Origin of the sequence: Streptomyces sp. NPDC051740 (assembly GCF_044453165.1) — a bacterium.
Taxonomy (GTDB): Bacteria; Actinomycetota; Actinomycetes; order Streptomycetales; family Streptomycetaceae; genus Streptomyces; species Streptomyces atrovirens.
Window position 1 is genome coordinate 1 of the sequence record NZ_JBITCL010000036.1, and the last position, 45672, is coordinate 45672.

General features: G+C 72.2%; 46 protein-coding genes and 1 pseudogene. 8 read left to right on the forward strand and 39 right to left on the reverse strand.

What is annotated here, in order from left to right:
• Window positions 1–77: 77 nt before the first annotated feature.
• Complete coding sequence (locus ACIA6T_RS33950; RefSeq protein WP_399450366.1) at window positions 78–1925, reverse strand: prolyl oligopeptidase family serine peptidase; 1848 nt, start codon at window positions 1923–1925, stop codon at window positions 78–80.
• 157 nt (window positions 1926–2082) lie between these two features.
• Between ACIA6T_RS33950 and ACIA6T_RS33955 the strand changes: the two genes are divergently transcribed.
• On the forward strand, window positions 2083–2898 hold the full coding sequence (locus ACIA6T_RS33955; RefSeq protein ID WP_399450367.1) for an SURF1 family protein: 816 nt from the start codon (window positions 2083–2085) through the stop codon (window positions 2896–2898).
• 57 nt (window positions 2899–2955) lie between these two features.
• Here ACIA6T_RS33955 and ACIA6T_RS33960 read toward each other — a convergent pair whose 3' ends face one another.
• The 13 genes from ACIA6T_RS33960 to ACIA6T_RS34020 form a co-directional block, all read right to left on the reverse strand.
• Window positions 2956–4158, reverse strand: a complete 1203-nt coding sequence (locus tag ACIA6T_RS33960) for a hypothetical protein (protein WP_399450368.1) — start codon at window positions 4156–4158, stop codon at window positions 2956–2958.
• On the reverse strand, window positions 4155–4730 hold the full coding sequence (locus ACIA6T_RS33965) for a SigE family RNA polymerase sigma factor (RefSeq protein WP_030863114.1): 576 nt from the start codon (window positions 4728–4730) through the stop codon (window positions 4155–4157). The genes ACIA6T_RS33960 and ACIA6T_RS33965 overlap by 4 nt, the downstream gene beginning before the upstream one ends.
• Before the next feature lie 520 nt (window positions 4731–5250).
• Window positions 5251–6324 carry an aspartate-semialdehyde dehydrogenase gene (locus tag ACIA6T_RS33970; RefSeq protein WP_399450369.1) on the reverse strand — a complete coding sequence of 358 codons (1074 nt, stop codon included), beginning with the start codon at window positions 6322–6324 and terminating at the stop codon, window positions 5251–5253.
• A complete protein-coding gene (locus tag ACIA6T_RS33975) occupies window positions 6324–7601 on the reverse strand; it encodes an aspartate kinase (protein WP_344559814.1) in 1278 nt (425 codons plus the stop codon). The genes ACIA6T_RS33970 and ACIA6T_RS33975 overlap by 1 nt, the downstream gene beginning before the upstream one ends.
• Before the next feature lie 194 nt (window positions 7602–7795).
• Window positions 7796–8374, reverse strand: coding sequence for a Uma2 family endonuclease (locus tag ACIA6T_RS33980; protein ID WP_399450370.1), 579 nt, complete (start codon window positions 8372–8374; stop codon window positions 7796–7798).
• A gap of 363 nt (window positions 8375–8737) precedes the next feature.
• On the reverse strand, window positions 8738–9754 hold the full coding sequence (locus ACIA6T_RS33985) for a hypothetical protein (protein WP_399450371.1): 1017 nt from the start codon (window positions 9752–9754) through the stop codon (window positions 8738–8740).
• Window positions 9755–10061: 307 nt separating this feature from the next.
• Entirely contained in the window at window positions 10062–10304 is a 243-nt protein-coding gene (locus tag ACIA6T_RS33990) for a DUF397 domain-containing protein (protein ID WP_030827821.1), read from the reverse strand.
• A complete protein-coding gene (locus tag ACIA6T_RS33995) occupies window positions 10301–11164 on the reverse strand; it encodes a DUF5753 domain-containing protein (RefSeq protein WP_399450372.1) in 864 nt (287 codons plus the stop codon). The genes ACIA6T_RS33990 and ACIA6T_RS33995 overlap by 4 nt, the downstream gene beginning before the upstream one ends.
• Before the next feature lie 216 nt (window positions 11165–11380).
• Complete coding sequence (locus tag ACIA6T_RS34000) at window positions 11381–11713, reverse strand: helix-turn-helix domain-containing protein (RefSeq protein WP_399450373.1); 333 nt, start codon at window positions 11711–11713, stop codon at window positions 11381–11383.
• The gene (locus ACIA6T_RS34005) at window positions 11713–12090 is read right to left on the reverse strand and encodes a signal peptidase I (protein WP_399450374.1); all 378 of its coding nucleotides are present in this window, start codon (window positions 12088–12090) and stop codon (window positions 11713–11715) included. Before ACIA6T_RS34005 ends, ACIA6T_RS34000 begins: the two co-directional genes overlap by 1 nt.
• Before the next feature lie 125 nt (window positions 12091–12215).
• Window positions 12216–12875 carry a DUF5063 domain-containing protein gene (locus ACIA6T_RS34010; RefSeq protein WP_399450375.1) on the reverse strand — a complete coding sequence of 220 codons (660 nt, stop codon included), beginning with the start codon at window positions 12873–12875 and terminating at the stop codon, window positions 12216–12218.
• On the reverse strand, window positions 12868–13467 hold the full coding sequence (gene recR, locus ACIA6T_RS34015) for a recombination mediator RecR (protein ID WP_030863096.1): 600 nt from the start codon (window positions 13465–13467) through the stop codon (window positions 12868–12870). Before recR ends, ACIA6T_RS34010 begins: the two co-directional genes overlap by 8 nt.
• A 91-nt stretch (window positions 13468–13558) precedes the next feature.
• Window positions 13559–13900: a YbaB/EbfC family nucleoid-associated protein gene (locus ACIA6T_RS34020; RefSeq protein ID WP_030863093.1), complete on the reverse strand. Its 342-nt coding sequence runs from the start codon at window positions 13898–13900 to the stop codon at window positions 13559–13561.
• 272 nt (window positions 13901–14172) lie between these two features.
• Here ACIA6T_RS34020 and ACIA6T_RS34025 point away from each other — a divergent pair, with 272 nt between their 5' ends.
• Window positions 14173–14913: an SLATT domain-containing protein gene (locus tag ACIA6T_RS34025; protein WP_399450376.1), complete on the forward strand. Its 741-nt coding sequence runs from the start codon at window positions 14173–14175 to the stop codon at window positions 14911–14913.
• A gap of 194 nt (window positions 14914–15107) precedes the next feature.
• On the opposite strand, the gene ACIA6T_RS34030 is transcribed toward ACIA6T_RS34025, so the two are convergent.
• From ACIA6T_RS34030 to ACIA6T_RS34040, 3 genes are all read right to left on the reverse strand, one after another.
• Complete coding sequence (locus ACIA6T_RS34030; protein WP_399450403.1) at window positions 15108–17057, reverse strand: protein kinase; 1950 nt, start codon at window positions 17055–17057, stop codon at window positions 15108–15110.
• A gap of 75 nt (window positions 17058–17132) precedes the next feature.
• Window positions 17133–17603 carry a MarR family winged helix-turn-helix transcriptional regulator gene (locus tag ACIA6T_RS34035; RefSeq protein ID WP_399450377.1) on the reverse strand — a complete coding sequence of 157 codons (471 nt, stop codon included), beginning with the start codon at window positions 17601–17603 and terminating at the stop codon, window positions 17133–17135.
• Window positions 17600–18205 (reverse strand): type 1 glutamine amidotransferase family protein, encoded by a 606-nt coding sequence (locus tag ACIA6T_RS34040; RefSeq protein ID WP_399450378.1) that lies wholly within the window; start codon window positions 18203–18205, stop codon window positions 17600–17602. The genes ACIA6T_RS34035 and ACIA6T_RS34040 overlap by 4 nt, the downstream gene beginning before the upstream one ends.
• A gap of 157 nt (window positions 18206–18362) precedes the next feature.
• Here ACIA6T_RS34040 and ACIA6T_RS34045 point away from each other — a divergent pair, with 157 nt between their 5' ends.
• From ACIA6T_RS34045 to ACIA6T_RS34055, 3 genes are all read left to right on the forward strand, one after another.
• On the forward strand, window positions 18363–19718 hold the full coding sequence (locus ACIA6T_RS34045; RefSeq protein WP_399450379.1) for an aspartate aminotransferase family protein: 1356 nt from the start codon (window positions 18363–18365) through the stop codon (window positions 19716–19718).
• Window positions 19719–19869: 151 nt separating this feature from the next.
• Window positions 19870–20640: a GntR family transcriptional regulator gene (locus ACIA6T_RS34050; protein ID WP_399450380.1), complete on the forward strand. Its 771-nt coding sequence runs from the start codon at window positions 19870–19872 to the stop codon at window positions 20638–20640.
• A gap of 44 nt (window positions 20641–20684) precedes the next feature.
• The gene (locus tag ACIA6T_RS34055) at window positions 20685–21335 is read left to right on the forward strand and encodes a hypothetical protein (protein WP_385046139.1); all 651 of its coding nucleotides are present in this window, start codon (window positions 20685–20687) and stop codon (window positions 21333–21335) included.
• Between the two features lie 234 nt (window positions 21336–21569).
• On the opposite strand, the gene ACIA6T_RS34060 is transcribed toward ACIA6T_RS34055, so the two are convergent.
• The 4 genes from ACIA6T_RS34060 to ACIA6T_RS34075 all read right to left on the reverse strand — a co-directional run bounded on the left by ACIA6T_RS34060 (window position 21570) and on the right by ACIA6T_RS34075 (window position 24483).
• Window positions 21570–21833 carry a hypothetical protein gene (locus ACIA6T_RS34060; protein WP_383610616.1) on the reverse strand — a complete coding sequence of 88 codons (264 nt, stop codon included), beginning with the start codon at window positions 21831–21833 and terminating at the stop codon, window positions 21570–21572.
• Complete coding sequence (locus ACIA6T_RS34065) at window positions 21830–22207, reverse strand: hypothetical protein (RefSeq protein ID WP_399450381.1); 378 nt, start codon at window positions 22205–22207, stop codon at window positions 21830–21832. Before ACIA6T_RS34065 ends, ACIA6T_RS34060 begins: the two co-directional genes overlap by 4 nt.
• 204 nt (window positions 22208–22411) lie before the next feature.
• Complete coding sequence (locus tag ACIA6T_RS34070; RefSeq protein ID WP_399450382.1) at window positions 22412–23071, reverse strand: ATP/GTP-binding protein; 660 nt, start codon at window positions 23069–23071, stop codon at window positions 22412–22414.
• Between the two features lie 128 nt (window positions 23072–23199).
• Window positions 23200–24483, reverse strand: coding sequence for an adenylosuccinate synthase (locus ACIA6T_RS34075; RefSeq protein ID WP_399450383.1), 1284 nt, complete (start codon window positions 24481–24483; stop codon window positions 23200–23202).
• 185 nt (window positions 24484–24668) lie between these two features.
• On the opposite strand from ACIA6T_RS34075, the gene ACIA6T_RS34080 reads away from it, so the two are divergent.
• Entirely contained in the window at window positions 24669–25532 is an 864-nt protein-coding gene (locus ACIA6T_RS34080; RefSeq protein WP_399450384.1) for a diacylglycerol kinase, read from the forward strand.
• A gap of 8 nt (window positions 25533–25540) precedes the next feature.
• Here ACIA6T_RS34080 and ACIA6T_RS34085 read toward each other — a convergent pair.
• Window positions 25541–25750: pseudogene (locus ACIA6T_RS34085) on the reverse strand (Uma2 family endonuclease); the annotation flags it as partial.
• Window positions 25751–25877: 127 nt separating this feature from the next.
• Complete coding sequence (locus ACIA6T_RS34090) at window positions 25878–26375, reverse strand: GbsR/MarR family transcriptional regulator (RefSeq protein ID WP_399450385.1); 498 nt, start codon at window positions 26373–26375, stop codon at window positions 25878–25880.
• Window positions 26376–26478: 103 nt separating this feature from the next.
• Between ACIA6T_RS34090 and ACIA6T_RS34095 the strand changes: the two genes are divergently transcribed.
• A complete protein-coding gene (locus tag ACIA6T_RS34095) occupies window positions 26479–27390 on the forward strand; it encodes an ATP-binding cassette domain-containing protein (protein ID WP_399450386.1) in 912 nt (303 codons plus the stop codon).
• Window positions 27387–29021 carry an ABC transporter permease gene (locus ACIA6T_RS34100; RefSeq protein ID WP_399450387.1) on the forward strand — a complete coding sequence of 545 codons (1635 nt, stop codon included), beginning with the start codon at window positions 27387–27389 and terminating at the stop codon, window positions 29019–29021. Before ACIA6T_RS34095 ends, ACIA6T_RS34100 begins: the two co-directional genes overlap by 4 nt.
• 7 nt (window positions 29022–29028) lie before the next feature.
• On the opposite strand, the gene ACIA6T_RS34105 is transcribed toward ACIA6T_RS34100, so the two are convergent.
• The 16 genes from ACIA6T_RS34105 to ACIA6T_RS34180 form a co-directional block, all read right to left on the reverse strand.
• A complete protein-coding gene (locus tag ACIA6T_RS34105) occupies window positions 29029–29625 on the reverse strand; it encodes a Uma2 family endonuclease (protein WP_344559826.1) in 597 nt (198 codons plus the stop codon).
• Between the two features lie 88 nt (window positions 29626–29713).
• Complete coding sequence (locus ACIA6T_RS34110) at window positions 29714–30940, reverse strand: cytochrome P450 (RefSeq protein ID WP_399450388.1); 1227 nt, start codon at window positions 30938–30940, stop codon at window positions 29714–29716.
• A gap of 39 nt (window positions 30941–30979) precedes the next feature.
• Entirely contained in the window at window positions 30980–31645 is a 666-nt protein-coding gene (locus ACIA6T_RS34115) for a response regulator (protein WP_399450389.1), read from the reverse strand.
• Window positions 31642–33000: a sensor histidine kinase gene (locus tag ACIA6T_RS34120; RefSeq protein ID WP_399450390.1), complete on the reverse strand. Its 1359-nt coding sequence runs from the start codon at window positions 32998–33000 to the stop codon at window positions 31642–31644. The genes ACIA6T_RS34115 and ACIA6T_RS34120 overlap by 4 nt, the downstream gene beginning before the upstream one ends.
• Before the next feature lie 102 nt (window positions 33001–33102).
• Window positions 33103–33765: a response regulator gene (locus tag ACIA6T_RS34125; protein WP_399450391.1), complete on the reverse strand. Its 663-nt coding sequence runs from the start codon at window positions 33763–33765 to the stop codon at window positions 33103–33105.
• Window positions 33762–35081 (reverse strand): sensor histidine kinase, encoded by a 1320-nt coding sequence (locus ACIA6T_RS34130; protein WP_399450392.1) that lies wholly within the window; start codon window positions 35079–35081, stop codon window positions 33762–33764. The genes ACIA6T_RS34125 and ACIA6T_RS34130 overlap by 4 nt, the downstream gene beginning before the upstream one ends.
• Complete coding sequence (locus ACIA6T_RS34135; protein WP_399450393.1) at window positions 35074–36258, reverse strand: acyltransferase; 1185 nt, start codon at window positions 36256–36258, stop codon at window positions 35074–35076. The genes ACIA6T_RS34130 and ACIA6T_RS34135 overlap by 8 nt, the downstream gene beginning before the upstream one ends.
• Window positions 36255–37196 (reverse strand): alpha/beta hydrolase, encoded by a 942-nt coding sequence (locus ACIA6T_RS34140; protein WP_399450394.1) that lies wholly within the window; start codon window positions 37194–37196, stop codon window positions 36255–36257. The genes ACIA6T_RS34135 and ACIA6T_RS34140 overlap by 4 nt, the downstream gene beginning before the upstream one ends.
• A 480-nt stretch (window positions 37197–37676) precedes the next feature.
• Window positions 37677–38546: an alpha/beta hydrolase gene (locus ACIA6T_RS34145; RefSeq protein ID WP_399450395.1), complete on the reverse strand. Its 870-nt coding sequence runs from the start codon at window positions 38544–38546 to the stop codon at window positions 37677–37679.
• 168 nt (window positions 38547–38714) lie between these two features.
• Window positions 38715–39908 carry a kynureninase gene (gene kynU, locus ACIA6T_RS34150; RefSeq protein ID WP_399450396.1) on the reverse strand — a complete coding sequence of 398 codons (1194 nt, stop codon included), beginning with the start codon at window positions 39906–39908 and terminating at the stop codon, window positions 38715–38717.
• Window positions 39901–40734 (reverse strand): tryptophan 2,3-dioxygenase family protein, encoded by an 834-nt coding sequence (locus tag ACIA6T_RS34155; RefSeq protein ID WP_399450397.1) that lies wholly within the window; start codon window positions 40732–40734, stop codon window positions 39901–39903. The genes kynU and ACIA6T_RS34155 overlap by 8 nt, the downstream gene beginning before the upstream one ends.
• A gap of 181 nt (window positions 40735–40915) precedes the next feature.
• Window positions 40916–41329: a DUF3151 domain-containing protein gene (locus ACIA6T_RS34160; protein ID WP_399450398.1), complete on the reverse strand. Its 414-nt coding sequence runs from the start codon at window positions 41327–41329 to the stop codon at window positions 40916–40918.
• Between the two features lie 17 nt (window positions 41330–41346).
• Complete coding sequence (locus ACIA6T_RS34165) at window positions 41347–42816, reverse strand: MFS transporter (protein ID WP_399450399.1); 1470 nt, start codon at window positions 42814–42816, stop codon at window positions 41347–41349.
• A gap of 221 nt (window positions 42817–43037) precedes the next feature.
• A complete protein-coding gene (gene fbaA, locus ACIA6T_RS34170; RefSeq protein WP_399450400.1) occupies window positions 43038–44069 on the reverse strand; it encodes a class II fructose-bisphosphate aldolase in 1032 nt (343 codons plus the stop codon).
• Between the two features lie 162 nt (window positions 44070–44231).
• Window positions 44232–44780: an orotate phosphoribosyltransferase gene (pyrE, locus tag ACIA6T_RS34175; protein WP_399450401.1), complete on the reverse strand. Its 549-nt coding sequence runs from the start codon at window positions 44778–44780 to the stop codon at window positions 44232–44234.
• A gap of 10 nt (window positions 44781–44790) precedes the next feature.
• On the reverse strand, window positions 44791–45579 hold the full coding sequence (locus ACIA6T_RS34180; RefSeq protein ID WP_399450402.1) for an aldose 1-epimerase: 789 nt from the start codon (window positions 45577–45579) through the stop codon (window positions 44791–44793).
• Between the last annotated feature and the right edge of the window lie 93 nt (window positions 45580–45672).

Sequence of the window (45672 nt, forward strand, 5' to 3'; positions counted from 1 at the left end):
CGCAAGCGCCGGGTTGCGCGAACACCCCCCGGCCGTGCGACTGCCCGCAGCTACGGGGGCGAGGCAGCAGGCCGCAGCTATGCGGGCAGGTGTCGGGCTGCGAAGGCGAGTTCCAGGCGGACCTGTTTGATGCGTTCGTCGACCACCAGGGAGCCGTGGCCCGCGTCGTAGCGGTAGACCTCGTGGACGGCGTCGCGGGATTCCAGGCGCTTGACGTAGTTCTCGATCTGCTGGATGGGGCAGCGGGGGTCGTTGACGCCCGCCGAGATGTAGACCGGGGCCTTGACCCGGTCGACGTAGGTGAGGGGCGAGGACGCCTCGAAGCGGTCGGGGACCTCCTCCGGGGTGCCGCCGAGCAGCGTGCGGTCCATCGCCTTCAGCGCTTCCATCTCGTCGTGGTACGCCGTGACGTAGTCGGCGACCGGTACCGCCGCGATGCCCAGCGCCCACGCGTCGGGCTGCGTACCGAGGCCGAGCAGGGTGAGGTAGCCGCCCCAGGAGCCGCCGGTGAGGATCAGCCGGGCCGGGTCGGCGAGACCGGAGGCGACCGCCCACTCCCGCACCGCCGCGATGTCCTCCAGCTCGATCAGGCCCACCCGGTGCTTCAGCGCGTCGGTCCAGGCGCGGCCGTACCCCGTGGAGCCCCGGTAGTTGACGCGGACCACCGCGTAGCCGTGGTCGACCCAGGCGGCCGGGCCGGCCGCGAAGGAGTCGCTGTCGTGCCAGGTGGGGCCGCCGTGGATGTCGAAGACGGTCGGGAGCGGACCGGTCGCGCCGGCCGGCTTCTGGACGAGCGCGTGGATACGGCCGCCGGGCCCCTCCACCCACACGTCCTCCACCGGGACCGACCCCGGCGACTTCATCCCGGGCGGGTCGAGGACCACTCCGCCCGCCGTGGACCGCACCGCCGGCGGCTGGGCCGCCGACGACCACAGGTACTCCACGCTGCCGTCGGGCCGGGCCGTCGCACCCGAGACCGCGCCGCGCGGGGTGGGGATCTCCACCAGCCGGCGCCCGGCCAGGTCGTAGCGGAACAGCTCGCCACGGGCCTCGAAGCCGTGCACGACGAGCAGCCCCGTACCGTCCGGACACCACTCGGCGCTCACGTCACCGGGCAGCTCCAGCGCGAGGTCGGTCTCCTCCCCCGTCGCCACGTCCCACACCAGCGGCTCCCAGCGTCCGCGCCGCTGGTGCCCGATGAGCAGCCGGGTGTCGCCCGCCACCGGCGCGAAGCCCAGCACCTCCAGGCCCAGCTCCCGGGTGCCGCCCTCGGTGTCGTCGAGCTCGGCGACCGTCGTACCGTCGGGCCGCAGCACCCGCAGCGCGGAGTGCATCGCGTCACCGTGCTCGGTGTGCTCCACGGCGATCAGCGAACCGTCGTGGGAGAGGTCCCCGACGCCCGCCGACTCACGGTGCCGGTAGATCTCCACGGGCCCCTCTCCCGTACGGGCCAGGTGGATCGTCGTACCGTCCTCGTCCGTGGAACGGCCCACGACCGCCGTACGGCCGTCCCGGCCCAGCGCGAGACCGGCGGGGTACGAAGGATCCAGGCCCGGTGCCGCGAGCTCGTCCTCGCCGCCCGCGAACCGCTGCCGGCGCCACACGCCGAACTCGTCGCCGTCCTTGTCGTCGAACCACCAGATCCACTCGCCGTCCGGCGAGAGCACGCCGTCCGTCGTGCCGTTGGGCCGGTCCGTCACCTGCCGCTGCTCGCCCGTCGCCCGGTCCCAGGCGTACAGCTCGTACGTCCCCGTCGCGTTCGACACGAACAGGGAGCGGTCGGGGGCGTCCTCCGCCCAGTCGGGCAGGGACACCCGGGGCGCCCGGAAGCGCTTCTCCCAGTCGGGCATGCCCGCGCCCTGTTCCACTCGCTCGGTCTGGTGGTCCGCCCGGCCCGGCCCGTCGGACCCGTTGCTCTCAGTCATGACCCCATACTGCCCGTCCGGGAGGACATCGCGCCGCCGAGGCCCCCAGCCTGTGGACAACTTCTTCCCGATCCTTCACCGGCCTCTCGTCGGGACCGCCCGCCGCACGGCGACCCCGCGGACCGGGAACCACCCGCGGGCCCGTACCGTTGAAGGCGTGTACCGGTTTCTGCTGACGCCCCGCTGGTGGGGGATCAACGTCTTCCTGCTGCTCTCCATCCCCTTCTGCGTCTTCATGGGGTCCTGGCAGCTGGGCCGGTTCGAGGACAGGGTGGACAACCACCGCGACGCCGAGGCGCGCATCGCCACGGACAAGCGGGAGGCGGCCAGGCCGCTGGACGACCTGCTGCCCGTGACCAAGGCCACCTCCGGCAAGCAGGCCACGGTGAGCGGCCGGTACGACACCCAGCTGCTCGTGCCCGACCGCAAGCTGGACGACAAGGACGGCTACTACGTCCTGACCCTGCTGCGCACCGACACCGGCCGGGCGCTGCCCGTCGTCCGGGGCTGGCTGCCCGGCACCCCCGACCCGGCGAGGACGCCCGCGGCGCCCACCGGCGAGGTCACCGTCACCGGCGCGCTCCAGGCGTCCGAGACACCGGGCAGCAACGGCGTCAGCGCCCGCGGCGGCCTGCCCGAGGGGCAGACGGCGGCGATCAGCTCGGCGTCGCTGGTGAACCTCGTGGAGTACGACGTGCACGACGCCTGGCTCACGCTCAACCGCGGCGACTCCGGCATGAAGGCGGTGCCGGCGACCGCCCCGAGCGGCACCGGCCTTGACCTGAAGGCGTTCCAGAACCTCGGCTACACCGCCGAGTGGTTCGCCTTCGTGGGCTTCGTGATCTTCATGTGGTTCCGTCTGTTCCGCCGCGAGCTGGAGTTCGTCCGCGACGCGGAACTGGGCCTGGTCCCGGACGGGGACAACGAGGACGGGAAGCGGGAACCGGAGCGGCCGAGTCCGTCAGCGGTCTGACACCGGGCCGACAGCCGGCAACGGACCGGGGCCCGGAGGCCCGCCCCCGCCACAGGATCACACCGCCGACAGCAGCCCCGTGAAGTACACCGTGCCCGCGCACGCGTTGCTCACCGTCGTGGTGGCCGAACCCGAGCCCGTGGGCGGCGTGTACGTCACCGCCACGCTGCCGTCTCCCGTGCCGTCCTCCCCGACCAGCTGGGTGACCATGCCGCTGTCGGTGCCCGTGGACGCGCCGGTCGTCGTGGTCGGGGCGCCGGTCGGTGTCGGGTCGGGCGAGGGGCCGCCGGTGCTGCCGCCCGTGCTGTCGCCCGGAGCCGCGCAGGTCTCGGAGGGCACCCAGGCGAACTTCACCTCGTACGCCGCACCCGGCTTGAGCACCAGCTCCACGACCTCCAGGGAGGGATCGGGCAGTCCGGCCGCCGCGTCCCCCGCCACATGCCGCGCCGAGGTCACCTTGGTGGCGTCGGCCGCGCCCTGCGGAGCCGGGGTCACGCTCCCGGCGCCCTCGACGGTACAGCTCGCGGTGGAGACGTTGACGACCCGGAAGGAGCCGTAGACCGCGCCCGTGGACTCGGGGGCGGTGCTGGACGCGGTCGCCGGGCCGAGCTGGGCGGCGGTGCAGACGGGCACCCCGGCGGCGACGTCGGCCGAGGGGTCGGCGCCCTCCGTCGCCCCCGTACCGGAGCCGGTGCTCGCGCCGCCCTCGTCCTGTTCCTTCTTGTCGCCCTTGCCGGTCCCCTCGACCTGGTCCGAGGCGCCGCCCGTGGTGCTCTCCCCGCCCTCCGGGTCCTCGCCCTGACCGGTGCCGCCCTGCGCCTGCGCGGCATGACCGACGGCGGAGGGGTCGGCGTCGGAGCCGGTGACGCCGGAGACGTGGACGAGGGCGGGGACGGCGGTGCCGAGGAAGAGGGCGGCGGCGGCCACGCCGACGAGGGCCTGGCGCTTGCGGGCCCGGCGGGCGGGGACGGCCCGGCGCAGATAGTCCAGGGTGCCGTCGCCCGGCTCCACCTCCCGCACCGCCCGGTGCAGCAGGGTGCGCAGTGCCAGCTCGTCCGCGTCGAGCCCCTCGGAGCCCTGTTCGTCCAGGCCGTCGTTCACAGTTCCGTTCCCAGCGTGCGTGTGCTCCGGCTCGTTCCCGTCGCCGGTTTCCCTTACGTCCCCGGGCGCGGGCACGCCCCCGGACTCCCGCGCGGCCCCGGACGGACGCGAGCCCTCCGGCCCGCGCTCCTCGCGCCGCGCGTCCTTGCCCTCGCTCATGCCGGCGCCTCCATGGCCAGCCGCAGCGCCGCGATACCGCGTGAGCCGTACGCCTTCACCGAGCCCAGCGAGATGCCGAGGGTCTCGGCGACCTGCGCCTCCGTCATGTCCGCGAAGTAGCGCAGCACCAGCACCTCGCGCTGGCGGCGCTGGAGCCCCTTCATCGCCTTGATCAGCGAGTCGCGCTCCAGCTGGTCGTAGGCGCCCTCCTCCGCGCTCGCCATGTCGGGCATGGGCTTGGAGAGCAGCTTGAGGCCGAGGATGCGGCGGCGCAGCGCGGAACGGGACAGGTTGACGACCGTCTGGCGCAGATAGGCCAGGGTCTTCTCCGGGTCCCGGACGCGTTTGCGGGCGGAGTGGACGCGGATGAACGCCTCCTGCACGACGTCCTCGCAGGAGGCGGTGTCGTCGAGGAGGAGTGCCGCGAGACCCAGCAGCGAGCGGTAGTGCGCGCGGTAGGTCTCGGTGAGATGGTCGACGGTGGTGCCGGCCGCCACGACGTCGTCGGTGCCGTCACGCTGTCCTGGTATGCGGGCGGGGCGCGCTGCGGGCATGGGCGCGATCACCGGCATGCCGCCGCCGGACGCACCGGGCATGCGGGGTCGGTGAGCCTGACGGGGCGGCCGTAGGGCCGTGCCGCGCGGCGCTGTGAAGTCGAGTACCTCAGCCACGCCAGTTGGACACGCTTCCCCTCGTAAGGGTTGTACGTGCCGGGCGTCACTTTTGCGGCGGCCGGTGTGGCCGGCCGCCCGCCCGCGTCGGGCAGCACCACCGACAGCGCATCAAATGCCCTCATGCGTCCCGCTCTTCCCCTGTATTCCATATGAACGGACGTCCCCGCGCCCGGCTCCGGACGTCCCCACGTCCGGAGAGCAGCGCCCCCACGCCCCCCGGTAAGGGTGACCGCAAAGACGCTCCCCGCCCTCCGCGCGGTTGCGGAGAACGGGGAGGTGAATCCTCGTGCAAGCCCCGTACAGGCCCTGCTCAATCCTCCGCCGCCGAAACGGCCTGATCAAGAGGCGTCCAGCCGGGAATCCGGCTCACAGGGCTTACACAGATCCTACAAACGAATGCTGTGCGATCCAGAACTTTTTACCGTTCAACCGCCACGAGTTCGGCGATCTGGGTGGTGTTCAGCGCCGCCCCCTTGCGCAGGTTGTCCCCGCACACGAAGAGCTCCAGCGCGGTGGGGTCGTCCAGGGCCCGCCGTACCCGCCCGACCCAGGTCGGATCGGTGCCGACGACGTCGGCGGGGGTGGGGAACTCCCCCGCCGCCGGGTTGTCGAACAGGACCACGCCGGGCGCCGTGGCGAGGATCTCGCGCGCCTTGTCGACGGTGACCTCGCCCTCGAAGCGGGCGTGCACGGTGAGGGAGTGCGTGGTGACCACCGGGACGCGTACGCAGGTGACCGCCACGGGCAGGGAGGGCAGGCCGAGGATCTTGCGGGACTCGTCCCGGACCTTCATCTCCTCCGAGGACCAGCCGTCCTCGCGCAGCGACCCGGCCCACGGTACGACGTTCAGCGCGACCGGCTCCGGGAACGGCCCGGTGTTGTCCCCCACGGCCCGCCGTACGTCACCGGGGTGGGTCCCCAGCTCCGTGCCGGCCACCAGGGAGAGCTGCTCGCGCAGGGTGCGTACGCCCGCGTGTCCGGCGCCGCTGACCGCCTGGTACGAGGAGACCACCAGCTCGCGCAGCCCGAACTCGGCGTGCAGCGCGCCCAGCGCGACGATCATCGACAGGGTGGTGCAGTTCGGGTTGGCGACGATCCCGCGCGGGCGCCTCCGCACGGCGTGCGGGTTGACCTCGGGGACGACGAGGGGCACGTCCGGGTCCATCCGGAACGCGCCCGAGTTGTCGACCACCACCGCGCCCCGCGCGGCGGCGAGGGGCGCCCACCGCTCGGCGACCTCGTCGGGTACGTCGAACATCGCGACGTCGACCCCGTCGAAGGCCTCCTCGGTGAGCGCCACGACCTCGGTCTCCTCCCCGCGCACGGCCAGCTTGCGGCCGGCCGAGCGCGGGGAGGCGACGAGTCTGATCTCGCCCCAGACGTCCGCCCGCTGGGACAGGATCTGGAGCATGACCGTGCCGACGGCCCCGGTCGCTCCCACGACCGCGAGCGTCGGCCGCCCGGAACGTCCGGGTCCCTCGGTACCGGCCATCAGCGGCCGGTGCCTCCGTAGACCACGGCCTCGTCGCTGTCGGAGTCGAGACCGAACGCCGAGTGCACGGCGCGGACGGCCTCCGGCACGTCGTCCTTGCGGGTGACGACCGAGATGCGGATCTCGGAGGTCGAGATCAGCTCGATGTTCACGCCGGCGTCGCTGAGCGCCGTGAAGAAATCGGCGGTGACGCCCGGGTTGGTCTTCATACCGGCGCCGACCAGGGAGATCTTGCCGATCTGGTCGTCGTAGCGCAGGGAGTCGAAGCCGATGGCGCCCTTGTTCTTCTCCAGCGCGTCGATGGCCTTGCGGCCCTCGGTCTTCGGCAGGGTGAAGGAGATGTCCGTCAGGCCCGTGGACGCGGCGGACACGTTCTGCACGACCATGTCGATGTTGATCTCGGCATCGGCGATCGTGCGGAAGATCGAGGCGGCCTCGCCGGGCTTGTCCGGCACACCGACGACCGTGACCTTGGCCTCGGAGGTGTCGTGCGCGACACCGGAGATGAGAGCCTGCTCCACCTGCTTGTCCCCTTGCTTCATCGGCTCACTGCTGACCCACGTGCCCTGCAGTCCGCTGAAGGACGAACGGACGTGGATCGGGATGTTGTACCGGCGGGCGTACTCCACACAGCGGTGGAGCAGCACCTTGGACCCGGAGGCCGCCAGTTCGAGCATGTCCTCGAACGCGATCCAGTCGATCTTCCGGGCCTTCGTCACCACGCGCGGGTCGGCGGTGAACACACCGTCGACGTCCGTGTAGATCTCGCACACCTCGGCGTCGAGCGCGGCGGCGAGGGCGACGGCGGTGGTGTCGGAGCCGCCGCGGCCGAGCGTGGTGATGTCCTTGGTGTCCTGGCTGACGCCCTGGAAACCGGCGACGATGGCGATGTTGCCCTCGTCCACCGAGGCCTTGATCCGGCCCGGCGTGACATCGATGATGCGGGCTTTGTTGTGGACCGAGTCGGTGATGACACCTGCCTGGCTGCCGGTGAAGCTCTGGGCGTTGTGGCCCAGGTTTTTGATCGCCATGGCCAGCAGGGCCATGGAGATCCGCTCTCCGGCGGTCAGCAGCATGTCGAGCTCGCGCCCGGCAGGGATCGGGGAAACCTGCTCGGCGAGATCGATCAGCTCGTCCGTCGTGTCGCCCATCGCGGAAACCACGGCGACCACCTGGTGGCCGTTCTTCTTGGCTTCCACGATCCTCTTGGCGACGCGCTTGATGCCTTCGGCATCGGCTACGGAGGAGCCTCCGTACTTCTGCACGACAAGGCCCACGTGCGCTCCTCGCTCAGTCCGTCGTTTTCCACAGTCCGCACACATATGTGTGCGCTGCGGTCGGTTCAGTCTATCGAGCGCCCGAAAAACCCCTCCGCGATATCGCATGGTGAGACTCCCCGGCGCCCGTGCAGGGGGCTCATGCCCATCCCGGCGCGGCCCACTCGGGAAAGTGCCCCGCGTCACACGCGGGCTCAGTCGACGAGGTCCTTGAGTGGTTCGGTGTCGAGGGTGATGTTCACGGGGTCGGGGAGCTTCACGGCGGCACCGAAGGGGAGTTTCTCCTGGTGACGGTAGCGGCCGTCCTCCGGCTGGTTGAACACGACGACCGAGCGGTCGTCCCGGTCGATGAGGAGGTACACGGGGATGCCTGCGGCGGCGTAACCGTCGGGCTTCTCGACTCGGTCGCGCCGGTGGGTGTCGGAATCGTGCGACGTGACCTCCACGGCCATGAGCACGCCCTCCGTCTCCGACCAGTCCCCGTGCCCCTTCGCGAATCCGAAGGGAGCCAGAACCCCGTCGGGGCGAGCCCTGCCCTTGCGGTAGGTCTCGACCTTCATGCCCCGGTCCCCGTAAAGCCACAGCTCCGGGCGGTGCTGCATGCACAGCCTCTGCAACCAGGCCACGATCTGGTCGTGGTTACCATCCGTCACCGCCTTGACCTGGACCTTCCCGTTGATGAACTCCAGCCGCACGGTCTCGGGAGCATGGCGTTCCAGCTCCTCGAACTCCTCGACGGACATCTGCGGCCGGTGTTCGGTCGTGGGGGTCATGGCGTCGCCTCCTCGACACCATGGTGCCCCGACCGGTACCTCCCGCACGCTCATTCGTCCCTCCTCTCCGGCCGGCCGTCCGAGGACCTTCGTGCTCGTCGTCCGCGGGACGGAAGAGCCGGTCGATCCGCGCGTCGGCCTCCGCGGTCTCCTCTTCGGTGAAGGGCCCGTGCTCCGCCTCGTACTCCCGCATGGCCGTGAGCCCGGCGGCACGCGGCTGCTGGTGATCCGGACGCGCGTCGGGGTATTCCTCCACCGCGACCACGGCTTCGACCGGCCGCCGACAGGACTCGGCGTACGCCTTCAGGCGCTCGGTCAGGTCCCCGCCGAGAGACATGGGCAGGCCACCGCCGCCGGGGACTGTCACCTGTTCCGTCCCTTCGGCGAGGTCAGTCCCGCCGCGCGGCGGAGGGCGTCGACGCGTTCGGTGACATCGACGACCTCGTCGGCGCCCTCGAGGCCGCCGCTCCCCCGGGGGCCGGGGAGGAACGTGTCAGGCACAGCCCCGTAGAAGACCACCGGCCCTTCCGCCTCGATCTCGGCCATGCACTCCCGGCACAGGCCGTGCGCGATCTCCGTCGTCCGCTCGTCCGCGTCGCACAGCCCGCAGACCATGAGCACGCGGGTCACCTGTGCCCGACGGCCGGCCTTCTGCCGGACCTTCACCTTCTTCGGAGGCATTTTCCTCTCCAATCGGTTGCGGGCGAGTCCGCCCGGGTTGTCGACGGCGGGCGGCAGCCCGTCGGTCAGTGCCTTCGTGATGTCCTGCGGGCTCGCGCCATGGGCCAGCCACTGGGCGGCGAGGGGTTCGAGGGAACGGCAGTCGCCGTCGGACAACGGCATACGGCCATCGACCGCACCGGCCTCGGCGAGGGCTTGGTACGCGGCGCTGGGCTGCTCGGCGACGGGCTCTTCCCGCTCGCTCTCCGCAGCCGCTTCCGCCGCCGCCTGCTCGGCTTCCGCCACGACTTCCGTGTCGGCCTCCTCCTCGACCCGCGTCAGCCCGGGGAAGTAGTGCTCGGTCACGTCCTTGCCGTGGCGCTCCCGTGCGAAGTTCTCCCACCACTCGGCCGACCTGCGGGTACGCGACCAGTACGTGCGGGTCACCCACCGCATCGAGTTGTCCTCGACGGTGATGTGCTCCCTGATCCAGCGCAGATGCCCGGCGACCACGATGCGGCCCAGCGAGACACGGACGGCCTGCTGGCCGTAGCGGGGGTGCACGGCGGCGATGGCCTTGTGGCCCATCGCGTGTCCCTCTTCGAGGTGGTCGACGAAGACGGCGATCTCGGCGTCACGCGGGAGCAGATGTGCGAAGTCCGGGTCGGCGTGCGGGTCCTCGTCACCTGCGTGACGCTTTCCGTACCCCGTATTGGCCATGGGGTGGGACGGGGAGGGGAGGGCGGGACTAGGGTGGGCGCAAGCCACGGTCGGGGCTCCTCGATTTCTAGGGTATCGAGGTCCCTCGATACGTAGGTCAGGCCCCGGATCGGTGTTGGTGCACCGCCGGGGCCGACTCATGTGCTGGTCGTTTGCCGCGAACCTAGAGCCGCGTGACACAGCGAAGCAAGCCGATCACGGATCGTCACTCTTACGAGGTACGCCGACTCAACTCACGTTCAGGCTTGGTTGGTTGGATATTTCAACCACACCAGGAAACCCAGGGGAAGAGCTCGGAGCCCGAAGCTCAAGCTCCGGGCTGAACTGCGGAAACGAACGCCGACCAGGCAGGCGCGGCGATACGGAGTTCGGGGCCCGCGAGGTTCTTGGAGTCGCGGACGTGGACGGCACCGCAGTGGGCGACCTCGACGCAGGCGCCGCCCTCGCTGTCGCTGTGACTCGACTTGAACCACGCCAGTGCGACCTCGACGCAGTTGCCGCCCTCGCTGTCGCTGTGACTCGACTTGAACCACTTCAGCTGGTCGCTCACGGCTGATTCACCATCCGCTCGATGAGGCGGACCGACTCGTCGGGGTCGAGGGCCCGCGTGCGGATCATGCTAAGCCGCTCGGTCACACGGCTGACAACCCCTGGTTCGGCCGAAAGCTCGCTGACGAACGCGCCCTCCGTGAAGGCGAATCGCTCGTGATCGTGCCCCTCCACCAGCACCATGGGACCCTCCAGCGCATTCGCGAACGCCCGCTCGAAGGGCAGCACCTGCACCACGACATTGCGCAGCCGGGAAACCTCCAGCAACCGCTCGAGCTGCTCCGCGTCCACCAACGAGCCGCGCAGGACGGCCTCGTAGAGGACGAAGCTCAGCCCGACCGGCGGCTTGCGCTCCGTGAGGATGGCCTGCCGTTCCATCCGGGCCGCCACCCGCTCCTCCACCGTCTCCTCGTCCAGCGGCGGGATCCGGTTGTCGATGAGCGCCCGCGCGTACGCCTGGGTCTGCAACAGGCCTGGGATCAGAGTGACTTCGTACGTCCAGAGGCTCGTAGCCTCCCGCTCCCGCTCGATGAAGTCCACCGCCCGCGTGGAGTACCGCTCCCTGCGCACGTACTCCTTCGCCGCACTCAGCATCCCCTGTGCGCCGCACAGTTCGTCCGCCACGTCGAGCACCCTGGGCGACGGCATCCGCACGCCGCGCTCCATGGACGCGATGGTCTCCGGGGCGTAGTTGGCCGCGGCGGCCAGCGCCTCACGGCTGACGTTGGCCATGGTGCGCCAGCGCTTCAGCTGGTTCCCGCTGTAGCACCAGGCCGCGGGTGGCTGGGAATTGTTGTTCGGGACCGGCACGACACCCACCTCCGACTGGTACACCACGGCGCGAGTCTCCACGGTGGCCACCGAGCGTAGACCGTACGGCATCACCGCGTGACCGCGACGAGTGCGATTCACCGTCCTGTATGAACGACCGCCTCCGTCACCGGCCGCACGTCGTCGGCTACGTCGGCGTCTCCGCCCTGGACGGCAACACCTGGCCGCTGCGCTGGTACAGCGAACCGACGCCCATCGCGCCCCACGTCACGTCCGAGGCGTTGCTCGGGTTGCTCCGCACACCGGTCAGGCCTCACCCGCCGTACGGTCGCCGTACTCGATCGTCACAGTGATCCTGGCCCCGAGCGCCTCCGCGTACGCACGCATGGTCTCCAGGTTGTGGATCTCTCCCCGTTCGATCTGGGAGGCCCTCGCCTGGGAGATCCCCACCGACGCGGCCGCCTGGGCCTGTGTCAGCCCCTGCTCCTCACGGATCTCACGCAGGTGGTGTCCCGCCACGTAGACCTCCGTCGCCGTACGAGCGGCCCGCTTGCGGGATTCCCACTCGGTGTCGGGCACCTCGGGCCGGCTCTCGCGGATCCGACGCTTGACGTCGGCCCAGCCGCTGTACCGGCTCATCACGCCTCTCCGCCCTCCGCCACCACGTAGCCGGGTACGGACGGCCAGCGGACGGTCAGTACCACCGACTCCTCCTCCGCGAACCAGGAGTGGTCGGTTCCGTGTCCCCATACGACGTAGTCGCCCTGTTCTTCCAGAAGGACGCTGCGGCCGGGGAGTTCGACTCGGAAACGGCCGCTGACGAGGACCAGGAGGGCTGTGCGTTCCTCGCCGCTCACCCACTGCGTTCGCTCGTCGCCACGTGGGTGGACGCCCCACTTGATCTCCACCGCCTCGCTGTGGCGAGGATCCCCGGCGTCCTTGAAGTGCCCGAGGAGCCAGCCCCGGTCCAGCGCCGCGTCCCTGCCCGCGTTGCCCACGTACACGCTGTCGTTCACGCGGCGGACGCTAGCAGGGGCACCCCTCCCAAAAAAGCGTGAACACACTGGCCGATACTGTCCATCAAGCGTTCATTTGAGCAATTAATGGACATTCACCTGCTATGTGCTCACGCTTTTTCTGATCACGTGACCGGGCGGACGCCCAGCGGGGTGCCGATCTCCTCGGCCATGACCTTGCCCGCCTCGAACTCCAGGGTGTCGTCGCCCATGCCCTGGTCGGTGTCGAGGCCGTCGAGTTCGGCGAGGGGCTGGTTCAGGCGGACGTGGGCGACCACCGACTGCAGGGCGCGCAACGCCGCGGACGCGGTGGAGCCCCAGTTGGAGAAGTAGGAGAACTGCCACCACCACAGGGCCTCCGTGGTGCGGCCGGCCCTGTAGTGGACCATGCCGTGGCGGAGGTCGGTGATGACGTCGGTGAGGTCGTCGGAGATGCGGGCCGGGACCGGGGCCCGGCGCGGCTCGTAGGGGTCGAAGACCTCCGAGTAGACGTCGATCGGGTCGAGCATGCGGGCCAGGTTCTCGCGGAGTTCGTCCACGTCGGCCTCCGGGCCCGGGTCGGGCTCGTAGCGCTCGTCGGGGACGATGTCCTCGTGCGCGCCCAGGCGGCCGCCGGCCAGGAGGAGCTGGGAGACCTCCAGGAGGAGGAAGGGGACCGCCGAGTCCGGCTCGTCGCCCTTCGCGACCTCCGTGACGGCGACCAGGAAGCTCTCGATCTGGTCGGCGATCTGGACGGCGAAGTCGTCGGGGTTCTGTTCCGTCGCGTGCAGCGTGGCGTCAGACATCTAGGAGTCGTCTCCCCTCGAAGGCGCGGCCGAGGGTCACCTCGTCCGCGTATTCCAGGTCGCCACCCACCGGGAGGCCGCTGGCCAGGCGGGTGACCTTCAGGCCCATGGGCTTGATCATGCGGGCGAGGTACGTCGCCGTCGCCTCGCCTTCCAGATTCGGGTCCGTGGCCAGGATCAGCTCCGTGACCGTACCGTCGGCCAACCGCGCGAGAAGTTCTCGTATCCGCAGGTCGTCCGGGCCGACCCCGTCGATCGGGCTGATCGCGCCGCCGAGGACGTGGTAGCGGCCCCGGAACTCACGGGTGCGCTCGATCGCCACGACGTCCTTCGGCTCCTCCACGACGCAGATGACGGCCGGGTCGCGGCGGGTGTCGCGGCAGATGTTGCACTGCTCCTCCTGCGCGACGTTCCCACAGGTCGCGCAGAAGCGGACCTTCGCCTTGACCTCCATCAGCGCGTGCGCCAGACGCCGCACGTCCGTCGGTTCCGCCTGGAGGATGTGGAAGGCGATCCGCTGCGCGCTCTTGGGACCGACGCCGGGCAGCCGCCCCAGTTCGTCGATGAGGTCCTGGACCACGCCTTCGTACAACGGACTGCCGTCCCTTCCTGGTGTTCCTTCAGTACGTACGGTAAAGGCCCGCGGGCCGTCTCCGAAAGGTTCGAGGGGTCGATTCGAGAAGTCAGAAGGGGAGGCCGGGGAGACCGCCGCCGCCCAGCCCCTGGGCCAGCGGGCCGAGCTTCTGCTGCTGGAGGGCCTGGGCGTTCTCGTTGGCCGCCTGGACCGCCGCGACGATCAGGTCGGCGAGGGTCTCGGTGTCCTCCGGGTCCACCGCCTTCGGGTCGATGACGAGGCCGCGCAGCTCGCCGGAGCCGGTGACGGTGGCCTTCACCAGGCCGCCTCCCGACTGTCCGTCGACCTCGGTCCTCGCCAGCTCCTCCTGGGCCCGGGCCAGGTCCTGCTGCATCTTCTGGGCCTGCTGGAGCAGCTGCTGCATGTTCGGCTGGCCACCACCGGGGATCACGATTCGGCTCCTTGGTCGGTCCGTCGGTAAGGGTTTTACCGTTCGGCACGAGCCTACGTGGTCGCGGGGGCCGCTGCCCCGACACTCTTTCGAGTGAGTCACGGTGGGGGCCCTATACCTGATCACGGCCATCTTCCGGACGAAAAAGAGCCCGAACCCCCGGCGCCGCCACCCATTGGGCGGTAGGAAGGGTCAGGCGCGTGAGCACCTGGCGTCACACTTCACGGACGGACAGTACGCGGAATCAGCAGGGGTCAGTAGGGAGATACCGGGTGGGTCAGCCGGAGATGCAGCCCGAGGGTCGGCCTCAGGACGGGCGGGGCGAAGGGGCGGCCGGGCCCTGGCCGGACGACCTGGAGGGGCGGGAGTTCCCGCTCGGGGACTGGGGCGAGCCGGCGGCCCGGCTGGACGAGCTGTACCGGTGGGTGGAGCGCGGCGCGCTGGACACGGCCGCCTGGTACCTCGCGGACCGGATGTGGAAGCGGCGGTGCGCGTGGGCGCTGCGGGCCGGGACGGCCGGGGGCGCGCTGACCGGGGCGGCGCTGCCGCTGCTCGATCTGACCGGGGTGGCCGACGGGGCCGCGCCCTGGGGTTATCTGGCGCTGCTGCTCGGGGTGGCCTGTGTGGCCGGGGACCGGTTCTTCGGGATGACGTCCGGCTGGATGCGGGACGTGGCGACCGCGCAGGCCGTGCAGCGGCGGTTGCAGGCGTTCCAGTTCGACTGGGCGTCGGAGTGCGTGCGCGAGGTGCTCGGCCCGGCGGACGGTACGGCGAGCGAGGCGGCCGAGCGCTGCCTGTCGGTGCTGCGGCGGTTCTCGGAGGACGTCACCGAGCTGGTGCGGGTCGAGACGGCCGACTGGATGGTGGAGTTCCGCACGGGTGGCGCGCCGCTGGGCATCCAGACGGCGGGCGCGGGACGCCCGGAGGGCTCCCTCCCGTACGGCCGCTTCCCGGCCCCGCAGGGGCCGGCCCGCCCCAACATGCCGCGGCAGCGTCCGCCCGAGCCGCGCTGAACCGGCACGTCACGTCACGGCACGTCCCGTCACCACGGCCACCAGGTTCTCCGCTCTCAGCCACTCCACCGTGCCGCCCCCGCCGCTGCCCGCACATCCGACCGGGCAGTCACCGCACGGCCGTACGAAGCGGTCGGCGGTCTCCGTTCTCGGGAGTTCGACGGACGTTCGACGACCGTGTGCGGTACGGGGTTTCAATCCCGCGTGTAGGTGAGCTGTTCGCCGTTGCCGGTGGTCACGCGCTGGAGGGAGCCGCCGGGAAGCAGGGTGACCTCGCTGGCGGAGCCCGGGGTGCAGGCGCCGCTCGGCTGCCCGACCGTCACGGAGGACGGGCCGAGCTCCAGCCGGTCGCCGGAGCCGGCGGTGAGCCGGGCCTCGAAGACGCAGTGGTAGGTGCCGTCGCCGGTGGGCCCGTCGGCGACGAGGGACATGACCGTGTCACCGGCCTCGCCCTGCCGGATGGTCAGCCGGCGGGTGTGCTCACCGCTCGCGTTGTCGATGGTGGTGGACCAACTGCCCAGGTAGTCGGCGGGAACGGTGCCGTCCGCGGGGGCGGAGGTGCTGGGCGGCCGGGTGTCGTCGGGGGTGGTGGGGGCGGAACTCCGCGACGTGCCGCTGGGCGACGGGGGCGCGGTGGGGTCGCCACCGGCACGGTTGTCGGCGGCGCCGCCGCTCATCAGCGCGTACACGGTGCCACCGGCGGCGAGTGCGACGACCAGCGCGATCACCACGAGCAGCACGGTGGAACGGTTGTCCCGACGCGGCTCGGACACCGGCCCGTACGGCGGCGGCCCGTAGGGCGGGGTGTGGCCGACGACGGGCCCGTTGTAGGGGTAGCCGTACGCGGGCTGCTGGGGGTGCCCGTACGGGCCCGGGGACGAGGGCTGGGCGGGGGCGCCCTGACCGGCCACGAGGGTGGGCAGATGGTCGGCCCCCGGCTGCCCGGGCGGGGGCAGGGAGGCCGCACCGGCCACGGGCGGCCCGACGGAGTCGTCGGCGGCACGGGCGTGCTCGGCGGGACCTCCTGGCGCGGGTGCGCCGGATCCGGCCGGTCCGGGTGGCGTGGAGGGCCACGCCGCCGGTGCCGAAGCGGCGGCGTGGCCACCCGGATGCCCGGCGGGCGGCGTACCGGGGGTGGCCGCCCCGCCCGGACCGGCCGGCCCTGGCGGTACCGGCGGCCGGACAGCGGGAGGCGTGCCCGCCGGTGCGGGAGGCGCCGGGGTTTCCGGGTCCTCCGCGTCCAGGAGGCGGACCGCGTGGCGGCCGAGTTGGGCCACCAGGGCGCTCGGCAGCCAGGGGTCGCGGGAGCGGCCGCCGGTCACGGTGTCCTCCGCGCCGGTGCGTTCCAGCACCCGGTCGAGGGTGGGCCGGGCCGCCGGGTCCTTCTTCAGGCAGTCGCGTACGAGGTCGGCGATCCCCTCGGGCACGCCGGCCAGGTCGGGTTCCTCCTGGGCGATGCGGAACATCAGCGCGTGCACACCGCTGGCGGCGGTGCCGAACGGGAACGTGCCGGTGGCGGCGTAGGCGAGCACCGAGCCGAGGCAGAACACGTCGCAGGCGGGCGTGACGCGGTCGCCGCGCACCTGCTCGGGTGCCATGAAGCCGGGCGAGCCGACGAGCGCGCCGGTGCGGGTGAGCCCGCCGTCGGTCACCGTCTCCAGCGCCCGCGCGATCCCGAAGTCGATGACGCGCGGACCGTCGATGGTGACGAGCACGTTGGACGGCTTGAGGTCCCGGTGGATGATCCCCGCGGCGTGGATGTCCTTCAGCGCGTGCGCGAGACCGGCGGCGAGGATGCGTACCGAACGCTCGGGCAGCGCCCCGTGGTCGTGCCCGACCACCTGCTGGAGGCTGGGCCCGGCCACGTACCCGGTGGCCACCCACGGCACGGGCGCCTCGGTGTCCGCGTCGAGCACCGGGGCCGTCCAGTCGCCGCCGACCTGCCGCGCGGCGTGCACCTCCTGGCGGAAGCGCGCCCGGAACTCCTCCTGCTGGGCCAGTTCCCGGCGGATCAGCTTGACGGCGACGGTGCGTCCCCGGTCGGAGCGGGCGAGGTAGACCTGTCCCATGCCGCCGGCCCCGAGCCGGGCCAGCAGCCGGTACGCCCCGATTCCCGGTGGATCCCCGGGCCCGAGCTTGTCCATCGCCACGCCGCCTCCCCCCGATGAGCAACATCCCGAGGATAGTGCGGGGCCGGTACCCGGTGAGCTGGGCGATGTCTACGGTTCCGTAACAGGCGGTCCGAGTGTGTCCAGCACCGTGGACAGGCGTTCCAGCGCCTCCACCGCACGGGCGAGTTCCGCCTCCCCGTACGCCGCTCCGTACGCCTCCGCCAGCCGCCGTGCGAAGGCCGCGTGGCCGGGGTCGATGCGGCTGATCGCCGTGTGGCCCCGCTCCGTGGGGGCGAGGAGTTTGGCGCGGCGGTGGGCCGGGTTGGGCCGGTACTCGGCGAGTCCGCGCTCCACCAGCAGGTCGGCGACGCGCTGCACGCTCTGCCGGGTGATGCCCATGGCCCTGGCGATCCCGGAGACCGGCAGCGGCTCGCCGAGGACCGCGCCGAGCACCTGCCACCAGGCGGCGGTGAGCCCGGCGGGCCGGGCCAGCTCCTCGGCGACCGCGAGGAACTGGCCGTTCAGCCGGAAGGTGCCGAGCGCGCCCCTGCTGAGCAGGTCCTGACGTTCCTCGCTCACCGGGCCGTGGCCTTCGTGTACACGGCGTACGCCTCGGGGTCCGAGTCGTGGAACAGCCGGTACCAGGCGTCGGTCACCGTGTCGTCGTGGACGCCGAGCAGCCGGAGGATCTCGCGGGCGAAGGCGACGGGCTCGGTCGGCCCGGCGGTGACGAGGTTGCCGTCGGTGACCGCGTCGGCCTCGACGTACCGGTCGCCGCCCGCGTAGCCGGTCGCGGCGAGGTAGAAGGAGACGGCGCTGGTGTGCGCGCGCTCGTCGAGCAGCCCTTCGCGGGCGAGTCCGGCGGTGGCGCCGCAGATCGCGGCGACGGGCACACCGGCGTCGAGGAAGGCGCGGGCGGTGCGGGCGAAGGGGGCGAGGTCGTCGCCCTCGTCCCAGCGGTCGGCGCCGGGGAGGATCAGCAGCGCGCTGTCCTCGGGCCGCAGTTCGTCGAGCGCGAGGTCGGACAGGACGCGGAGTCCGCCGATGCCGGTGACGGGCTCCCCGGCCGGGGTGACCGTACGCACCTCGTAGCCGGCGCGCGCGAGATGCGCGGTGGCGTGACCGGTCTCCCAGTCGGCGAAGGTGTCGTAGAGGGCGAGGTGCACGGGCCTGCGGGTCATGACCGCTCCCTTGTGGGTACGCCAGCAGATGACAGTATATTGTCATTACGACAGCTTCCTGTCAATCACTCCTGTCGACACCCTGTCGCGGAAAGTCCCCCACCGCAGACAGGCCGCCGATGTCGCGGCCCCACGGCCCCGGCCTACCCTCGGCCACATGACCCCTCAGCCGAACCCCGAGGTCGGGGCCGCCGTCAAGGCCGCCGACCGTGCGCACGTCTTCCACTCCTGGTCCGCGCAGGAGCTCATCGACCCGCTCGCCGTCGCCGGGGCGGAGGGGTCGTACTTCTGGGACTACGACGGCCGGCGCTACCTCGACTTCACCAGCGGCCTCGTCTACACCAACATCGGCTACCAGCACCCGAAGGTCGTCGCCGCGATCCAGGAGCAGGCGGCGCGGATGACGACGTTCGCGCCCGCGTTCGCCGTCGAGGCGCGCTCGGAGGCGGCGCGGCTGATCGCCGAGCGGACCCCGGGCGACCTGGACAGGATCTTCTTCACCAACGGCGGCGCCGACGCCGTGGAGCACGCCCTGCGCATGGCGCGGCTGCACACCGGCCGCCCCAAGGTGCTCTCCGCGTACCGCTCGTACCACGGCGGCACCCAGCAGGCGGTCAACGTCACCGGTGACCCGCGCCGCTGGGCCTCCGACAGCGGCACGGCCGGGGTCGTGCACTTCTGGGCGCCGTTCCTGTACCGCTCCCGCTTCTACGCGGAGACCGAGGAGCAGGAGTGCGCGCGGGCGCTGGAGCACCTGGAGACGACGATCGCCTTCGAGGGGCCGTCGACCGTCGCCGCGGTCGTCCTGGAGACGATCCCGGGGACGGCGGGCATCATGCCGCCGCCCGCCGGCTATCTCGCCGGGGTGCGCGAGATCTGCGACAAGTACGGGATCGTCTTCGTCCTCGACGAGGTCATGGCCGGGTTCGGGCGGACCGGGAAGTGGTTCGCGGCGGACCTGTACGACGTCGTCCCGGACCTGATGACCTTCGCGAAGGGCGTGAACTCCGGGTACGTGCCGCTGGGCGGGGTCGCGATCTCCGGGGCGATCGCGGAGACGTTCGGGAAGCGGCCGTACCCGGGTGGCCTGACGTACTCGGGACACCCGCTGGCCTGCGCCGCCGCCGTCGCGACGATCGACGTGATGGCGGAGGAGGGCGTCGTCGAGAACGCGGCGGCCCTCGGCGCGTCCGTCGTCGGGCCGGGGCTGCGGGAGCTGGCGGAGCGGCACCCGAGCGTGGGCGAGGTGCGCGGGACCGGCATGTTCTGGGCGCTGGAGCTGGTGCGCGACCGGGAGACCCGCGAGCCGCTGGTGCCGTACAACGCGGCCGGTGAGGCGAACGCCCCGATGGCGGCCTTCGCCGCCGCCGCGAAGGAGGCCGGGATCTGGCCCTTCGTGAACATGAACCGCACGCATGTGGTGCCGCCGTGCAACGCGAGCGAGGCGGAGCTGAAGGAGGGTCTCGCGGCGCTGGACGCGGCCCTGTCGGTGGCGGACGGCTACGTGGAGTGACCACTCCGGGAGGCCGGTGCGAGCGGGTGCGAGGGGGTCCCCCCTCGCACCCCTTCGAACACTCCGGGGCCCGTCCGAACGCGTAAGGTGGCGTGCCCGTGGACATCCTGTGTGCACGCCACTCGAACGCGACGAGGGAGACGCCCCGACCATGCCCGGCTTCAGCGGCGGCGCCGTGACCCGCAGCACCCTGCGGCAGCAGATCGCGGACGCGCTCCGTGACGAGGTGCTGGCCGGCCGGCTCCAGCCGGGGCAGGAGTTCACCGTCAAGGAGATCGCCGACCAGTACGGCGTGTCCGCGACCCCCGTCCGGGAGGCGCTGGTCGACCTGTCGGCGCAGGGGCTGCTCGACGCCGACCAGCACCGGGGTTTCCGGGTGCACGAGTACTCCGCCGACGACTTCCGGGGCATGATCGAGGCCCGCACCCTGGTGACCGACGGGATGTTCCACGCGCTGGCCGACGGCCACATGGTCCACCTCCGGCCGGACGAGCCCCGGGTCGCCGCCGCCCTCGCCGGGGTGCGCAGACGCGGCGAGGAGGCGCAGCGCGCGGCCCTCGCCGGCGAGGTCACCGTCCTCATCGGCTACGACCTGCGCTTCTGGCGCGAACTCGGGTCCCTGTTCGGCAACCCGTACCTCACCGACTTCCTGCACCGGCTGCGCGTGCGGACCTGGGTGTGTGTGGTGCAGCGTCTGCGGCGGCTGCCCGATCTGCGCGGACACCTGTGGGCCGCGCACACCGATCTGGTCGACGCGCTGTCGCGCCGTGACATCGATGAGGCCCGCGCGGTCGTCGAGTCGTACGACACGCACGCGCTCTCCCTCGTGGAGGGGCTGACGGGCGGCGGGATGGGTAAGGGACCCGCACAAGGGCCGGTACGGGGGGAGCAGCCCGCGCCGGGCGCCGATACGCTTCCCTGACCACGACGACCATCCCGACGACCGCGCTGTGTGAGGAGCCCTCTTTGGCCTGTGACCTGTGGCTGGTACCGCTCGTCGACGTGTTGTGCCACACGCCCGACAACCCGTTCGCCGAGGAACTCGCGCAGTACAACGCGGTGCTCGCCGAGGCCGGCCTGCCACCGGTGCCGGTGTACCAGTACATGCCGGGGCTGACCGGCGAGGTGGCCCCGGTCGCGGGTTTCGACTACGACGCGCTGCACTTCCTGCGGCGGGCGCACCTGCTCCAGGTGTGCGGGCTGCCGGTCACCCCGGTGGACGAACTGGGCGGTGACTACGAGCAGTTGCTGGAGATGTTCGAGGCGACGGCCCAGCAGTCCCACCTGGTCTGGCACTACGACCACGCGGGCGCGTACGTCCCCGTCGACTTCCCGCACCCCCTCGCCAACGACGAACTCCTCGCGGGCGGCGGCCCCCTGGGCTCCTCCCACGCGCTGCTGCGGGAGCTGGAGCTGGTCGCCCCGTCCATCGGCATCGACCCGGCGAACCCCCCGGCCGCACCCGAACCCCCGCGCGGCCCGACCGAGCTGGAGGAGCCGGCCGTCCCCGCCCCTTACGACCCCAGCCCCTTCGCCCGCGAACGCCACGTCTGGCTGGGCCTGCACGCGGCGGCGACCCGGAGCCTGGCGCAGGGGTCGATGATCGTCTTCAGCTGACGGCAGGGATCGGCCCAGCCGCGGGAGTCCCTTCCGGAGGTCCTCCGCGTTCATGACGGGGCACATCTCCACCTGGGCGTTCAGCTGGGTGAAGAACGGTTCGCCGCGAGGGCCCTACGGACGCCTGCCGGGTCCCCGGCGATCGAGCAGTCAACGCGCAGCCGTCTCGCGGCCAGCTGCATGGGAACCTCATGAGATCGGTTGGTCCTTCCATGAGCTGCGCGCTGCTCACGTTTATCCGAACCACACGATGTTGCAGATGTAGACGCACTCGTGCCCAGGAACGGCGAGGAACTGGAGGAAACCACGTCCACCGAACAGTGGGAAGTTCCTCAACCCCCCGGGCCTGTCCTCCGGCCTGCTGCCCGCCAGCTCGGCGTCACGTCCAAGCGCGGCCAACTCAGTGGCGATCCGCTCCACCTCTGCGATCACACCGACGGGAAGGCCACCGGTCAGGTGCTCCTCGCTCGGGTTGTAGTCCCATTTCCAGTCGCTCACAGCCCGGCCTCTGCCTCGGCATCCACATAGATCTTCCTGATTTCGCCCATGGCGTCGACCGGGTCCTCCACCCCAGCGCTCACGAGCTCTTCCAGATGGCGTAGGCGGGCAGCCCGCGAGGGATAGCGCTGGATCGCCACGAAGACACCCCAGGTACGGACGAACGTACGCAGCGGCGCGAACGACTGGAGCTCCTGGGCGCGCGTAGTAGCACTGACGAGATCGCCCACGAACGTCGGCATCCGGCTCGGCGTCAGGGTCTCGACGGCGGTCCGCAGCGCCCCGGGCGTGAGCGCGGGCATGGGGATGAGCGGCTCGTCGGCCTGTGGTTCCGCGGGCAGGGCGGTCACGGCATGCTCCTGGTCGGTGGACATTCGCTGTGTTGTCGACGGTACCCGCAGGCATCAGGAAGACGAAGGGGTACGAGTGGTCTGCGGCCGTGTGGGCGACACCCCCTGATCGGCGTGCCGCCCACACGCGGAAGATCCGCCTCTACGGCCGGTGAACTCCTCCGCCGCCCACCACAGGCTTGCGACAGTCGGGTCGCTTGTTCTCCGGCACGATGAGGGTGGCGGTGTCTACCGAGCCGGCCCCGTACGCAGCGGCCGTCGGCCGGCCTGGCCCTCCGACACCTTCGGTACGGCCCCGAAGGACCCGGCGAGGTAGGACGACATCAGGTCCTCCTCCGCCGTCGGATCCCAGTCGGCGACCGAGGTCAGGCTCGTGGCTCCGCGGTCGTCCTTCTCGGTGAGCCAGATCTGGCCCGGATGCAGCAGCCGACCCCCGCCCGGGGTCCGCAGAAGAGAAAGATCGTGGGCGGTGAAGACGAGCTGTGCGCCCTTGGGGTAGGCGTACAGCCACTCGGCCTCCACCCTGCGCTGCCCGAGCTCGAATCCGTACGTCCAGCGCACCCCGTCCGCGAGGACGAAGTCCGCCTCGTACAGGGACGTCTCGTCGGCGGCCTTGGGGTCGAGGGCGAACTCGTCGCGGGGGATGCCGTCGTACGAGGTCCAGTCGGCGTACGAGCGCAGTACGCAGCGGCGCATGTTCCGCAGCGCGGCGATCAGGTTCGACTTGCCGGAGGCGTTGGCGCCGAAGACGCCGGGGACGGTGTGGACGGGGAGCCGCCGGCCGTCGGAGAGTTCCGTCTCGCGCGCGGTGGCCCGCTCGTTCTCGTCGTCCTCGGGCGCGACGAACGACAGTTCCTGCTCGTCGCGCAGGGACCGGACGTTGGCCACCGGAATCTCAGCAGCATCCCGCTTCCCTCACGACGGACACAGGGGGTGCCTCCCCCGAGCGGGACGGCCGGTCCGGGGTCACCGCACCGGCCATCCCATCGGATCTCCGGGCCCTCCGGAAGGAGAACTCAGAGGAACGAGTTGATCTCGATCGTCTCGGTACGGCCCGGGCCCACGCCGATCGCGGAGATCGGGGCGCCGGACATCTCCTCCAGGGCCTTGACGTAGGACTGGGCGTTCTTCGGGAGGTCGGAGAAGGACTTCGCCTTGCTGATGTCCTCGGACCAGCCCGGCAGCATCTCGTAGACCGGCTTCGCGTGGTGGAAGTCCGTCTGCGAGTAAGGCAGTTCCTCGACGCGCTTGCCGTCGATCTCGTACGCCACGCAGACCGGGATCCGCTCCCAGCCGGTGAGGACGTCGAGCTTGGTGAGGAAGAAGTCGGTGAGGCCGTTGACGCGGGTGGCGTAGCGGGCGATCACCGCGTCGAACCAGCCGCAGCGGCGGTCGCGGCCGGTGGTGACACCGCGCTCGCCGCCGATGCGGCGCAGCGCCTCGCCGTCCTCGTCGAACAGCTCCGTCGGGAACGGTCCCGCGCCGACGCGGGTCGTGTACGCCTTGAGGATGCCGATGACCCGGCTGATCTTCGTCGGGCCCACGCCGGCGCCCGTGCAGGCGCCGCCCGCGGTCGGGTTCGACGAGGTGACGAAGGGGTACGTGCCGTGGTCGATGTCGAGCAGCGTGCCCTGGCCGCCCTCGAAGAGGACCACCTTGTCCTGTTCCAGCGCCTGGTTCAGCACCAGCACCGTGTCGGCGACGTACGGGGCGAGCTTGTCCGCGTAGCCCAGCAGCTCCTCGACCACCTGGTCGACGGCGATCGCGCGCCGGTTGTAGAACTTGGTGAGCATCTGGTTCTTGACGTCGAGGGCCGCCTCGACCTTCTGGGTGAGGATCGACTCGTCGTACAGGTCCTGGACGCGGATACCGACACGGTTGATCTTGTCGGCGTAGGTCGGGCCGATGCCCCGGCCCGTGGTGCCGATCTTGCGCTTGCCGAGGAAGCGCTCGGTCACCTTGTCCACCGTCACGTTGTACGGCGTGATGATGTGAGCGTTTCCGCTGATCAGGAGCTTCGACGTGTCGACGCCTCGCTCGTTCAGCCCGCTCAGCTCGGAGAACAGGACCGACGGGTCGACGACGACGCCGTTGCCGATGACCGGCGTGCAGCCGGGGGAGAGAATCCCGGAAGGGAGCAGGTGGAGGGCGTACTTCTGATCACCCACGACTACCGTGTGGCCGGCGTTGTTGCCGCCCTGGTAGCGCACCACATAGTCGACGGAACCACCGAGCAGGTCCGTCGCCTTTCCCTTGCCTTCGTCACCCCACTGAGCACCGAGCAGCACAAGTGCGGGCACGCGCGTACACCCCTTCCGGGCGGGGCATGTCCATGGTCGAGGGCGTACGCGGTGGGTTTCCGCCACGTACACCGCGGCCGTCGTTGGCCGCCAACCGTCGGACCGGATGCCCCGGAATAGACGAAGCCCCTGGCGCAATAGCGCAAGGGGCTCTTGCACAAAGATGCTACCCGAGGAAGCGAGGCATGGCCGAGGTGGCGACTTCCAGGACCTTTTCCGCGACGTCCGATCAGCTCCTGGTGGTCATCGATCCGGTCGCCCGACGGGCGGACGGCGAGTCCGTCCGGATCGCGAAGGACGTGATCGGCGCGGGTGCGGCGGGCACGAAGGTGTGTCTGCCGGACGGTCCGGAGGAGTTCGCGCGGGCACTGGCGCGGCGCGGGTCGCGGCGGCCGGTGGTGGTGGGCGACGACCGGGCCCTGGTGCGGGCGGTGGCGCTGCTGCACCGGCAGCGGGAGCTGGCCGACTGCGCGCTGTCGCTGGTGCCGGTGGGGGGCGCGGTCTCCCTCGCCCGGTCGCTGGGGGTGCCGGCGGGTGCGGTGGCGGCGGCGCGGGCGGTGCTGGACGGGGCGGAGCGGCGGATGGACCTGCTGGTGGACGACAGCGACGGGGTGGTGCTCGGCGCGCTGCGGATCCCGCCGCTCGGGGGCGTCACACGGGCGCGGGAGGAGGCCGAGGGGGCGGGGCGTCCCTGGATGCGGACCTGCCGGTCCCTCATACACACCCTGGCGCCCGCCCGGCCGTCCAGGGCCGCCCCGGCCCCCGGGGCGGGGCCGACGCGGCTGCGGGTGGAGGTCGACGGGGAGACGCTCGTCGACCTGGGGCAGCCGGTGGAGGGTGTCTCGGTCGCGCCCGGCGCCTCCGGGACGGCCCGGGTGGAGGTCCGTACGGCGTCGGAGGCGGCCCCGCTGGTCGCGGAGGCCCGCACGGTGACCGTGTCGGGCGCGCACTTCCGCTACCGGGCGGACGGAGCGGTGTCGGGGCCGGTGCGGACGCGGACGTGGGAGGTGCGGGAGGAGGCCTGGGGGCTGACGGTGCCGGTGCGGTAGCGCCCGTCTCAGGGAGCCTTGAAGCCGGTCGTGTCCAGCACGCAGTCGAACGGCTGGGGGATCGACACCTTCTCGCCGAACGGCTTGGTCTCGCGGGACTCGTACCCCTTGGCCGAGGGCATCGAGAAGACCGTGGCCTGTTCCTCCTGCATGTCGAGGAGCAGGTAGACGGGGACGCCCGCCTTTCCGTACGTCAGGACCTTGTCGGTCAGGTCGTCGAGAAGCTCCAACAGCTCCTCGAAGTTGTCGGGCCCGGTGCCGCTTGTCATCGGTCGCTCTGCCATGACTGTCATGATGCGCCCTCCCCTTGAGACGGACCAGCCACCACTCGGCGTAGCGGATCGGCTACCCTGCCCCGAACCGCTCCTCCCGATACGTCCGCCAGCGCCCCATCATCGCCTCGACCTCCTTCTCCACGAACTCGAAGAAGGCCAGCGTCTCCGCCAGCCGGCGGCCCGCCGGGGTGTCCGCGCCCAGGCCGGTGACACCCTCGCGGAGGGCGTCCTCCCAGCGCTTGAGGACGGCCTCGCGGTTGGTCAGGGCCTCGTACCACTGGTCGCCGTGGACCCGGTACCGCTCACGGCGCGAGCCGGGCTCGCGCTCGCGGGAGACCATGTGGACCTGGGACAGGTAGCGCACCGCGCCGGAGACCGCGGCCGGTGAGACCTTGAGCTGTTCGCCCAGCTCTGCGGAGGTCATGACCCCGGCGTCGGAGGCGAGCAGGGCACCGAAGACGCGGGCGGGCATGCGCTGCATGCCCGCCTCCACCAGCTGCGCCGCGAAGTGCTCCACGAACCGTGAGACCGCCTCCGGGTCCCGGGCCGCCCCGCTCGGTTCCGCCATGATCCGCTCATCTCCCCTGCTCAGGTGCCACGGATCAGTCTAGCCATTATTCATACGCTTCCTTAACTTCATAAATTTCTGAAAGAAGCGTACGTTCCGAAGCATGACGAAGGCCATCACCGTGTCCGGGCTGCACAAGTCGTTCGGCCGGACCCACGCACTGGACGGTCTCGACCTGAGCGTCGGGACCGGCGAGGTCCACGGCTTCCTCGGCCCCAACGGCTCCGGGAAGTCCACCACCCTCCGCGTCCTGCTCGGCCTGCTGCGCGCCGACTCGGGCACCGCCCGGGTACTCGGCCGGGATCCGTGGACGGACGCCGTGGAGATCCACCGCCGTATCGCCTACGTCCCCGGCGACGTGACGCTGTGGCGCAACCTCTCCGGGGGCGAGGTCATCGACCTGTACGGGAGGCTGCGCGGGGGCCTGGACCCGCACCGCCGCGCCGAACTGGTCGAGCGGTTCGAGCTGGACCCGACGAAGAAGGGCCGCACGTACTCCAAGGGCAACCGGCAGAAGGTCGCCCTGGTCGCCGCGTTCGCCTCCGACGTCGACCTGCTGATCCTCGACGAGCCGACGTCCGGCCTGGACCCGCTGATGGAGGAGGTCTTCCAGCGCTGTGTGGCCGAGGAGCGGGAGCGCGGGCGCACCGTGCTGTTGTCCTCGCACATCCTCAGCGAGGTGGAGGAGCTGTGCGACAGGGTCAGCATCATCCGCAAGGGGCGGACCGTGGAGAGCGGTTCGCTCGCCGAGCTGCGGCACCTGACCCGGACGAGCGTGAGCGCCGAACTCGCCGGGCCACCGAACGGGCTCGCCGGACTGCCCGGGGTGCACGACCTCGACGTGCGGGGGCACCGGGTGCGGCTCCAGGTGGACACCGACAGGCTGGACGCGGTGCTGCGCTCGCTGAGCGAGTCGGGCGTGCGGTCGCTGACGTCCACCCCGCCGACGCTGGAGGAGCTGTTCCTGCGGCACTACCAGGACGAGGCCGCCGGGAGCGGGGCGAGTGCCCGATGAGCGCCGCCGTCTTCGCCGTACGGCCCACGAGCTCGCGCCGACTCGCCGGCACCGGCATCCTGCTGCGCTTCGCGCTGCGCCGGGACCGGGTGATGATCCCGGTCTGGGTCGCGGTGAACGCGCTGATGGTGCTGTCCATGCCGAGCACGCTCAAGGGCCTGTACGGCACTCCCGCCGAACGCGCCGACCTGGTCGGCCAGATGGCCACCAACTCCTCGCTGCGGGCCATGGTCGGCCCGGTCTTCGGCGACTCCCTAGGCGCGCTGACCGCCTGGCGGGCCGGGGTGTACGCGGGGGCGCTGGCCGCCGTGGCCGGTCTGCTGGTCGTCGTACGGCACACCAGGGACGAGGAGGAGAGCGGGCGTCAGGAGCTGGTGGCGTCCGGAATGGTCGGGCGCAGGGCTCCGCTGACGGCGGCACTGCTCGCGGCGGCCGTCGCGAACGGGGTGCTGGCGCTGCTGGTGACGGCGGGACTGGCCGGGCAGGGTGCGGCGGGCGCGCTCGCGTTCGGGCTCGGGATCGCGGGCGTGGGCATGGTCTTCGCGACGATGGCGGCGATCGTGGCGCAGCTGACGGAGAGCGCGCGGCTCGCGCGGGGGCTGACGGCGGCGGTGCTCGGGGCGGCGTTCGTGCTGCGCGCGGCGGGCGACTCGGCGACCGATGGGGGCACCTCCCAGGCTTTCGGCTCTGGGGGAGGTTCGTCCCCGCTGACCTGGGCGTCACCGCTCGGCTGGCTGACGAACCTGCGGGCCTTCGCCGGTGAACGGTGGTGGGTGCTGGGGCTGTTCGCGGGGGCGGTGCTGGCCCAGGGGGCGGTGGCGTACGCGCTCGCCGGCCGCCGGGACCTCGGCATGAGCTTCCTGCCGAGCCGGCCGGGACCGGCCGCGGGGCGGCTGGGGAGTGCGGGGGCGCTGGCCCGGCGGTTGCAGCGGGGCGGTGTGCTCGGCTGGAGCGTCGGGTTCCTGCTCGCGGGGCTGGTGTACGGCGGGATGGCCGAGGGGGCGGCCGATCTGGTCGGCGACAACGAGGGCGCCCGGGAGATCTTCCGGCGGATGGGCGGTCAGTCGGAACTGACGGACGCGTTCCTCGCGGCGATGGCCGGGATGCTGGGGCTGGTGGCCGCGCTGTTCATCGTGGCGTCGGTGCTGCGGCTGCACGGCGAGGAGACCTCGGGGCGGGCCGAACCGGTCCTCGCGGGGGCCGTCGGACGGCTGCGGTGGGCGGCCGGGCATCTGCTGGTGGCGTTCGGCGGGGCGGTGCTGCTGATGCTGCTCGCGGGGGCCGGTCTCGCCCTCGGCCACGGTGGGCGGGCGGGCCCGCTCCTGGGCGCGTGCCTGGTGCAGGTTCCGGCGGTGTGGGTGATCGGCGGGGTCGCGGTCCTGCTGTACGGGCTGGCGCCCGGGGCGGCGCCGGCGGCGTGGGGCGTGGCCGGTGCGGTGCTGCTGATCGGCTGGGTCGGTCCGGTGCTGGACGTGCCGCGGGCGGTGCTGGACCTGTCGCCCTTCGGTCATCTGCCGAAGCTGCCGGGCGGGGGGATGGAGTGGCCCCCGGTGCTGATCCTCACGGCTCTCGCGGCGGCCCTGGTGGCGGCGGGGCTGGCCGGGCTGCGGCGCCGGGACATGACGACATGACGTCGCGTCAATCCACGTACTGTTTGAGCTCCTCGGTGTCGAGTTCGATGCCGAGCGGTTCCGGCAGGGAAAGCTTCTGGCCGAAGGACTTCCGCACCGTGCTGCTGTATCCCTCGCCCGGAACGGGAACGCTGAAGAGCGTGACGGAGCAGTCGTCGCGGTCGATCAGCAGGTAGTACGGAATCCCGGCGTCGGCGTACCCGGCGGGCTTCTCCTCACGGTCCCGACGGTGGGTGTCCGAGTCGTAGGACGTGACCTCGACCGTCATGATCACGCCTTGCGTTTCGGCCCAGTCCCCCTTCCCGGCGAACGTCCCGCGAGGAGCGAGCACCGCGTCCGGGAGTGCCCGGCCCTTGCGGTACTTCTCGATCCTCAGTCCCAGCTCCCCGCCTCCGTAGAGCCACAGGCCGCTACCTGTCAGAAGGAAGCACTCCTGCAGCCACCGGATGACCTCGCTGTGGTTGCCGTCCGTCATGCCCTTGATCCCGACCCGTCCGTTGATGAACTCCAACCTGACGGCGTCGAACCTCTTGGCCACGTGGGCAGCGAGCTCCTCGAACTCCTCCACGGACATCTGAGCCATGTGCTGCGTCATGACCGTCATGGTGCCCTCCTTCGCAGGCGCTCACCAGCCTGCCGGGCCGTGGACGGGCGCCAGGGCGAATCGGCACCATGATCAGCCGAACGGGTGATCACCGGCCGACTTCCACGGCCAGCCCCTCCAGCCCCCTGATCACGAAGTTCGGCTTCCGCCGCGGCTCCGCCGCGAGCCGCAGCGTCGGCGCCTTCTCCAGCAGCGCCGTCATCGACGCCGCCAGCTCGATACGGGCCAGTGGTGCGCCGATGCAGTAGTGGATGCCGGCGCTGAAGGAGATGTGCGGGTTGTCGCGGCGGGTGAGGTCCAGGCGGGACGGGTCGGTGAAGACCGCCGGGTCGTGGTTGGCGGAGCCGAAGAGCATCGCGATCTCCGCGCCCCTCGGGATCACCCGGCCGTCGATCTCGATCTCGTCGAGGACCCAGCGTTCGAAGAGCTGGAGCGGGGTGTCGTAGCGCATCAGCTCCTCGACCGCCGTGGGGACCAGGGAGTGGTCCGCGCGCAGGGCGGCGAGCTGGTCCGGGTGGCGGAACAGGGCCCACCAGCCGTTGACCGTGGAGTTCACGGTGGCCTCGTGGCCCGCGTTCAGCAGCAGGACGCAGGTGGAGATCATCTCCTGCTCGGTGAGCCGGTCGTCGTCCTCGTCGTGGGCGGCGATCAGGCCCGAGACCAGGTCGTCGCCCGGGTTCCTGCGGCGCTCGGCGATCAGCTCGCGGAGGTAGTCGGAGAACTCGACCGACACCCGGACGGCCCTGGTCGCCGTCTCCTCCGGCGGGTTCAGCTCGTACATGCCGCAGATCTCCGCCGACCAGGGGCGCAGCGGGGCCCGGTCGGACTCCGGGATGCCGAGCATCTCGGCGATCACCGCGACCGGCAGCGGCTCGGCGACGTCCTTGAGCAGGTCGCCGCCGCCCGCCTCGACCAGCGCGGACACCAGGTCGTCCGCGAGATCACGGACGTACGGCTTGAGGCGCTCCACCGTGCGCGGGGTGAACGCCTTCGACACCAGGCGGCGGATGCGGGTGTGGTCCGGCGGTTCGAGGTCGAGCATGCCGTGGTCGTTGAGGGTGTGGAACGGCTCGTGCTCCGGCGGCGGGGCGGTGCGGCCGAACTCCTCGTGGGTGAAGCGGTGCTGGTACGTCCGTCCCAGGCGCCGGTCGCGCAGCAGCGCCGAGACGTCCGCGTGGTGCGCGACCAGCCACTGGCCCGTCGGCTCGAAGTACCGCACCCGGCCCTGCTGCCGCAGCTCGGCGTAGGCGGGGTACGGGTCGGCGACGAACGCGGGATCCCACGGGTCGAACGCGAGGTCGGGAAGGGCTGCCATGAACGGACGTTAGCCCGGCACCCCGCCCCCTGGCCAGGGTCAGCCGGGGGTGACCAGCCGTGCCTCGTAGGCGAACACCGCCGCCTGGGTGCGGTCGCGCAGGCCCAGTTTCACCAGGATGCGGCTGACGTGCGTCTTGATCGTGGACTCGGCGACCACCAGCCGCCCGGCGATCTCCGCGTTCGACAGGCCCTGCGCGATCAGCACCAGCACCTCCGTCTCCCGCTCGGTGAGGTCGCCGTACGCCGCCTGCGCGGACGGCATCGGACGCGGGCCCTCGGACAGCTTGGAGAACTCGGTGATCAGGCGCCGGGTGACCGTCGGGGCGAGCAGCGCCTCCCCTGCCGCGACGATCCGTACGCCGTCGGCGAGCTGTCGGGCGGAGGCGTCCTTGAGGAGGAAGCCGGAGGCGCCCGCGCGCAGCGCCTGGTAGACGTACTCGTCGAGGTCGAAGGTGGTGAGCACCAGCACCTTCGCCGTGCCGTCGGCGGCGACGATCTCCCGCGTCGCCTCGATGCCGTTCAGCTCGGGCATGCGGATGTCCATGAGGACGACGTCCGGGGTGAGCTCGCGGACCCGCTCCACCGCCTCCCGGCCGTTGACGGCCTCGCCGACGACCTCGATGTCGGGCATCGCGCCCAGCAGGACCGAGAAGCCCTCGCGCACCATCATCTGGTCGTCCACGATCAGGACACGGATCGTCATGCGTCACCTTCGTTCACCGTGGCGACCGGCAGGAACACGGCGACCTCGTAGCCGCCGTCGTCCGTCGGGCCGGCCGTCATCTCGCCGTTCAGCATGGTGACCCGCTCCCGCATGCCGGTGATGCCGTGGCCGGCTCCGGGCGAGGGCTTGATCAGGTTCGGCTCCGGGGCCGGGTCGTTCACGACCCGCACGCCGAGGCCGCCGAGGACGTACCCGATCTCCACGCGGGCGCCCGCGCCGGGCGCGTGCCGCAGGCTGTTGCTCAGCGCCTCCTGCACGATCCGGTACGCCGACAGCTCCACCCCCTGCGGCAGCTCCCGCACCGCGCCGGTCACCACCTTCTCCACCCGCGACCCCGCGTCGCGCACGTTGACCAGCAGCGCGTCCAGGTCGGCGAGGGTGGGCTGCGGGGCGTCCGGGGCCTCGTAGTCCTCGGCGCGGACCACGCCCAGGATGCGGCGCAGCTCGGTGAGGGCGGCCACCGCGTTCTCCCGGATGGTGACGAAGGCGCGCTCCAGCTCCGGCGGCGGGTTCTCCACCCGGTAGGGCGCGGCCTCGGCCTGGATGGCGACCACCGACATGTGGTGGGCGACCACGTCGTGCAGCTCGCGGGCGATGGTGGTGCGCTCCTCCAGCAGGGTGCGCCGGGAGCGTTCGTGCGCGGTGACGGTCTGCTGGGCGGTCACCTCCTGCTGGGCGGTGCGGCGGACGTGCCAGAGACAGACCACGAGCAGGGCGAACGCGGACGTCACCATCATGGGCCCGCTGTTCGTGTAGTAGTACGACCCGCCGAAGAAGACGTCCGAGAGGAAGGCGTACGCGGCGGTCAGGACCCACATCCAGGCGGCGGTGCGGGGCCGGGTGCGCAGCGCCACGACGACCAGCACGGTCAGGTGGCAGACGAACGCGCCGGGCATCCACGGCCAGTCCCCTCCGCCACCGTTGATGATCGCGGCCACCGGGGTCGCGGCGAGGGACAGCCAGAACGCGCCGACCGGCCGGACGAGTGTGGCGAGCACCGGGAGTGCGCACAGCACGCCGGTGAGCAGGGCCGGCACGTCCCCGCCGGGCAGGCCGCCCGACAGCGCGCCGGCCATCAGGGCGATCAGCGCCAGCACCCCCACCACCGCGTGCGGGATGTGCTGCGCGGCCGACCGCAGCCGGGCGGGCAGCCGGCGGACGAACGGGCCGTCCGTGCGCCGGGGCGGCAGCGGGCGGTAGGCGAAGGGGTCGCGGAACAGGTCCTGGCGCAGCCCGTGCAGGGCGCTCCGGGCCGCCCGGTACTCCGGGCTGCGGGTCCCCGCCCCGGCCCCGCGCGGGGCGGCCGGGGGCTGTTGGTGCGTCGTCTCGGTCACGCTCACACGGTAGGCCGACCGGGTGAGGGCGGTCGTCCCCGCCGAGACGGGTTCCCGGGCATCCGTCTCAGGTACTACGCGGGCCGCGCGCCGGGGCACCCGTCAGTACCCGGAGGGGCGGACCAGCCCCGACTCGTACGCGAACACCGCCGCCTGGGTGCGGTCCCGCAGGCCCAGTTTCACCAGGATGCGGCCGACGTGCGTCTTCACGGTCTGCTCGGCCACCACCAGACGTACCGCTATCTCCGCGTTGGACAGGCCCTGCGCGATCAGCGCGAGCACCTCCGTCTCGCGTTCGGTGAGGTCCCCCACGCGCTGCTTGAGGGGGCCCCGGGGGCGGGCGTCCAGCCGGGAGAACTCGGCGATCAGCCGGCGGGTGACGCCGGGCGCGAGGAGGGCGTCCCCGGCCGCCACCACCCGTACCGCCTCGGCGAGCTGGTCGGCGGAGGCGTCCTTCAGCAGGAACCCGGACGCCCCGGCGCGCAGCGCCTCGTACACGTACTCGTCGAGGTCGAAGGTGGTCAGTACGAGCACCCTGACGTCCGGGGTGGCGGTGGTGATGAGGGCGGTGGCCTCGATGCCGCCGAGTTCGGGCATGCGGATGTCCATCAGGACGACGTCCGGGGCGAGTTCGGCGACCCGCTCGACCGCGTCCACCCCGTTCACCGCCTGGCCGACGACCTCGATGTCGGGCTGCGCGTTCAGCAGCACGGTGAAGCCCTGCCGGACCATCTGCTGGTCGTCGGCGATCAGTACGCGGATCATGCGGTGCCGTCCTGGGGAGGGGGGTCGGTGGCGGGCGGGGCGGAGACCGGGAGGTAGGCGTCGACCTTGTAGCCCTTCCCGGTCCAGGGACCGGCCGTCAGTCGGCCGCCCAGCATGACGGCCCGTTCCCGCATGCCGAGCAGCCCGTGTCCGGCGCCGGCGGACGGCGGTGCCTCCCGGGTCGGGCCGGTGTTGACGACCGTCACCCGCAGCCCCCGCGGATCGTAGGCCAGGGTGACGTGGGCGGTCGCGCCGGGCGCGTGCCGCAGCACGTTGCTCAGCGCCTCCTGCACGATCCTGTACGCCGACAGCTCCACGCCGGGCGGCAGCGGGCGGTGCTCCCCGGTGGTCCCGGTGGTCACGGTCAGTCCGGCGGCGCGGGTGTTCTCCACCAGCGATTCGAGACGGTCGAGGGTGGGCTGCGGGGCGTCCGAGCGCTCGCCGGGGGCGGGGTGTTCGGAGCGCAGCACGTCCAGGACGCGGCGCAGTTCGGTCAGCGCCTCGACGGCGTTCTGGCGGATGCCGGCGAGGTTCTCCCGCAGCTCGTCGGACGGGTCCTGGACCAGGTGCGGGGCCACCTGCGCCTGGATGGAGATGACCGACATGTGGTGGGCGACCACGTCGTGCAGCTCGCGGGCGATCCGGCTGCGTTCCTCCAGGAGGGTGCGGCGGGCGCGTTCCTCGGCGGTGAGGGTGGTCTGCCGGCCGAGTTCGGCGCGGGCCTCGCGGCGGCCGCGCAGGGCGACGCCGAGGACGACGGCGACGATGAACAGGGGAACGGCGGTCTGGCCGGTGGGCTGGTAGTTCCGCCCGCCCATCAGCCCCTGGAGGGCGTAGGTGATCAGGGAGGTCAGGGCCAGGACCTCGACCGAGACGCGGGTGCGGACCCGCAGGGCGAGCAGCAGCAGGACGAACAGGTGGGCGATCAGCCCGGCCGCGGTCCAGGGCCAGGTGAACGCGTACTCGCCGGGTTCCATCCGGGCACGCACCACCATCGCCCCGAGCACCGTGGCCCCGAGGGACAGCCACCACGCCGGCACCGGCTGCCGCAGCGCGAGCACCATCGCGGTGCTCTGCCCGAGCGCGATCAGCAGGGCGAGCCCGAGTTCCAGTCCTCCGTGGTCGTTCAGCTGGGCCAGGTCGCCGAGGAAGACACCGAACGCGGCCAGGCACACGATTCCGTGCGGTACCCAGCGCAGCCACACGGACGGGGGCAACGGGTCCGCACGGGCCGTCAACAGGTCGCCCCGCAGCACCCCCAGCCACCGCCGGACGAGCTCCACCCCCATGTCCGCCACGCGGTTCAGCCTAGACATGCCGTACGTCCTCCGTCTTCGGCCGGTGGGTACGGACCACCCGGGACCGCCCGCGCCGCCCGCCGCCCGCCCGCTCCCAGGACCGGAACGCCGACCGGCAGGCCGCGAGGGCGAGGACGAACACCGGCAGCCACACCAGCCGGGCGGCGACCCAGCCGAGGCCGTCGGGGACGGTGTGCAGGCCGGGGAGACGGCCGGCCAGGAGGCCGGTGGCGGTGGTCGCCATCAGGGCGGTCTGGTGCCAGAGGAAGATCGTCATCGCGGAGAGGTTGACCAGCGCCACCGCCGCCCACGCGACGGGACGCCGCATCGCCGTGCGCAGCCGGTCCCGCAGCAGCAGCGCCAGCCCGCACTGGGCGAGGCCGAAGGTGACGGCGGCCAGCGTCGGCGGGTTGAGGTTGGACACCCCGGCGCCCGGAACGCCGACCATCGACGCCGGGTAGCCGGCCCGGGCGACGAGCGCGGCCGTGACGGCCGTACCGGAGAGGAGAAGAACCCAGCCGGTCCTACGCCGCTCCAGCTCGCCGCGTGTCCAGGCCGCGCCCAGGGTGTACGGCACCAGCCAGCCGGCCGCCAGGTTCAGCCAGCCGAGCCGGTCGGGGGCGCCGAGGCCGAAGCGGAGCAGGTCGACGTGGAGGACGACGGCGAGCGGCCACAGCGGGTGGAGCCGGGTGAGCAGCGGGGTCGCGGCGGTGAGGGCGGCGAAGACCAGCAGGAACCACAGCGGTGACAGGGCCAGTTTCACCAGCGTGCGGACGGTCGCGTACTCGGCGCCGGAGAGCAGCAGGGCGGTCGTGACGACCGTCCACAGGACGAGGACGGCGGCGACCGGTGCGAACAGCCGGGCCAGCCGGCCGTGCAGCCAGCGGTGGTACGGGACGCCGCGGGCGCGGGAGGAGGCGTACCCGCGGGTCGCCACATGCCCGCCGACCAGGAAGAACACGGCGAGGGTCTGGAACGCCCAGGAGACGGGCGCCAGCCACGGCAGGTGCTGGAGCGGGCTGGCCGTGCGCAGGGTGCGGCCGTCCGCGACGAGGGCGGTGACCAGCCAGTGGCCGAGGACGACACCGAGGACGGCGCCGGCGCGCAGGGCGTCCACGGCACGGTCGCGGTGGTCCGGGGTGGCGGCGTCGACGCGTCCGGCGGCACCGCGTATCGCGGTGGTGAGGCGGCTCACGAGGTCACCGCCCGGGTCTCGCCGAGGACGATCCGGGTGAGGTTGGCCAGGGAGGTGGAGCCGGGGGCGAAGTAGTCGCCGTGGCCACCGTCGCCGGCCGCGAAGACCCGGGCGCCGAAGGCCGGGGAGACGGGGTCGGTGCCGAAGCCGACGGTGGTGCCGAGGAGGTCCACGCTGAGGTGCGGGACGTTCCCGACCCAGTCGTCGGCGCCCCGGGCGGCCCAGATCCTGGCCCGGGCGCGCAGGCCGGCCGCGGTGTCGGAGCCGGTGCCGGGGCTGCCGAGGAGGGCGATGTCGTCGACGTCGAGGCCGTCGGCGGCCTCGGCGCAGACGACGGAGCCGTAGGAGTGGCAGAGGAGGGAGACGCGGGCGCGCGGTCCGGCGACGTCACGCAGGTCGCCGACGAGCCGCCGCAGTTCGGGGGCGGCTTCCTCCGCCCGGTCGGTGGTGGCGACGGTGGCGCTGACGGTGGCGGGGGTCTCGTAGCCGAGCCAGGCCACGACGGCGGCCCGCGGACCGAGCCGCTCGTGCAGGGCGAGGGCGGCGGCACGGAACCGCCCGTAGCTGTCGATGCCGGTGTCGGAACCGGGAACGAGGACGGCGACACGGTCGGCGTGCGCGAGATCACCGAGAACCTCGGTGACCAGCCCCTCCCCACGCCCGTCGAAGTCCAGCAACTGCCGCCCGGCCAGCGCACGATCGGCCCCGGCCCGCCGCCGGTCCCCGTACTCGGCGGCCATACGGGCGGCCTCCTCGGCGTTGGCCCGGTTGGCGGCGTAGACCGAGTCGAGGCTCGCCGCGGACGGCACCGCGACCACGGCAGGCACCGGCGCGGGCACCCGCGCCCGAGCCGCCCCGGCCAACGGCACGGCAACCGCCTCGGCGACAAGCACCGCGAGCACCCCACGCAGAACCCGTGGCCCACGCGACCCACGCAAACCCCGCGACCCGCGTGATCCGCTCGACCCGCGGGCATTCGTACCGTCGTCCCCGCCATCCCTGCGGACGCCCGCGCCACCACCCCCGCCGCTCCCGCGGGCAGCCACGCCACCGCTCCCGCGGGCAGTCGTGCCGCTGGGGCGGCACGAGTGGGCGATGGGGGTCCCCCCGCTCGAGCGAAGCCGAGAGTGGGGGAGGCACCCCGCAAGCGCCGGGCCACGCGAACATCCCCCGGCCGACTCCGACGCGGAGCACCCCGCAAGCACCGGACCGTGCGCCCCACCCCCGGCCCACACCGACGCCGGTTCCCCTCCACGCCCGCGCACCATGATGGCCGTACCCCCCTCCGCCCGCCCATCGGGCTTACCGGAAAGGGAAGTTACGGAGCGTCGCGGGTAACCCGCGTCCCGCCGGAGGACTCACCTGCGGGGTAGCTCTCAGGTACTACGGGTATGACCGGGCCGAGGCCCGACCCAGGCTCACCAAGCCAGTTGGGCGATCTCCTCCGCCACCACCGCACACGCGTCCGCCCCCGGATCGATCAGCGGAAAGTGCCCCACGTCCTCCAGCAACGTCACCCCCACCACCTCCCCCGCCTTCGCCGCCGCCTCCGCGTACGCCTCGGCGACCGCCTGCGGAACCACGTCATCGGTACGCCCCTGCACCAGGGTCGTGGCGATCCCGGTGGGCAGCAGCAGCCCGGGGTCGGCGTGCGGCCGGCGCTCGGCGAAGTGATCGTCGCCACCGAGCAACTGCCGCGCCGCACCCTCGCACACACCCAGCTTGTCGGCGACCTCGAAGTCCGCGATCGGCGCGAGGGCGACCACACCGCGCAGCGGCGCGGGCTCGTCCGTCCGCCAGGGGGAACCGGCCGGCAGGACGTGCCGCGCGGCGGCCCACAGCGCCAGGTGGCCACCGGCCGAGTGACCGGTGAGCACGACGCGCCGCGGGTCGGCCCCCGGCACCCGCTCCCGTATCAGCCCCGGCAGCGCGTCCATCGCGGCGGCGACGTCGTCGAAGGTGTCGGGCCACCGCCCCGCGACCGGATCACCACCGCCCGGCTCCCCCGCCCCGCGCCGGTATTCGACACTGGCCACGGCGAACCCCCGCCCGGCCAGGAAGGCGGCGAACGGGCTGATGTGGCGCCGGTCGTACGACGCCCGCCAGGCACCGCCGTGCAGCACGACCACCACCGGCGCGGGCCCGCCCTCCGCACGCGGCGCGTAGAAGTCGACGACCTGGTCCGGGTCGTCGCCGTAGGCCGCCGTGGCGTCGGGGTCCACGGGCTGGTGGGAGAAGGCCGACTCCTCCTCGGCGGCGGCCCGGGCGGCTGCGACGTCGTCCGTCATTGCTCCAACCTCTCAGCGACAGAACACGGGTGACGGTCCGACGGGAACGCGGCCGTTCGGCCGGGACGGTATCAGCACGCCCACGTACGCCGACATGCGGATGTCACGCTCGGTCAGCGGACCCGGGGGCGTCACCGTACGACGTCACCCCCCCCGGGCCCCGGAGGGCTACGCCAGCACCTCCGCCAGCACCCGCGCCGCCCGCTCCACGTCCGCGAAGCCGACGTACAGCGGGGTGAAGCCGAACCGGAGCACGTCCGGGTGGCGGAAGTCCCCGACCACGCCCCGCTCGATCAGCCGCTTCATCACCTCACCGGCGTCCGGGCAGCGCAGGGCGATCTGACTGCCCCGCTCCCCGTGCGCACGCGGCGTCACGCACTCGACCCCGCCCTCGGGGACGTACTCCCCGACGCACTCCAGGAAGAAGTCCGTCAGCGCGAGGGACTTGGCGCGCACCGCCTCGACCGTCACCCCGTCCCAGACCTCCAGCGCCGCCTCCAGGGCGAGCATGGAGAGGATGTCCGGGGTGCCGACCCGCCCGCGCACCGCGCCCGCCGCCGGTTCGTACGCGGAACGCATCCCGAAGGGCTCGACGTGCGAGTTCCACCCCGGCAACGGGGAGTCGAAGCGGTCCTGCAGGTCCGCGCGCACGTACAGGAACGCCGGCGAGCCGGGCCCGCCGTTCAGGTACTTGTAGGTGCAGCCGACCGCCAGGTCCACGCCGTGCTCGTCCAGGCCGACCGGCAGCGCGCCCGCGCTGTGGCACAGGTCCCAGACCACCACCGCCCCCGCCGCGTGCACGGCGGCCGTCAGCGACGGCAGGTCGTGCAGCCGGCCGCTGCGGTAGTCGACGTGGTTGAGCAGCACGGCGGCCGTACGGTCACCGAGCACGTCCGGCACCTCGGACGGGGCCACCGGACGCAGCGTGCACCCGGTCATCCGGGCCGCCGACCCGGCGATGTAGCCGTCCGTGGGGAAGGTGGTCGCGTCGACCACGATCTCGTCCCGTTCCGGGCCGGTCAGCCGCGCCAGCCGTACCGCGCCCACCAGTGCCTTGAACACGTTGACGCTCGTCGAGTCACCGACCACGGTCTGCCCGGCCGCCGCGCCGACCAGCGGCGCGATCCGGTCACCGATCCGTTCCGGCGCCGTCCACCAGCCGCCCTCGGTCCAGGACCGGATGCGCAGCTCGCCCCACTGCCGGCGCACCGCGTCCTCGACCCGGCCGGGCACGGCGGCGGGCAGCGCGCCCAGTGAGTTGCCGTCGAGATAGACCACGTCGTCGAGTACGAACTCGACTCGCTTGGCGGCCAGTTCGTCGGAGGCGTCCAGCTTCTCCGCCTTCATCGCGAGCTCAGACATAGGACCGCGCCGTCCACAGCTCGGGGAACACGCTCTTCTGCGCCCGCCTCTCCAGCCAGGCCACCCCGGCGGAGCCTCCCGTGCCGGTCTTGGCGCCCATCGCGCGGCGGGTGGCGACCAGGTGGTCGTTGCGCCAGCGCCACACCAGTTCGGCGACATCGGTCAGCGCCTCGCCGAGACGGGCGACCTCGTCCCGCTCGTCGCCCGCGTAGACGGCCGTCCAGACCGCCTCCACCTCCGCCGACGGCTCGTGCCTCCGTGACACGTCGCGCCGCAGCACGTCCTGGGGGATGGCGTGCCCGCGCCGGGCGAGCAGCCGCAGGACCTCGTCGTACAGGCTCGGCTCGTGCAGCGCCTTCTCCAGCTCGGCGTGCACGCGCGGCGCGCCCCGGTGCGGGACCAGCATGGACGCGGACTTGTCGCCGAGCAGGAACTCCAGGCGCCGGTACATCGCCGACTGGAATCCGGAGCCCTCGCCGAGGGCGCCGCGGTAGGAGTTGAACTGCGCCGGGGTGAGCCCGCCCAGCGGCTTCCAGGAGGCGTTCAGCGCCTCCAGTTCCCGTACGGACCGCTTCAGCGCGTCGACCGCGACCGGGATGTCGTCCTGGCGCAGCGCCTTCGCCGCGGTCTCCCACTCGTGGACGATGACGGTGAACCACAGCTCCATGACCTGGGTGGTGACCAGGAAGACCATCTCTCCGGGATCGTCGGAGAGGGTGTGCTGCAGATGGGTGAGGACATCGGCCTTGACGTAGTCCTCGTAGGGGGTCGTCCCCTCGAAGTCGAGATGCGGGGTCTCGGGCTGCTCGTGAGCCTCGTGGGACATCGCTGTCTCCTGTACATGTACTCCGGGTAGCGGTCCGCCCCTGCCGTTACCGGCACGGGGGCCCCGGTCCCCACGGTGCATCCTGCGCAATCGTCCCCCACGACCGCAAGGCCCGCCCGCTCACGGACGGGCCTCGGAGACATCACAGGTCAGCCGGTCAGCCGGTCAGCCGGTCAGCCGGTCAGCCCAGGACCTGGGCCGCCGTCGGCGAGGAGTCCTTCAGGAACTGCGCGCAGCGCTCGTGCTCCTCCTGCTCGCCGATCGACTGCGCGGCGCGGGCGAGGGCGTGCAGGGCGCGCAGGAAGCCGCGGTTGGGCTCGTGCTCCCACGGCACCGGGCCGTGGCCCTTCCAGCCGTTGCGGCGCAGCGCGTCCAGTCCGCGGTGGTAGCCCGTACGGGCGTACGCGTACGACTCCACGACGCTGTCCCGCTCGAAGGCCTCGTCGGCCAGCCGGGCCCAGGCCAGCGAGGAGGTGGGGTACCGGGCCGCGACGTCGGCGGGCGTGGCGCCGGAGGCGAGCAGCTCGCGCGGGCCCGGGTCGTCGGGGAGGTGGGTCGGGGGCGGGCCCCCGAGGAGGTTTTCGTGAATCGACATGGGTCCAGTCTCGTACATCAGCGGGACCGGCTCCCGTCCTCCTCCCCCGCCTCCAGCGGGGGCACCGCCACGCTGCCGTGGGTGTGGCACTCGGGGTGCGGGCAGTCGGGTGCCGGGCGGCGCACGGTCGTGAAGGCGATGGCGGAGCCCACCACCAGGACGCCCGCGCACAGCACCATCGCCCGCCGGAACGCGTCGTCGAAGGCGTCGGGGAGCCGGTACGCCTCCGGGCCCATCCCGGCGAGCAGCGGCAGCGCGGCCACCGCGACCAGGCCGGCCGCGCGGGCGGCGGCGTTGTTGACGCCGCTGGCCAGGCCCGCCCGCGCGGTGTCCACGGAGGCGAGGACGGTCGCGGTGAGCGGTGCGACCAGGGTGACCATGCCGAGGCCGAGCACCAGCAGCGCGGGCAGCACCTCGGTGGCGTACGAGGCGCCGGGCCCGACGCGCAGCATCAGCAGCATCCCGGCGGCGCACAGCAGCGGTCCTACGGTGAGCGGGATGCGCGGGCCGATCCGGTCGCCCAGCTCACCCGAGCGGGCGGAGAGCAGCAGCATCAGGGCGGTCGTCGGCAGCAGCGCCGTACCGGCGGCGAGGGCGGACCAGCCGACGACGACCTGGAGCTGGAGCGCGGCGAGGAAGAAGAACCCGCCGAAGGCCGCGTACACGCACAGGGTGACCACGTTGACGGCGGAGAACTGCCGGGAGGCGAAGATGTCGAGCGGCATCATCGGATGCGGGCGGCGCTTCTCCACCAGCACGAAGGCGACCGCGGCGGCCGGACCGGCGACCGCGGAGACGGCGACCAGGAGGGATCCCTGCTCGGCCTCGATCAGGGCGTACGTCACCAGCGCGAGCGCGATCGCGCCGAGCGCGGCGCCGAGGACGTCGAACCGGCCCTCGGCCCGCCCGCCCGTCGACTCCGGTACGTGGCGTACGGCGACGGGGGCGCACAGCAGGGCGAGCGGCACGTTGAGCAGGAAGACCCAGCGCCAGCCGGGCCCGTCCACCAGCCAGCCGCCGACGAACGGGCCGACGGCCGCGCCGATGCCGCCGAAGCCGGACCACAGGCCGACCGCGCGGCCCCGGTCGTCGGGGTGGAAGGAGGCCTGGATGAGGGCGAGCGAGCCGGGGGTGAGCAGCGCGCCGCCGACGCCCTGGAGGGCGCGGGCGGCGATGAGGACGCCGGCGTTCGGGGCGATGCCGCACAGCAGGGAGGCCGCGGCGAACCACAGCACGCCGACGACGAACACCTTCCGCCGCCCGAACCGGTCGCCCAGCGCCCCGCCGAGCAGGATCAGCCCGGCCAGCGTGACCATGTAGGCGTTGACGGTCCACTGCAGTGCGGCGAGGTCGGCGTCCAGGTCGCGGCCGATGCGCGGGAGGGCGACGTTGACCACGGTGGAGTCGAGCAGGGCCATGCTGGAGCCGAGGACCGTGGTGAGCAGGATCCACTTGCCCTGCGGTGAGGCCAGCCGGACGTCGGGCATACGGCGAGCATACGGAAGGAGCCCGGCACCGCATGCGGATACCGCTGGCGAATCCCGTCACCGTTCGGTGATGGGAGCGTTTCTCCCGGTCCGACGCCGCTTACGCGGTGTTTCGCCGGGAGAAACGCTCCCCTCATGGTGCCGGGACGGGCGCCTGGCGGGCGTCCGACGGATTCGCCGACGGCATCCCTCGCGGTGCCGGGCTCACACTCCAGGAGGTGTCACTTGAGGCGGGTGCCCGTGGAGCGCAGGTTCTGGCAGGCCTCCAGGACGCGGGCCGACATCGACGCCTCGGCCAGCTTGCCCCAGGTGCGCGGGTCGTAGGTCTTCTTGTCGCCGACCTCGCCGTCGACCTTCAGGACGCCGTCGTAGTTGCGGAACATGTGGGCGGCGACCGGACGGGTGAACGCGTACTGGGTGTCGGTGTCGATGTTCATCTTCACGACGCCGTTCTCCAGCGCGGTGAGGATCTCCTCCGGGGTGGAGCCGGAGCCGCCGTGGAAGACGAAGTCGAACGGCTGCGAGCCGGCCGGCTTGCCGTACTTGGCGGCGACGCCCTCGTTGAGCTCCTTCAGCAGCTCGGGACGGAGGACGACGTTGCCCGGCTTGTACACGCCGTGCACGTTGCCGAAGGACGCGGCGAGCAGGTAGCGGCCCTTGTCGCCGAGGCCGAGGGCCTCCGCGGTGCGGACCGCGTCGTCGACCGTGGTGTAGAGGGAGTCGTTGATCTCGTGCGTGACGCCGTCCTCCTCACCGCCGGTCGGGGTGATCTCGACCTCCAGGATGATCTTCGCGGCGCGGGCGCGCTCGAGGAGTTCCTGGGCGATGGAGAGGTTGTCGGCGAGGGTCTCCGCGGAGCCGTCCCACATGTGGGACTGGAACAGCGGGTTGCGGCCGGCCTTGACGCGCTCCTCGGACACCGCGAGCAGCGGACGGACGTACCCGTCGAGCTTGTCCTTCGGGCAGTGGTCCGTGTGCAGGGCGATGTTGACGTCGTACTTCTCGGCGACGATGTGCGCGAACTCGGCGAGCGCGACCGCGCCGGTCACCATCTCCTTCTTGTGCTGGCCGCCCAGGAACTCGGCGCCGCCCGTCGAGATCTGGACGATGCCGTCGCTCTCCGCCTCGGCGAAGCCGCGCAGTGCCGCGTGCAGGGTCTGGGACGAGGTGACGTTGATGGCCGGGTAGGCGAACTTCTCCGCCTTCGCCCGGTCGAGCATCTCGTTGTAGACCTCGGGAGTTGCGATGGGCATCTGTCCGCTCCTTATGCGTGCGGTGTGGCGTACTGCGTACGGTCGGCCCTGACCTGGAACCTTGGATGCGACGTCATTGTCGGGGCCATCTTCCCAGACTTGTCCGGCCGGTCGACGGCGCAGGTCAAGTCGTTATGCGGCGGGATCTCGGACCCGGTGGCCTCAGCCGAGGCCGAGCTCGTCCTTGGCGTAGGCGAACAGGTACGGCACCCCGGCGCCCTCCTGGATCTTCTCGGCGGCGCCGGTCGCCCGGTCGACGATCGTCGCCACGGCCACGACCTCCGCGCCCGCCTCGCGCACGGCCTCGACGGCGGTGAGCGGGGAGCCGCCGGTGGTGGAGGTGTCCTCGACGACGAGGACGCGGCGGCCCTTGATGTCCGGGCCCTCGACGCGCCGCTGCAGCCCGTGCGCCTTGGCGGCCTTCCGTACGACGAAGGCGTCCAGCTTCCGGCCGCGCGCGGCGGCGGCGTGCAGCATGCTCGCCGCCACCGGGTCGGCGCCCATGGTCAGCCCGCCCACCGCGTCGAACTCCAGCTCCGCGGTCAGGTCCAGCAGCACCTGCCCGACCAGCGGGGCGGCCTCGCCGTCGAGGGTGACGCGGCGCAGGTCGACGTAGTAGTCGGCCTCCAGACCGGAGGAGAGGGTCACCTTGCCGTGCACCACGGCCTTGTCCTTGATCTGCTGCAGCAGCGCGCCACGTACTTCGCTCATGACAGCCAGCTTAGAGGCGGGTCCAGGTCCAGGTCGTCGAGGCCTCCAGCGGCTCCAGCGGGGTGACCAGGCGCGGGTGGGTGTTCAGCCCGTTCGGCGGCCCGGTCTGCGGCTCCACGCACACGGCCTCGCGCTGCTCGTCGTAGACCACGACCCACTCCTCGCGGCTGGTCACCTTCAGCTCCAGCCGCCCCGGCCAGGTGAGGGTGACGTCGACACCGCCGGGCATCCCGAAGCAGTCGTCCCACGGCCCGGGCTCCGGGTCGATCCGCCGCCCGGTCGGCAGGTGGTCGTCCCCGCGCTCCTCCTGCCAGGCGGGCGCGAAGCCGATCGCCACGTCCTCGCCGCCGAGGCTGCGGTTGAACCACGGGTGCCAGCCGATCTGCGCCGGGAAGGACGACTCGTACGTCTCCACGCTCATCGTCAGCGTCAGGGAGTCCCCGGTCAGCGCGATCTGCTGGGTGACGCGCCCGGAGTACGGCCACGGCTCGACGAGGTCGTACGTCATCACGGCCTCGTCGGCGCTCGTACGGGCGGTGCGCCAGGCGGCGTCGCGGGCGGTGCCGTGGATGGCGTTCGGCGGGGCGTTGAGCGGCAGCTGGTGCACGGTCGCGCCGTCCCGGAACCGTCCGTCGCGGGTCCGTCCGCACCAGGGCACCATCGGGAAGCACCCGAACCGCTCCCCCTGCCGCAACAGCTCGACGCCCCCGACCCGCAGTCCTCCGACCCGCCCGCCGTTCCCCGGCAGCACGGTCACCTCCGCGTCACCCGCGGTCAGCGTGATCTCTCCGTTACTCACGCGACGACCCTACTGGGACGATCAAGAGCGCGTCGCCGCCCGGGGGCCGCCGTGCCGCCGGGCGGGGGCCGGTCTCGCTTACCGGCGCTCGCC

What these genes read in the sequence shown, in the direction of transcription:
- ACIA6T_RS33950 (WP_399450366.1), bottom strand. Translation starts at nt 1,925, where the DNA reads ATGACTGAGAGCAACGGGTCCGACGGGCCGGGCCGGGCGGACCACCAG.
- ACIA6T_RS33960 (WP_399450368.1), bottom strand. Translation starts at nt 4,158, where the DNA reads ATGAGCGAGGGCAAGGACGCGCGGCGCGAGGAGCGCGGGCCGGAGGGC.
- ACIA6T_RS33965 (WP_030863114.1), bottom strand. Translation starts at nt 4,730, where the DNA reads ATGCCGGTGATCGCGCCCATGCCCGCAGCGCGCCCCGCCCGCATACCA.
- ACIA6T_RS33970 (WP_399450369.1), bottom strand. Translation starts at nt 6,324, where the DNA reads ATGGCCGGTACCGAGGGACCCGGACGTTCCGGGCGGCCGACGCTCGCG.
- ACIA6T_RS33980 (WP_399450370.1), bottom strand. Translation starts at nt 8,374, where the DNA reads ATGACCCCCACGACCGAACACCGGCCGCAGATGTCCGTCGAGGAGTTC.
- ACIA6T_RS33985 (WP_399450371.1), bottom strand. Translation starts at nt 9,754, where the DNA reads ATGGCCAATACGGGGTACGGAAAGCGTCACGCAGGTGACGAGGACCCG.
- ACIA6T_RS34000 (WP_399450373.1), bottom strand. Translation starts at nt 11,713, where the DNA reads ATGAGCCGGTACAGCGGCTGGGCCGACGTCAAGCGTCGGATCCGCGAG.
- ACIA6T_RS34010 (WP_399450375.1), bottom strand. Translation starts at nt 12,875, where the DNA reads ATGTCTGACGCCACGCTGCACGCGACGGAACAGAACCCCGACGACTTC.
- ACIA6T_RS34030 (WP_399450403.1), bottom strand. Translation starts at nt 17,057, where the DNA reads ATGGACAAGCTCGGGCCCGGGGATCCACCGGGAATCGGGGCGTACCGG.
- ACIA6T_RS34040 (WP_399450378.1), bottom strand. Translation starts at nt 18,205, where the DNA reads ATGACCCGCAGGCCCGTGCACCTCGCCCTCTACGACACCTTCGCCGAC.
- ACIA6T_RS34045 (WP_399450379.1), top strand. Translation starts at nt 18,363, where the DNA reads ATGACCCCTCAGCCGAACCCCGAGGTCGGGGCCGCCGTCAAGGCCGCC.
- ACIA6T_RS34050 (WP_399450380.1), top strand. Translation starts at nt 19,870, where the DNA reads ATGCCCGGCTTCAGCGGCGGCGCCGTGACCCGCAGCACCCTGCGGCAG.
- ACIA6T_RS34065 (WP_399450381.1), bottom strand. Translation starts at nt 22,207, where the DNA reads ATGTCCACCGACCAGGAGCATGCCGTGACCGCCCTGCCCGCGGAACCA.
- ACIA6T_RS34080 (WP_399450384.1), top strand. Translation starts at nt 24,669, where the DNA reads ATGGCCGAGGTGGCGACTTCCAGGACCTTTTCCGCGACGTCCGATCAG.
- ACIA6T_RS34090 (WP_399450385.1), bottom strand. Translation starts at nt 26,375, where the DNA reads ATGGCGGAACCGAGCGGGGCGGCCCGGGACCCGGAGGCGGTCTCACGG.
- ACIA6T_RS34095 (WP_399450386.1), top strand. Translation starts at nt 26,479, where the DNA reads ATGACGAAGGCCATCACCGTGTCCGGGCTGCACAAGTCGTTCGGCCGG.
- ACIA6T_RS34100 (WP_399450387.1), top strand. Translation starts at nt 27,387, where the DNA reads ATGAGCGCCGCCGTCTTCGCCGTACGGCCCACGAGCTCGCGCCGACTC.
- ACIA6T_RS34105 (WP_344559826.1), bottom strand. Translation starts at nt 29,625, where the DNA reads ATGACGGTCATGACGCAGCACATGGCTCAGATGTCCGTGGAGGAGTTC.
- ACIA6T_RS34110 (WP_399450388.1), bottom strand. Translation starts at nt 30,940, where the DNA reads ATGGCAGCCCTTCCCGACCTCGCGTTCGACCCGTGGGATCCCGCGTTC.
- ACIA6T_RS34115 (WP_399450389.1), bottom strand. Translation starts at nt 31,645, where the DNA reads ATGACGATCCGTGTCCTGATCGTGGACGACCAGATGATGGTGCGCGAG.
- ACIA6T_RS34125 (WP_399450391.1), bottom strand. Translation starts at nt 33,765, where the DNA reads ATGATCCGCGTACTGATCGCCGACGACCAGCAGATGGTCCGGCAGGGC.
- ACIA6T_RS34130 (WP_399450392.1), bottom strand. Translation starts at nt 35,081, where the DNA reads ATGTCTAGGCTGAACCGCGTGGCGGACATGGGGGTGGAGCTCGTCCGG.
- ACIA6T_RS34145 (WP_399450395.1), bottom strand. Translation starts at nt 38,546, where the DNA reads ATGACGGACGACGTCGCAGCCGCCCGGGCCGCCGCCGAGGAGGAGTCG.
- kynU (WP_399450396.1), bottom strand. Translation starts at nt 39,908, where the DNA reads ATGTCTGAGCTCGCGATGAAGGCGGAGAAGCTGGACGCCTCCGACGAA.
- ACIA6T_RS34155 (WP_399450397.1), bottom strand. Translation starts at nt 40,734, where the DNA reads ATGTCCCACGAGGCTCACGAGCAGCCCGAGACCCCGCATCTCGACTTC.
- ACIA6T_RS34160 (WP_399450398.1), bottom strand. Translation starts at nt 41,329, where the DNA reads ATGTCGATTCACGAAAACCTCCTCGGGGGCCCGCCCCCGACCCACCTC.
- ACIA6T_RS34165 (WP_399450399.1), bottom strand. Translation starts at nt 42,816, where the DNA reads ATGCCCGACGTCCGGCTGGCCTCACCGCAGGGCAAGTGGATCCTGCTC.
- fbaA (WP_399450400.1), bottom strand. Translation starts at nt 44,069, where the DNA reads ATGCCCATCGCAACTCCCGAGGTCTACAACGAGATGCTCGACCGGGCG.
- pyrE (WP_399450401.1), bottom strand. Translation starts at nt 44,780, where the DNA reads ATGAGCGAAGTACGTGGCGCGCTGCTGCAGCAGATCAAGGACAAGGCC.